The 55,908-nt window shown below is 66.4% G+C and carries 52 protein-coding genes and 2 pseudogenes (2 of these 54 running past the window's edge); 28 read left to right on the top strand and 26 right to left on the bottom strand.

From position 1 onward, the window contains the following. The 4 genes from ASE39_RS15035 to ASE39_RS15020 form a co-directional block, all read left to right on the top strand. A protein-coding gene (locus ASE39_RS15035) for a HAMP domain-containing sensor histidine kinase (protein WP_057271677.1) crosses the window boundary here: on the top strand, positions 1-655 show its final stretch. It extends 1,250 nt beyond the left edge of the window; only the last 655 of its 1,905 coding nucleotides appear in the window; its start codon lies beyond the left edge, outside the window; the stop codon is at positions 653-655. After that, positions 652-2,106: a sigma-54 dependent transcriptional regulator gene (locus ASE39_RS15030; protein ID WP_199864281.1), complete on the top strand. Its 1,455-nt coding sequence runs from the start codon at positions 652-654 to the stop codon at positions 2,104-2,106. Before ASE39_RS15035 ends, ASE39_RS15030 begins: the two co-directional genes overlap by 4 nt. Positions 2,107-2,382: 276 nt before the next feature. Then, on the top strand, positions 2,383-2,940 hold the full coding sequence (locus ASE39_RS15025; RefSeq protein ID WP_057271676.1) for a Crp/Fnr family transcriptional regulator: 558 nt from the start codon (positions 2,383-2,385) through the stop codon (positions 2,938-2,940). Between the two features lie 79 nt (positions 2,941-3,019). Beyond that, positions 3,020-3,598 carry an NAD(P)H-dependent oxidoreductase gene (locus tag ASE39_RS15020; RefSeq protein ID WP_057271675.1) on the top strand — a complete coding sequence of 193 codons (579 nt, stop codon included), beginning with the start codon at positions 3,020-3,022 and terminating at the stop codon, positions 3,596-3,598. A 54-nt stretch (positions 3,599-3,652) separates the two neighbouring features. Here ASE39_RS15020 and ASE39_RS15015 read toward each other — a convergent pair whose 3' ends face one another. Then, positions 3,653-4,636 (bottom strand): DMT family transporter, encoded by a 984-nt coding sequence (locus tag ASE39_RS15015; protein ID WP_057271674.1) that lies wholly within the window; start codon positions 4,634-4,636, stop codon positions 3,653-3,655. 180 nt (positions 4,637-4,816) lie between these two features. Here ASE39_RS15015 and ASE39_RS15010 point away from each other — a divergent pair, with 180 nt between their 5' ends. Continuing rightward, positions 4,817-5,743, top strand: coding sequence for a LysR family transcriptional regulator (locus ASE39_RS15010; RefSeq protein WP_057271673.1), 927 nt, complete (start codon positions 4,817-4,819; stop codon positions 5,741-5,743). On the opposite strand, the gene ASE39_RS15005 is transcribed toward ASE39_RS15010, so the two are convergent. Then, positions 5,727-6,488 carry a DeoR/GlpR family DNA-binding transcription regulator gene (locus ASE39_RS15005; protein WP_057271672.1) on the bottom strand — a complete coding sequence of 254 codons (762 nt, stop codon included), beginning with the start codon at positions 6,486-6,488 and terminating at the stop codon, positions 5,727-5,729. The genes ASE39_RS15010 and ASE39_RS15005 overlap by 17 nt on opposite strands. Positions 6,489-6,583: 95 nt before the next feature. Here ASE39_RS15005 and ASE39_RS15000 point away from each other — a divergent pair, with 95 nt between their 5' ends. The 5 genes and pseudogenes from ASE39_RS15000 to ASE39_RS14980 all read left to right on the top strand — a co-directional run bounded on the left by ASE39_RS15000 (position 6,584) and on the right by ASE39_RS14980 (position 9,955). Next, the gene (locus ASE39_RS15000) at positions 6,584-6,994 is read left to right on the top strand and encodes a hypothetical protein (RefSeq protein ID WP_010458366.1); all 411 of its coding nucleotides are present in this window, start codon (positions 6,584-6,586) and stop codon (positions 6,992-6,994) included. Then, positions 6,991-7,578: pseudogene (locus ASE39_RS14995) on the top strand (NUDIX domain-containing protein); the annotation flags it as partial. The gene ASE39_RS15000 and the pseudogene ASE39_RS14995, both read left to right, overlap by 4 nt. Positions 7,579-7,712: 134 nt before the next feature. After that, on the top strand, positions 7,713-8,672 hold the full coding sequence (locus tag ASE39_RS14990; RefSeq protein ID WP_029412918.1) for a class I SAM-dependent methyltransferase: 960 nt from the start codon (positions 7,713-7,715) through the stop codon (positions 8,670-8,672). 169 nt (positions 8,673-8,841) lie between these two features. Continuing rightward, the gene (xrtH, locus tag ASE39_RS14985; RefSeq protein ID WP_010458363.1) at positions 8,842-9,354 is read left to right on the top strand and encodes an exosortase H; all 513 of its coding nucleotides are present in this window, start codon (positions 8,842-8,844) and stop codon (positions 9,352-9,354) included. Further along, complete coding sequence (locus ASE39_RS14980) at positions 9,344-9,955, top strand: exosortase H-associated membrane protein (RefSeq protein ID WP_010458362.1); 612 nt, start codon at positions 9,344-9,346, stop codon at positions 9,953-9,955. The genes xrtH and ASE39_RS14980 overlap by 11 nt, the downstream gene beginning before the upstream one ends. 51 nt (positions 9,956-10,006) lie before the next feature. On the opposite strand, the gene ASE39_RS14975 is transcribed toward ASE39_RS14980, so the two are convergent. Further along, the gene (locus tag ASE39_RS14975) at positions 10,007-10,450 is read right to left on the bottom strand and encodes an EVE domain-containing protein (RefSeq protein ID WP_057271671.1); all 444 of its coding nucleotides are present in this window, start codon (positions 10,448-10,450) and stop codon (positions 10,007-10,009) included. Between the two features lie 354 nt (positions 10,451-10,804). Between ASE39_RS14975 and ASE39_RS14970 the strand changes: the two genes are divergently transcribed. Beyond that, entirely contained in the window at positions 10,805-11,914 is a 1,110-nt protein-coding gene (locus ASE39_RS14970; protein WP_057271670.1) for a DUF3592 domain-containing protein, read from the top strand. Positions 11,915-12,199: 285 nt separating this feature from the next. On the opposite strand, the gene alkB is transcribed toward ASE39_RS14970, so the two are convergent. The 3 genes from alkB to ada all read right to left on the bottom strand — a co-directional run bounded on the left by alkB (position 12,200) and on the right by ada (position 14,881). Then, a complete protein-coding gene (gene alkB, locus ASE39_RS14965; RefSeq protein WP_057271669.1) occupies positions 12,200-12,853 on the bottom strand; it encodes a DNA oxidative demethylase AlkB in 654 nt (217 codons plus the stop codon). Between the two features lie 142 nt (positions 12,854-12,995). Then, positions 12,996-13,751: a 2OG-Fe(II) oxygenase gene (locus ASE39_RS14960; RefSeq protein ID WP_242421458.1), complete on the bottom strand. Its 756-nt coding sequence runs from the start codon at positions 13,749-13,751 to the stop codon at positions 12,996-12,998. Beyond that, on the bottom strand, positions 13,748-14,881 hold the full coding sequence (ada, locus tag ASE39_RS14955) for a bifunctional DNA-binding transcriptional regulator/O6-methylguanine-DNA methyltransferase Ada (RefSeq protein WP_057271842.1): 1,134 nt from the start codon (positions 14,879-14,881) through the stop codon (positions 13,748-13,750). The genes ASE39_RS14960 and ada overlap by 4 nt, the downstream gene beginning before the upstream one ends. 356 nt (positions 14,882-15,237) lie before the next feature. Here ada and ASE39_RS14950 point away from each other — a divergent pair, with 356 nt between their 5' ends. Together ASE39_RS14950 and ASE39_RS14945 are read left to right on the top strand one after the other, a co-directional pair. Next, complete coding sequence (locus ASE39_RS14950; protein WP_140426796.1) at positions 15,238-15,714, top strand: hypothetical protein; 477 nt, start codon at positions 15,238-15,240, stop codon at positions 15,712-15,714. Then, the gene (locus tag ASE39_RS14945) at positions 15,711-16,277 is read left to right on the top strand and encodes a DUF3592 domain-containing protein (RefSeq protein WP_282434129.1); all 567 of its coding nucleotides are present in this window, start codon (positions 15,711-15,713) and stop codon (positions 16,275-16,277) included. The genes ASE39_RS14950 and ASE39_RS14945 overlap by 4 nt, the downstream gene beginning before the upstream one ends. Before the next feature lie 185 nt (positions 16,278-16,462). On the opposite strand, the gene ASE39_RS14940 is transcribed toward ASE39_RS14945, so the two are convergent. Both ASE39_RS14940 and ASE39_RS14935 read right to left on the bottom strand, forming a co-directional pair. Beyond that, entirely contained in the window at positions 16,463-19,306 is a 2,844-nt protein-coding gene (locus ASE39_RS14940; RefSeq protein ID WP_057271666.1) for a DEAD/DEAH box helicase, read from the bottom strand. 50 nt (positions 19,307-19,356) lie between these two features. Further along, entirely contained in the window at positions 19,357-20,265 is a 909-nt protein-coding gene (locus ASE39_RS14935; RefSeq protein WP_057271665.1) for a DMT family transporter, read from the bottom strand. A gap of 134 nt (positions 20,266-20,399) precedes the next feature. Between ASE39_RS14935 and ASE39_RS14930 the strand changes: the two genes are divergently transcribed. Beyond that, positions 20,400-20,843 carry an Lrp/AsnC family transcriptional regulator gene (locus tag ASE39_RS14930; protein WP_010458347.1) on the top strand — a complete coding sequence of 148 codons (444 nt, stop codon included), beginning with the start codon at positions 20,400-20,402 and terminating at the stop codon, positions 20,841-20,843. 26 nt (positions 20,844-20,869) lie between these two features. Here ASE39_RS14930 and ASE39_RS14925 read toward each other — a convergent pair whose 3' ends face one another. Continuing rightward, positions 20,870-21,718 carry a helix-turn-helix transcriptional regulator gene (locus tag ASE39_RS14925; protein ID WP_057271841.1) on the bottom strand — a complete coding sequence of 283 codons (849 nt, stop codon included), beginning with the start codon at positions 21,716-21,718 and terminating at the stop codon, positions 20,870-20,872. Positions 21,719-21,949: 231 nt separating this feature from the next. On the opposite strand from ASE39_RS14925, the gene ASE39_RS14920 reads away from it, so the two are divergent. The 3 genes from ASE39_RS14920 to ASE39_RS14910 all read left to right on the top strand — a co-directional run bounded on the left by ASE39_RS14920 (position 21,950) and on the right by ASE39_RS14910 (position 25,402). After that, a complete protein-coding gene (locus tag ASE39_RS14920; protein WP_057271664.1) occupies positions 21,950-22,426 on the top strand; it encodes a DUF3237 domain-containing protein in 477 nt (158 codons plus the stop codon). Between the two features lie 68 nt (positions 22,427-22,494). Then, a complete protein-coding gene (locus tag ASE39_RS14915; protein ID WP_242421457.1) occupies positions 22,495-23,535 on the top strand; it encodes a tripartite tricarboxylate transporter substrate binding protein in 1,041 nt (346 codons plus the stop codon). A 154-nt stretch (positions 23,536-23,689) separates the two neighbouring features. Further along, positions 23,690-25,402, top strand: a complete 1,713-nt coding sequence (locus ASE39_RS14910) for a tannase/feruloyl esterase family alpha/beta hydrolase (protein WP_010458341.1) — start codon at positions 23,690-23,692, stop codon at positions 25,400-25,402. A gap of 66 nt (positions 25,403-25,468) precedes the next feature. Here the strand turns inward: ASE39_RS14910 and ASE39_RS14905 are convergent, their stop codons facing one another. The 3 genes from ASE39_RS14905 to ASE39_RS14895 all read right to left on the bottom strand — a co-directional run bounded on the left by ASE39_RS14905 (position 25,469) and on the right by ASE39_RS14895 (position 27,059). Further along, the gene (locus tag ASE39_RS14905; RefSeq protein WP_010458338.1) at positions 25,469-25,972 is read right to left on the bottom strand and encodes a hypothetical protein; all 504 of its coding nucleotides are present in this window, start codon (positions 25,970-25,972) and stop codon (positions 25,469-25,471) included. Positions 25,973-26,045: 73 nt separating this feature from the next. After that, positions 26,046-26,297, bottom strand: a complete 252-nt coding sequence (locus tag ASE39_RS14900) for a GlsB/YeaQ/YmgE family stress response membrane protein (RefSeq protein WP_010458336.1) — start codon at positions 26,295-26,297, stop codon at positions 26,046-26,048. Between the two features lie 114 nt (positions 26,298-26,411). After that, complete coding sequence (locus ASE39_RS14895; RefSeq protein ID WP_010458335.1) at positions 26,412-27,059, bottom strand: adenylate/guanylate cyclase domain-containing protein; 648 nt, start codon at positions 27,057-27,059, stop codon at positions 26,412-26,414. A gap of 106 nt (positions 27,060-27,165) precedes the next feature. On the opposite strand from ASE39_RS14895, the gene ASE39_RS14890 reads away from it, so the two are divergent. Continuing rightward, positions 27,166-27,552: a hypothetical protein gene (locus ASE39_RS14890; protein ID WP_057224338.1), complete on the top strand. Its 387-nt coding sequence runs from the start codon at positions 27,166-27,168 to the stop codon at positions 27,550-27,552. A gap of 130 nt (positions 27,553-27,682) precedes the next feature. On the opposite strand, the gene ASE39_RS14885 is transcribed toward ASE39_RS14890, so the two are convergent. After that, positions 27,683-28,258, bottom strand: a complete 576-nt coding sequence (locus ASE39_RS14885) for a C40 family peptidase (protein WP_029412902.1) — start codon at positions 28,256-28,258, stop codon at positions 27,683-27,685. A gap of 203 nt (positions 28,259-28,461) precedes the next feature. Between ASE39_RS14885 and ASE39_RS14880 the strand changes: the two genes are divergently transcribed. From ASE39_RS14880 to ASE39_RS14865, 4 genes are all read left to right on the top strand, one after another. After that, positions 28,462-29,616 (top strand): PQQ-dependent sugar dehydrogenase, encoded by a 1,155-nt coding sequence (locus tag ASE39_RS14880; protein ID WP_057271663.1) that lies wholly within the window; start codon positions 28,462-28,464, stop codon positions 29,614-29,616. Positions 29,617-29,821: 205 nt separating this feature from the next. Next, positions 29,822-31,351 carry a thymidine phosphorylase family protein gene (locus ASE39_RS14875; protein WP_057271839.1) on the top strand — a complete coding sequence of 510 codons (1,530 nt, stop codon included), beginning with the start codon at positions 29,822-29,824 and terminating at the stop codon, positions 31,349-31,351. A gap of 2 nt (positions 31,352-31,353) precedes the next feature. Beyond that, on the top strand, positions 31,354-32,268 hold the full coding sequence (locus ASE39_RS14870) for a ribose-phosphate diphosphokinase (RefSeq protein ID WP_057271662.1): 915 nt from the start codon (positions 31,354-31,356) through the stop codon (positions 32,266-32,268). Positions 32,269-32,356: 88 nt separating this feature from the next. Then, positions 32,357-32,965 (top strand): isochorismatase family protein, encoded by a 609-nt coding sequence (locus ASE39_RS14865; protein ID WP_057271661.1) that lies wholly within the window; start codon positions 32,357-32,359, stop codon positions 32,963-32,965. Between the two features lie 183 nt (positions 32,966-33,148). Here the strand turns inward: ASE39_RS14865 and ASE39_RS14860 are convergent, their stop codons facing one another. From ASE39_RS14860 to ASE39_RS26505, 4 genes are all read right to left on the bottom strand, one after another. After that, positions 33,149-33,544, bottom strand: a complete 396-nt coding sequence (locus ASE39_RS14860) for an MAPEG family protein (RefSeq protein ID WP_057224354.1) — start codon at positions 33,542-33,544, stop codon at positions 33,149-33,151. An 85-nt stretch (positions 33,545-33,629) separates the two neighbouring features. Further along, positions 33,630-36,194, bottom strand: coding sequence for a fibronectin type III domain-containing protein (locus ASE39_RS14855; protein ID WP_082615459.1), 2,565 nt, complete (start codon positions 36,192-36,194; stop codon positions 33,630-33,632). After that, on the bottom strand, positions 36,194-36,391 hold the full coding sequence (locus ASE39_RS26510) for a hypothetical protein (protein WP_140426794.1): 198 nt from the start codon (positions 36,389-36,391) through the stop codon (positions 36,194-36,196). Before ASE39_RS26510 ends, ASE39_RS14855 begins: the two co-directional genes overlap by 1 nt. A 98-nt stretch (positions 36,392-36,489) precedes the next feature. After that, positions 36,490-37,437, bottom strand: coding sequence for a helix-turn-helix domain-containing protein (locus ASE39_RS26505; protein ID WP_140426793.1), 948 nt, complete (start codon positions 37,435-37,437; stop codon positions 36,490-36,492). Between the two features lie 202 nt (positions 37,438-37,639). Between ASE39_RS26505 and ASE39_RS26500 the strand changes: the two are divergent. Beyond that, positions 37,640-37,738, top strand: a pseudogene (locus ASE39_RS26500) (isochorismatase); the annotation flags it as partial. Positions 37,739-37,834: 96 nt separating this feature from the next. On the opposite strand, the gene ASE39_RS14840 reads toward ASE39_RS26500, so the two are convergent. Further along, positions 37,835-38,659 (bottom strand): helix-turn-helix domain-containing protein, encoded by an 825-nt coding sequence (locus ASE39_RS14840; RefSeq protein WP_057271657.1) that lies wholly within the window; start codon positions 38,657-38,659, stop codon positions 37,835-37,837. Positions 38,660-38,775: 116 nt separating this feature from the next. Here ASE39_RS14840 and ASE39_RS14835 point away from each other — a divergent pair, with 116 nt between their 5' ends. Further along, positions 38,776-39,225, top strand: a complete 450-nt coding sequence (locus ASE39_RS14835; protein WP_242421456.1) for a nuclear transport factor 2 family protein — start codon at positions 38,776-38,778, stop codon at positions 39,223-39,225. Here the strand turns inward: ASE39_RS14835 and ASE39_RS14830 are convergent. From ASE39_RS14830 to ASE39_RS14820, 3 genes are read right to left on the bottom strand one after another with little or no spacing between them, the layout of a single operon-like run. Then, positions 39,222-40,148 carry a Fe-Mn family superoxide dismutase gene (locus ASE39_RS14830; protein WP_057271655.1) on the bottom strand — a complete coding sequence of 309 codons (927 nt, stop codon included), beginning with the start codon at positions 40,146-40,148 and terminating at the stop codon, positions 39,222-39,224. The two genes, ASE39_RS14835 and ASE39_RS14830, sit on opposite strands and share 4 nt — an antisense overlap. A 34-nt stretch (positions 40,149-40,182) precedes the next feature. Next, complete coding sequence (chrA, locus tag ASE39_RS14825; RefSeq protein WP_057271654.1) at positions 40,183-41,556, bottom strand: chromate efflux transporter; 1,374 nt, start codon at positions 41,554-41,556, stop codon at positions 40,183-40,185. Then, positions 41,553-42,521: a chromate resistance protein ChrB domain-containing protein gene (locus ASE39_RS14820; RefSeq protein ID WP_057271653.1), complete on the bottom strand. Its 969-nt coding sequence runs from the start codon at positions 42,519-42,521 to the stop codon at positions 41,553-41,555. The genes chrA and ASE39_RS14820 overlap by 4 nt, the downstream gene beginning before the upstream one ends. 268 nt (positions 42,522-42,789) lie before the next feature. On the opposite strand from ASE39_RS14820, the gene ASE39_RS14815 reads away from it, so the two are divergent. Then, the gene (locus ASE39_RS14815; RefSeq protein WP_282434130.1) at positions 42,790-44,727 is read left to right on the top strand and encodes a propionate--CoA ligase; all 1,938 of its coding nucleotides are present in this window, start codon (positions 42,790-42,792) and stop codon (positions 44,725-44,727) included. A gap of 67 nt (positions 44,728-44,794) precedes the next feature. Here the strand turns inward: ASE39_RS14815 and ASE39_RS14810 are convergent, their stop codons facing one another. The 5 genes from ASE39_RS14810 to ASE39_RS14790 form a co-directional block, all read right to left on the bottom strand. After that, positions 44,795-45,241 carry a GNAT family N-acetyltransferase gene (locus tag ASE39_RS14810; RefSeq protein WP_010458307.1) on the bottom strand — a complete coding sequence of 149 codons (447 nt, stop codon included), beginning with the start codon at positions 45,239-45,241 and terminating at the stop codon, positions 44,795-44,797. Positions 45,242-45,339: 98 nt separating this feature from the next. Beyond that, entirely contained in the window at positions 45,340-49,158 is a 3,819-nt protein-coding gene (locus ASE39_RS14805; RefSeq protein ID WP_057271652.1) for an EAL domain-containing protein, read from the bottom strand. 154 nt (positions 49,159-49,312) lie between these two features. Then, a complete protein-coding gene (locus ASE39_RS14800; RefSeq protein ID WP_057271651.1) occupies positions 49,313-50,239 on the bottom strand; it encodes a DMT family transporter in 927 nt (308 codons plus the stop codon). Beyond that, positions 50,236-50,784: a methylated-DNA--[protein]-cysteine S-methyltransferase gene (locus ASE39_RS14795; RefSeq protein ID WP_057224380.1), complete on the bottom strand. Its 549-nt coding sequence runs from the start codon at positions 50,782-50,784 to the stop codon at positions 50,236-50,238. The genes ASE39_RS14800 and ASE39_RS14795 overlap by 4 nt, the downstream gene beginning before the upstream one ends. 67 nt (positions 50,785-50,851) lie before the next feature. Further along, a complete protein-coding gene (locus ASE39_RS14790) occupies positions 50,852-52,456 on the bottom strand; it encodes a DNA-3-methyladenine glycosylase 2 family protein (protein WP_057271650.1) in 1,605 nt (534 codons plus the stop codon). A gap of 133 nt (positions 52,457-52,589) precedes the next feature. On the opposite strand from ASE39_RS14790, the gene ASE39_RS14785 reads away from it, so the two are divergent. The 3 genes from ASE39_RS14785 to ASE39_RS14775 form a co-directional block, all read left to right on the top strand. Then, positions 52,590-53,978, top strand: coding sequence for a phosphomannomutase/phosphoglucomutase (locus ASE39_RS14785; RefSeq protein ID WP_057271649.1), 1,389 nt, complete (start codon positions 52,590-52,592; stop codon positions 53,976-53,978). Positions 53,979-54,039: 61 nt separating this feature from the next. Then, positions 54,040-54,816 (top strand): carbon-nitrogen hydrolase family protein, encoded by a 777-nt coding sequence (locus ASE39_RS14780; RefSeq protein WP_082606762.1) that lies wholly within the window; start codon positions 54,040-54,042, stop codon positions 54,814-54,816. A gap of 10 nt (positions 54,817-54,826) precedes the next feature. Beyond that, a protein-coding gene (locus ASE39_RS14775; RefSeq protein WP_057271648.1) for a 3-deoxy-D-manno-octulosonic acid transferase crosses the window boundary here: on the top strand, positions 54,827-55,908 show its 5' portion. Its footprint extends 274 nt past the window's final position; the window shows 1,082 of its 1,356 coding nt (coding positions 1-1,082); it begins with the start codon at positions 54,827-54,829; its stop codon lies off the right edge, out of view.

The raw sequence follows: 55,908 nt of genomic DNA, 5'->3' as shown, positions 1-55,908 counted from the left end.
GGGGGCGCTGGCCGCCACCGTGGCGCACGACATCCGCAACCCGCTCAACATCATCTCGATGGCCGTGGCCGCTGCGCCCGTCGACACCCGGCGCGAGGTGGCCGACCAGGTGGCGCGCATTGCCCACCTGACGCACGACCTGCTGGACTTTGCCAAGCCCTGGAAGCTGGTGCCCCGTGAGCTGGACCTGGCTGCCCACGTGCGCAACGCGGCCATGCGGTTGCCCGACGTGACCCTGGGCGCGGGCCTGGCCCAGCCGCTGGTGCTGCAGGCCGACCCGCGCCGCTTGGACCAGGCGCTGACCAATTTGCTGGAGAACGCGCGCATCGCGATGGCGTTGGATGCCGGGGATACCGATACCGGTGGTGGCCCAACAGCGTCAGCAACCCACAGCCCCGTGCACATCGACGCAGAAACCACCGCCGACGCCGTGCTGCTGCACATCTGCGACGCGGGCCCCGGCGTGCCGGACGAAATTCGCAGCCGCCTGTTCGAGCCCTTTGCATCGCGCAGCCCCGGCGGCACCGGGCTGGGCCTGGCCATCGTGGCCCGGATCATGGCTGCGCACGGGGGCTCGGTGGCGCTGACCGAGCGGCCGCCGTGGAGCACCTGCTTCACGCTGCGCTTTCCTTTGACGACGCAACGCCTGCCATGACAGCCCACACCACAGACGACGCAGCCGGCGCCCGGCCAGATGCAGGGCAAGACGCCGCGCCGGTGGGCGAGCCGATAAGCGACCATGTCAACGGCCACGTGCTGCTGGTCGATGACGAGGCGGCCTTTCAGCGGCTGGGCGGCGCCTTTTTGCGCAATCTGGGCCACACCGTCACGCTGGCGGGCGATGGGGACCAGGCCCTGGCAGCATTTGCCAAACAACAGCCCGAGCTGGTGCTGCTGGATCTGGCCATGCCGCCGCACATGGACCCGGAGATCGGCCTGGAGCTGATCCCGCGCTTTGCGCGCGTGCCCGTGGTGGTGTTGACCGGCCACGGCGACCACGCACTGGCCCTGCGCGCCACAGAACTGGGCGCCTGGGACTTTCTGACCAAGCCCATCGACCCTGACATGCTGCGGTTTGTGGTGGCACGCGGGCTGCGCAAGGCGCGGCTGGATGCCGAGCTGGCAACCCTGCGCGCAGGGCAGTCGCTGGACGACCTTGGCATGGTGGGGCAGGCGGCGGCCACGGTGCAACTGCGCGCCCTGGTGCGCCGCGTGGCGCCTACCCAGGTTAGCGTGCTGGTGCTGGGCCCCACGGGCACCGGCAAAGAACTGGTGGCCCGCGCATTGCACGCCTGCAGCGCGCGCCGCAGCGAGGCCTTTGTCGCCATCCACTGCGGCGCCTTGTCGGCCGAGCTGCTGGAGAGCGAGCTCTTCGGGCACTTGAAAGGCAGCTTTACCGGGGCCTACCGCGACCAGCCCGGTTTGGTGGAGGCCGCCCACGGCGGCACGCTGTTTTTGGACGAGGTGGGCGAAATGCCGCCGCCCATGCAGGTCAAGCTGCTGCGCTTTTTGCAAGAAGGCACTTTTGTGCCCGTGGGCGGCCGTGTGCCCAAGCGCGCCGACACCCGCGTGGTGGCCGCCACCCACCGCGATCTGGAAGCCATGGTGCGCGACGGCACGTTCCGCGAAGACCTGTTTTACCGCCTCAAGGGCGTGGTGCTGCGCACGCCGTCGCTGGCCGAGCGGCCCGCCGACATCCCGCTGCTGGCCACGCGCTTCTTGCACCGCGTGGCGCACCGTGCCAGCCTGTCGGCCAGCGCCCTGGCGTGGCTGATGGCGCGCGAGTGGCCGGGCAATGTGCGCGAGCTCAAGGCGGTGGTGGAGTCGGCTGGTGCACTGCTGATGCCCGACCAGCGCGAGGTGGATGCCGAGCTGCTGCAACTGGCCAGCGGGGATATGAGCGAGAGTGCGGTGGATCAAAAAACTCCTGCAGTGGCGCCATCCGGCAGCACCGGCCCGCTGGACGCCGCGCTGATGGAGCTGGAAGTGCGCATGGTGCGCGACACCATGGCGGCGGTGGCGGGCAATCAGTCGGAGGCAGCGAGGCGGCTGGGGATTTCGCGGGTGGGGTTGATCAAGAAGCTGACGCGGCTGGGGTTGAAGTGAGCCCGCGAGCATGACCAAGGCCAGGGCCACGACGGATGCAAGATTTCCCCATCTGCACCGTTGGCACTGCCCGATGCGAGGCGGGGCCGCAAAGCAGCAAAAGATGAATTGCTATGCAATGCATAGCGAAAAATCCTTATACATCAAGCGCTAGGCAGTCATTTGATTCAAATTTCGCAGTGAGTACACGTTGCGCTTCACCGTTGCGCCCCTGACCGCAGCATCCGCCATGCGTTTTCCGACCTGTCTGAATCACCGTGCCCACAGCACCCCGCCATGAACGCCCTTCACACCACACTCCTTGAACTGGGCACGGTCCGCCAAGTCGACGCGCGGCAACTGCTGCTGCGCGCGGGCGAAGTCGCACGGCGGCTGTACCTCATCGAGCAGGGTTGTGCGCGGCTGTACCTGGTGGACACGCAGGGGCGCGAGACCAGCACCCAGTTTTTCTTTGAGGGCGACGTGGTCAGCTCGATGGAGAGCTTTTTGACCGGCCGCCCCAGTGCGCTGCACCTCGTCACCATGGAGCCGTGCCGCGTGCGCGTGGTGGAGGGCACAGCCCTCAAGGCCCGCGCCAAGACCGACCCGTCCCTGCAAGCGGACATCCAGGCGCTGACGCAACAGCGGCTCATCCACTACGCCAACCTCTACACCAGCGCGATTGCCGACTCGCCCACCCAGCGCTACCAGGCGCTGCAGGCCACGCACCAGCACCAGCTGGAGCGCATTCCGCTGCACATCCTGGCGGCCTACCTGGGCGTGAGTGCGGTGCACCTGAGCCGTATTCGCCGCAAGTTGAAAGAGAACCCGCCGGAAGCCGACCCGCGCGGCTGAACACCTGAACCTTTGTTAATGACGGCGGGCCGGGCCTTTTGCACCATCGCCCCATCACATTCTTTGATGGAGTACACGCATGCAGACCCTGGTCATCCTGGCCCACCCGTATTCAAAAAGTTATTGCCACGCGCTGTACCAGCGCGTGGTGCAGCAGCTGGAAGGCGCTGGCCACACCGTGGACCGCCTGCACCTGGATGCAGACGGTTTTGACCCGGTGATGCGGGGCGCAGACCTGGCCGGGTACGCACGGGGGCAGAGCGCGGACCCGGCCGTCGCGCACTACCAGGCGCGCATCGATGCCGCCCAGCAACTGGTCTTTATCTTTCCGATCTGGTGGGAGGTGATGCCCGCGCTGCTCAAGGGCTTTATCGACAAGGTGTTCACCAACGGCTGGGCCTACAAGCCCTCAAAACACGGAGTCGAGGGCCGCTTGACCCATATCGAGCGCGCGGTGATCGTGACCACGATGAACACACCCAAGTGGGCCTACCGCTGGCTGTATGGCGACGCCGTGCAGCGCGCCCTGGTGCGTGGCACCCTGCGCAAATGTGGCGTGCGCAAGGTGCAATGGGTGGCTTTGTCGCCCGTCAGCCACGCCACCGATGCCAAACGACAAGCGTGGTTGCAGCAGGTGGGCGCCATGTTTGGGGCATAGGCATTGGCTGGAGAGACGTTTGCGCCAAGCCCTTGGGGCCACCGCCGCGCGGGGTCAGGTCGACCTGGCGCCGGCTTCAACGGATGACGGCGAAGGCGCTCCCTTTTGCGGGCGGCGCACTGTCGGTGCGCCCCGTTTGCTGATCAACAACACCCCCGCCAGCACCAGTGCGGCCCCCGCCATCTGCGGCCAGGACAACGGCTCGCCCAGCAGCCACACCCCAAAAAAGATCGTGAGCACCGGGCCCAGCGTGCCCATGAGCGCGGTTTTGGATGCGCCGATGCGTCGGATGGCGGCCGACGTCATGAACACGGGCAGCACCGTGGAGAAGATGGCCATGCCCAAGGCGTGCAGGTAGACCGGGGCGGGTTGCACCAAGGAGGCCACGGGTTGCGACACCATGAAATGCAGCAGTGTGGCGCCCGTGGAGACCAGCATGGCCAGGGCGGTGAAGCGTGCAGCGCCCAGCCTGCGGATGGCGGGCTCGCTGCCTGCCTGGTAGAAAGCGTAAGACACCGCCGAGCCAAACACAAAGCCCGCACCGATGAGCACAGCGCGCGTGTCGCCCGCAATGTGCAGGTCGTGCGCGAAGGCCAGGCCGATGCCCGCGTAGGACAGCAGCAGTGCCCCCATCTCACGCCGGGATGCCCGCTTGCCCATGAACAACACGCCGATCAGGATCGTGAGTGTGGGGTAGGTGAACAGGATCAGCCGCTCCAGGCTGGCGGTGATGTACTGCAGGCCGATGAAGTCGAGGATGCTCGCGCCGTAGTAGCCCAGCAGGCCCAGCGCAATCACCAGCAGCCCGTCGCGCCGGGTGAGCGGGGCCAGGTCGCGGCTGGCGCGCCAGCCGACCCAGGCAAACACCGGCACGGAAAACGCCATGCGTAGGCACAGCAGGGTGACGGAATCCACGGGCGTGGCCTGGGGCACCGCGTAGGCCAGTTTCACGAAGATGGCTTTGAACGAGAAGCCCAGCGCTGCCAGGACGGCAAGGAGGAGGCCAAGGCGTTCGGCGGACCAGTGTTTCCAGGGCATGGGGGATGGTGGGTGGGGTTGCGTAGAAACTGCCAGACCATGCGAAGACAACGAACGCAGTGCACATGGGGCAGTGACAATATGAAAGGATGCGGCGATAGTGCCTTATAGGCACGGCAGGCACAATTGGCATTGCCGCAACCATGCGTTCGTCAAAAACGAACGTGAGAGGGGCCTCCATTGACCTATGACTTGATTGATCTGCGCCTTTTTGTCGCCATTGCCGAAGAGCGCAACCTCACGCGCGGCGCCGCGCGTGCCTACCTTGCGCCGTCGTCGGCCAGCCACCGGCTGCGCCGGCTGGAGGAGGCGCTGAACACCTCCCTGTTCGAGCGCCAGACCCGGGGCCTTGCGCTGACCCGGGCGGGCGAGGCCCTGCTGCGCAATGCGCGCCAGGTGCTGGCGAGCGTCGAGCAGATGCATGCCAACCTCTCGCCCTTTGCCAGTGGCATCCGGGGCCATGTGAGCCTGTGGGCCAATACCCATGCCACGCACACTTTTCTGCCCGACGACCTGGCGGGTTTCCTGAAGCAGCACCCGCAGGTGAGCGTGAGCCTGGAGGAGCGCACCAGCGCAGAGATCGTGGTCGCGGTGGCCAGCGGTGAGATCGAGGTGGGTGTGCTGGCAGACAGTGGCACGGGCGCGGGTGTGGAGTTGTCGCCCTACCGGCAGGACCGCCTGGTGCTCATCGTCCCGGCGGGCCATGCGCTGGCCGGGCGGGCGAAGGTGGGATTTGCGGAGGTACTCGACCACGCCTTTGTCATGCTGCACGCGGGCTCGGCCATTCATACCTTCACGATGAATGCTGCCGCCGCGCTGGGCCGGCACCTGGATGTGCGCATTCAGGTGCGCAGCTTCGAGGCCGTCTGCCGCATGGTGGGGGCGGGCGTGGGCATTGGCATGGTGCCACGCGGTGCGGCCTTGCAGGTGGCCGGCCTGAGCGAGCCGCCCGTGGTGGTGGAGATGGACGAACCCTGGGCACAGCGCGACTTGCAGGTCTGCGTGCGCAAGGGGGCCGAGCGCTCAGGCTTTGCGCAGACGTTGGTCGACTATTTGCGCGCAAGCGGCAGCAAGCACCGGCAGGCGGCCATCACGGCCGGGCGCTGACGACCTTGGCCCCCGCCGCCCGTAGGCCGGCGACAACCTTGCCCGGTGTGGCCGCTGGCACGACCAGCGTCGCCAGCTCCTTCAGCGCCGCAATGCCGAAGGGGGAGGCGGTTCCGAGCTTGTCGATGGAGGCCAGCACCACGGTTTCTGCGGCGCGCGCATGCAGCGTGCGCTTGACAGCGGCCTCCTCGAAATCGCCGGTGGTCAAGCCAGCGTCGGCATGCACACCTGTCACGCCCATCAGGTACAGGTCTGCGCGCAGCCTCATGGCGGCTTCGGTCACGCTGGCGCCCACGTTCACCATCGAGTGGCGGAACAGGCGGCCGCCCAGCATCAGCACCTCCACCTGCAGGTGGTCCGCCAGCGCCACGGCCACGCTGGGGCTGTGGGTGACCACGGTGGCGCGCAGGTTCAGCGGAAGGTGCTGCACCACCTGCAGCGATGTGGTGCCGCCATCGATGATCACCACCTGCCCAGGCTGCACCAGCGCGGCCCCGGCGCGGCCCAGCTCACGCTTTTCGTCGGTGGCAAGTTGCGCGCGCACTTGCAGGCTGCCCACGGCGGCAGAAGCGGGCAGGGCACCGCCATGCACCCGTTGCAACCGCCCTTCGGCCGCCAGTTCACGCAGGTCGCGCCGCACCGTGTCTTCGGAGATGCCCAGCTCTTCGCTGAGCGCACGGGCCACGATCTGGCCGTCCTGCTGAAGCCGGTGGAGGATGAGTTGCTTGCGTTGGGTGGTGAGCATATGGGCCCGTATTGTGGTGCGGATGGGTGTCAGTGGTTGCGCGAAACTGCCTGAAAGTGCATGATACTGCACGATTGCAATTTTTCGGAGAAACCATGTCCATTGCGCCCCCGGCCGACTCTCCTTGGCTCGTTCTGATCGCCGGCCCTTATCTCTCGGGCACCGACGGCGACCCCGCCCGGATCGCCGCCAACCGCGAACGGCTTGAAGCCGCAGCGTTGCCCATCTACGAACGTGGCCATTTGCCGCTGCTGGGAGAGTGGCTGGCCCTGCCCATCATCCACGCGGCGGGCGGGCAAGAGCCTGGCGACGCGGTGTTCCACGCCTACCAATACCCCGTGGCCGAGCGGCTGCTGGCCCGCTGCGACGCCGTGTTGCGGCTGCCCGGCGCATCGCGCGGCGCAGACATGGACGTGGAGCGGGCCCGGGCGCGGGGCCTGCCCGTGGTCCACCACGTGGATGAACTGCCGATGCGGCTGGCCGCTGGCGAAGGGGCTGCCGCATGAGCCGTCCACCACCACCTCCCATCGCCGCGCAGGCGGACCATGTGCGGCTGCTGGATGTGCAACTGCTCTCCAACGACTGGTATGTGCTGCGCAAGATCACGTTTGAACTGCGCCGCCGCGACGGCCAGTGGCAGCGCCAGAGCCGCGAGGCCTACGACCGGGGCAACGGCGCCACGCTGCTGCTGTATGACCCGCAGCGCCACACCGTGGTGCTGACGCGCCAGTTCCGCCTGCCTGCGTTCATCAACGGAGGCGCCGACGGCTATCTGATTGAGGCCTGCGCGGGCTTGCTGGATGGCGACGACCCCGAGACCTGCATCCGCCGTGAAGCGGAAGAAGAAACGGGCTACCGCATCCGCCAGCCGCGCAAGGTGTTCGAGGCTTACATGAGCCCAGGCTCGGTCACCGAGAAAGTGCACTTTTTTGTGGCCGAGTACGAACCGCAGGACCGCATCCGCGAGGGCGGCGGCCTGGCCCAGGAAGGGGAGGACATCGAGGTCATTGAAATGCCCCTGGCCGACGCCATCGCCGGAATCCATGCGGGCACCATCCAGGACGGCAAGACGGTGATGCTGCTGTTGCATGTGGCGCTGATGCTGCAGGGGGGGCGCCACAAGCGGGTAACCTCGGCACCCTCGCAACGCACGTTGGCCGGCCCCGTGGCGGCCGATGTGCCGAAGCCACTCTGCCGCAGCCCCAACACACGCCTTTGATCCCCATGCAAGCCCTGCTCGACGCCATCGCCCACATGCCTTTGCCCACGGATGCACAGCGCATCTTCCACGGCCGGGGCGGGCGCCACCCCGGTTGTGAGCAATGGACGCTGGACGCCTATCCGCCGGTCTACGTGCTCACCAGCTTCCTGCCTGCAGGCGAAGACACTGAAGCCCAGCTTGCGACGGTGGGCGCTGCACTGGCCGCGCGCTGCGAGCAGCTTGCCCCCGGCCAGCCGCTGAACTGGGTGTTCCAGTGCCGCAACGAACAACTGCGCACCCAGGGCCGCACCGAGACACGGTTGATGGCGGGCGCCGTGCCCGAGCCGCATGCGGTGACGGAGCACGGCCTGACATTCAAGGTGCATGTGCTGCGCGGCCAGAACCACGGCCTGTTCCTTGACATGGCCGAAGGCCGCCGCTGGGTGGACGCCTTTGCCGCTGCACGCAGCACGGACCGCTATGGCCTCAAGGTGCTGAACCTGTTTGCCTACACCTGCGCGTTCTCGGTGGTGGCGCTGCAGGCAGGGGCCAGGCAGGTCGTCAATGTGGACATGAGCCATGGCGCCATTGCCGTGGGCCAGCAGAACCACCAGCTCAACGGCCTCACCACCGGCGCCAGCTTTCTGGCGCATGACATTTTCAGCAGCTGGGGCAAGATCACCCGCAGCGGGCCGTATGGCCTGGTCATCGTGGACCCGCCCAGCTACCAGAAGGGCAGCTTCGTGGCCACCAAGGACTACGCACGGCTGATGCGCCGCCTGCCCGACCTGCTGGCACCCGGCGGCCACGCGCTGCTGTGCCTGAACGCGCCCGAGCTGGGCGTGGGCTTCCTGCAAGAGCAGATGCAGGAGCTGGCGCCTGAGCTGCAATTTGTGGAACGGGTGGCCAACCCGGCCGCGTTTGCGGACGTGGACCCGGAACGCGCCCTCAAGGTGCTGGTGTACGCCGCTCCGAATCTTTGAACAGGTTCTCAGGGCCGCTTGCCAGTGCCATTTAGGCTTTGTGGATTGCCGGTGGCTTCTGATATTCTTTGCGGCGCCTGTGTGAACAGGTCCGCATTCCCACGGCCTTGCCGCCTGCCGCATTCCTGGCGCTTTGGTGCGCGCTTCACCAGGTTCTTCTCATCGACGTATGGTCCGATTTTTTCTGATTTTCATCGCCGTATTGGCGGTCCTCTTTCGCATCGACATGCTCGATGACGTGCAACGGGTCGCCATCGAGCCCTGGACCAGCCTGCTCGCAACCGCCAGCGCGGCGCTCATGACCCCGCTCGACTCGGATGTGGCGCACCACGGCCGCATCCTGATGAGCAAGGCCACGGGCTTTGCGGTGTCCATCGAGGCGGGCTGCAACGGGGTGGAGGCAGCGATCATCCTCATCGCCGGCATGATCGCGTTTCCCTCGAACTGGAAACACAAGCTCGCGGGCATCGCCATGGGCATTGCGGCGGTGCAGGTCGTCAACCTGCTGCGCATCATCAGCCTGTATTACCTGGGCAAGTGGAACATGACCGTGTTCGAGTTTGCTCACCTGTACCTCTGGCAGGCACTCATCATGCTGGATGTGCTGGTGGTCTGGATGCTCTGGATTCGCTGGATCGCCCGGCAACAACCTCCCCAACCCGCCATTCCAAATGCAGCTTAGTTCGGTCGGACGTTTCCTGCTGGTTGCCATCGTCAGCCTGCTGTGCCTGATGCCGCTGTGGTACTACCTGTCGCCACAGCTGTCCAAGCCCGTGTTTTTCATGGCGGGTGAGGCGGCTTCCACCCTGTTTCACTGGGCATTGAGCTACACCCAGAAAGAGACCACGGCGTTGTTGAACACCACGCTCAAGGTGGTCTCCGTGCAAAACGGCCAGTTCAAGTCGGGCAAGCTCGCCCCCCTGGTGGACTACCGCTTGCTGGGCTACGGCATCGTGATCTTCTGGGCTCTGGTGCTGGCATCGTTTCCCCGTCACTGGGGGCGCAAGCTGCTCATAGGCTCCTTGGCCATGCTGCCGATCCAGGCACTCAACGTGGCCCTGCAGTGGTGCAACGATGTCTTCAACCGGGCGGGGCCTGAGGTGTTTGTGCAGACGGGGTTGCCCGGCTGGGTGGCCGACGTGGTGGCGTTCCTGTACCACTTCAACCTGTTCATCTTTACCGCGCTGGCCCCGGTGATGCTCTGGCTGTTGCTGGACCGGGAGTTTCTGGCCAAGCTCCACGCCCAGGCACGCGCTGCGGTGGCCGTTCAACGGCCGCAGTGAAGCGGGGTGGCCCCAGGGCTGGCCCGAAGCACGACAAGCCAGCTGGTGACCTCAGCCCAGCATCTTCATGATCACGGCCCATTCGGCAGGCTCCACCGGGGTGATCGACAGGCGGTTTCCGCGCTGCAGCACCCGCATCTGCGCCAGATCCGCGTGTTCCCGCAGCTCCGCCAGGCCCACCACCCGCGTCTTGCGCTGCGCCTGCACATCCAGCAGCAGCCAGCGGGGTGTGTCGGCGGGGGATTTGGGGTCGTAGTAAGGCGACGCGGGGTCAAACTGCGTGGGGTCGGCCCGCGTGCCGCTGGCCACACGCGCAATGCCGGCAATGCCTGGTTCGGGGCAGCTGGAGTGGTAGAACAGCACGCCATCACCCACCTGCATGCCGTCGCGCATGAAGTTGCGGGCCTGGTAGTTGCGCACACCGGTCCAGGGCACGGTGGCGCCCGGGGCAGACAAGGCGTCGTCGATGGAGCACTCCTCGGGTTCCGACTTCATGAGCCAAAAGCGTGGGGGACGGGCCGACAGGGGTGAGGGCGCCGAGGGCGGTGTTGCAGCGGGATGGGGTTGTGCCATGGCGACATTTTGGCAAACACCGCAATGCCCGGCATCCACCTGGTGCGTGCAAAATGGTGGAGCAATGCTACATTTTTGGTAGCTAATGGCGCTTATCTAACAAGCGCTGGAGGCCAAATTTACCTTCAAAACATGGATCGCGCCAGGGATTGCACCGGCGAAATGTGCGCAGCAGAATCTGGCTGCAACCTCGTCTGCCTGCCAGTCCGCCAAGATAAGGTGGCCCGAGTTGGCAGTTCAGCCGGGTTCAGCGCAATGCACCCACCCATTAAAACGATGGCAAGAAACACCTCCAAAAGCACCCGCAACGAAACCCCTGTTGCCTCTGGCTCGGACCGCAAGCGGGCGGGCTCGTGGTGGTTCGGCCTGTTTGCACTGCCCTTTGCCGCCGTGGGCGTGGGCATGCTGCTGCTGGGCGTGTTGCCCACCTTGTACGACTGGTCGCGCATGCAGTTCTGGCAACCGGCGCAGGCTACTCTGGTCTCTGCGCAGCTCAACACCAGCCGCAGCAGCAAGTCCACCACGTACCACGTCACGGCGCGCTACCGGTACCAAGTGGCGGGCCGCGAGTACGAGGGCGACCGCGTGGCCATCGGCAGTGGTGGGGACAACTTGGGGGATTTTCAGGAGGCGCTGGGTGAGCGGCTGGAGCATGCGCTGCAGAACGGGCAGCCGGTGCCCATCTGGGTGAGTGCCTCCAACCCCGCAGAGGCCGTGATCGACCGCAGCCTGCGACCCGGCCTGCTGGCATTCCAGATGGTGTTTGTGGTGGTGTTTGGTGGCTTTGGCGTGGGCATGCTGGTGCACCTGCTGCGTGCACCGTCGCGGGCAGGGCGCAAAACGTCGGCGCAGCGCGCCGTGGCTGGGGGCACACCCGGCAAGGTGGAACGCATTCCGGGTGGCGTGCAGATGTATTTTCCGGCGGGGCGGTGGTGGGGGCTCAAGCTGGCCCTGGGGTTGGTCGGGTGTGTGTTTCTGGCCGTGGGCCTGCTCGTGCCCTGGGAACAGGAGGCCCAGGCGGATGTGGCGCCCTGGCTGTTCCGCCTGCTTTTTGGGGGCATGGGTGGGGCGGTGCTGATCAGCAGCTTTTATGCGCTGGCCAACAGCCTGCGGGTGCGGCTGGACCACGACGGCCTGCGCACCGAGCGGCGCCTGCTGGGCCTGATGCTGCAGTGGCACCAGGTCCCCGCACACGACATTGCCCGGCTGAACGTGGTGGAGAGCTATGCGGTGGAGACCAATGGCCGGCGCCAGGTGTATTTCCGCATCGAGGCTGCACTGCGCAGCGGCAAAAAGATCACCATCGCCCAGGACCTGCAAGGGCGCGCGGAGGCCGACCGCATACTGGCGTCCATCGGTGGCTGGACGGGCTACCCCATCCGCTGAAGTTCACCGCCCTTAGAACCTGTTCCAGATCTTTTCAGGGCAGCACAAGTGCCTTGCCGGGATGGGATGCAAGGCGCGGGGTGCAGCCAATAGCCCGTGCTATTGGCAAGCGTCGCAACACAGCAGACCGCCCGACAAGGCACTTGCCCGAAGGGTTGGAGTGAAATCGGGCGATTGGAAGCCCCGGCTGCTTGCATGGGCACGAGCCCATGCAAGCATCCGAAGCATCCACGTCCATCACGATGGCACTCCAATGCGATCCCCGAAAAGGTTTTGAACAGGTTCTTAGCCCGCCTTGCGAAACGTGAGGTTGATGCGGTGCGCGCCTGTCAGCGGGTGCATGCCCTCGGGCAGCGGCAGCACGCCGTGAAACCGCAGCCGTGCCAGGCCGCCCCACACCACCACATCGCCGTGCACCAGCGCAATGCGCCGTGCCTTGTCGGCCCGCTGGGCACCGCCCCACAGGAACACGGCCGGAATGCCCAGCGACACGGACACGATGGGGTGCGCATAGTTGCCCTCGTCCCGGTCCTGGTGCAGCGACAGCCGGGTGCCGGGTGCATAGCGATTGACCAGGCAGGCATCGGGCGCAAAGCCAGGGAAGCCTGCTGCCGTAGCAGCATCAAGCGCCAACTGGCGAAACAGCGGTGGCATGGCCGGCCAGGGCTGGCCGCTGTCGGGGTCGGTGGGGTCGTAGCGGTAGCCGCGGCGGTCGCTGACCCAGCCCAATTTCCCGCAGTTGGTCATCGCCACCGACATGCGCAGGCCGCCCGGCGTGATGAGGTGCCTGAAGGGCGCCTGGGCCGTGACCTGCTGCACCGCCGCAAGCAGGTCGGCCGCCTGCGCCAGCGCAAAACCGCGCAGCACCATGGCGCCGGGCTCCAGCACTTCTGGCGGCTGAATGGGTTGGGGTGGATCGTCGAAAAGACGGAGGCTCATAGAGGTGGCAATCCATGGCGGCAGTGTTGCCCGCAGCCGTCGCCACTGGCACGCGCCATGCCAGTGCCACCGTGGAACCGGCTTCGCCGGGCCACCGGTGGCGTCCCCGGAGGGGAAAATGCGAAGCGGCACAGGGGGAGCATCATTCAGCATCGTGAAAGATCACGCCCAGCGTGTGCCGCTGCCCACTGCGCAACCGGCTCACGCCATGGCGCATCTGCACGCGGTAGGGCCCGCGCGTGCCCTGCACGGGGCGGTGGTGCACGGCAAACACCACGGTGTCACCGCGCTGCAGCGGCACGACCTCGGCCCGCGACTGCATGCGCGGGCGCTGCTCGGTCAACACGAATTCGCCGCCGGTGAAGTCGCACCCTGGCTCCGACAGCAGAATCGCCACCTGCAGCGGGAACACATGCTCGCCATACAGGTCCTGGTGCAGGCAGTTGTAGTCGCCAGCGGCGTACTGCAGCAGCAGTGGGGTGGGGCGCACCTGGCCTGCGGCGTGGCAGCGGGCGATGAACTCGGCATGCCGCGCCGGGTAGCGCACATCGATGCCCATGGCGGTGTTCCACTGGTTGGCGATGGGCGCCAGGTGGGGGTACAGCGCCTCGCGCAACCCGGCGACCAGGCTGGGCAGGGGGTAGCTGAAATACCGGTATTCGCCCTGGCCAAATCCGTGGCGCTGCATCACCACGCGGCTGCGGAAGGTGGTGGCGTCGGCGCTGCCGTACAGCCGGGCCACGGCCGCACATTCGGCGGCACCCAGCAGTTGGGGCAGCACGGCGTTGCCCTGTTGGTGCAGGGCCTCGGCGGCCGCATGCCAGTCTATGGCGGCCGCGCGTTGTACCCATTCGCTGTTTTGCAAGGCAGGTGAGGTGGGCAGTGGGATAGCGCTCATGCCACCTTCTCCACCCGCTGCTGTGCGGGCTCTGCGGCGGATTCGCGCGTGAGCAGCGCACGTTTGCGCTCCACGCCCCAGCGGTAGCCTGACAACGCACCATCACTTTTCACCACCCGGTGGCAGGGAATGGCCACCGCCAGCGCATTGGCCGCACAGGCCTGCGCCACGGCCCGCACGGCAGTGGGCGCGCCGATGCGCTGGGCCACCTCGGCATAGCTGGCGGTCCGCCCTGGAGGAATGGCCTGCAGCGCCTGCCACACCCGCTGCTGAAACGCCGTGCCGCGCACATCCAGAGGCAGGTGCAGCCCCAGGCCCGGGGCCTCGACAAACGCCACCACCTGCGCCACCAGCGTTTCAAACGTGGTATCGCCGCCGATCAGGTTGGCGTGCGCAAACCGGTCCTGCAGGTCGCGCGCCAGGGTGTCGGCATCGTCCCCCAGCAAGATCGCGCAGATGCCCCGGTCGCTTTGCGCCACCAAGATGGCACCCAGCGAGCACTGGCCAATGGCAAACCGGATGTCCTGCGCCGCACCGCCTGCACGGTAGTGGCTGGGCGTCATGCCCAGTACCTGGGCCGACTGTTCATAAAAGCGGCTGCTGGACTGGTAGCCCGCGCCGTAGATCGCGTCCGTCACCGAGGCCGTGGGCTGCTCGCCGAGTGCGCTGCGCAGGCGCTGCGCGCGCTGGGCGGCTGCATAGGCCTTGGGCGTGAGGCCCGTGGCCTGCTTGAAGATGCGGTGCAGGTGCGATGCGCTCAGGCCCACTTGTGCGGCCAGCGCATCCAGCGTGGGAGCGCCAGCGGCTGCTGCGCTTTCGATGATCCGGCAGGCTTCGGTGACCAGGGCCGCGTGGTGCGACAGCGCCGTGGGTTGCCGGGGCTTGCAGCGCTGGCAGGGGCGAAAGCCGGCGGCTTCAGCCTCTGCGCAGCTGGCATGGAACCGCACGTTCTCAGGCCGGGGGGCGCGCGCCGCGCAACTGGGGCGGCAGTACACGCCCGTGGTCTGCACCGAATACCAAAAGCGGCCGTCCGCCGCCGCGCTGCGCGCCACCACCGCCGCCCAGCGCGGGTCGGCCTGGGTGGCGGCGGCCTGTGCAGCCTTGGCGGAGGGGGTAGCACGGCTGGGCATGGCGGTGAAAGGTTGGGCCAGGGCGTTGACGCTGCGGTGAATGGTGTTCAAGTTCATGGTGGATGGCTCACAAGGTAGATTGCGATGCCATGCACTCTAGGGACGGGGTGGGCGGGGCGCACTCCGAAGCTTGCTTTTGAATTCTGCGCCAAGCCACCGAGGTGTGCCGGGTACGGGTTTGCTCTCAATTTAATAGCTGCTAGCGCATGAATATAGTGCGCAGGAGGCCAAAAACAGTGAGAAATCTCCCAGTCGACGTGGGGAATTGATCGCGCCCCCATCTTTTAGACTGCACGCGGTTTGCCGCCAGCGCCCAGACCCACCAAAACAAAGCCCATCACTCGGGAGGAGATTCATTGAAGCCACACATCCACCACACACGCAGGGCAGGGTTCCGCAAGGCCTTGTTGCTGGCCTTGTTTGCCACCACCGTGGGCACGGGGTCGCCCGCCTGGGCCGCCGATCCACAGGCCACCCACCCTTTGGTAGGCCGCTGGAAGGTGACCAGCATCAACGGCGCACCGCCGCCGAAGTTCCTGGCCGGCCAGGTGCTGGTAATCCAGGCCGATGCCCAGGTCATCAACCTCGACCTGACAACATCCGGTGGCGCCGCAGCCTCTGAGGGCGCTGTGCAGAAAGCCCTGCGCGATGCGCTGACGCGCGGCACCTGGCGTGCCGACAAGGCACGGCTTTATGTGTCGAACAGCCCGCGCCGTGACAGCGGCAGCGCCTATGCCATCACCGAGCAGGGCAAGTTGTTAAGCCTGGACCCGGACCCGTATTTTTCGAATGCAGACGTGCCTTCCAAGGCCACGTATGAGCGTCTGCCGTGACGCGCGCTGCAACCTCCCGACGCGCGGCGCCAAGGCGCGAAAAGCTGCCGGGAGGTATTTGGGTACTTGCCTTGTTCGCCGTGCCCTTTGCTGCAGCGGGCATGGGCATCTTTTGGTTCATGGTGGCTTCGCCGCTGTACGAATGGGCGCGCATGCAAACCTGGAAGCAGGTGCCCGCACTAGTCGAATCGGCCACGCTGCAAAGCCACCACGGTAGCAAGGGCAGCTTTAGATTCAGCGTTTCGGTGCGCTATCGCTACGAGGTGGGCGGCGTGACCTACACAGGGCAGCGCGCGACCATTCACGAACGGCCCGACAACATCGGCAGCTTTCAAGAGCAACTGGGCCGACGGCTAAAGGGCGCACAGCGCACGGGCACGCCGGTGTTGGTGTGGGTGAACCCCACGCGCCCCACCGAGTCGATTGCTGACCGCAGCCTGCGGCCAGGCCTGCTGGGTTTGGCGCTGGGTATTGCGGTGTTGATTGGCGGTGTGGGGTTGCTGGTGCTGACCGCGGTAGTGCGCAAGGTGTGGGGCGGGTTGCGGGCTTCTGCAGCGTTGTGAGCCTGCGGGGCGAGAAGCGTTGGCCACCCGCTGGGTGAGGTGGCTGAGCCGTCGCTGAAACGGCCTCTCAGCACCGCGACCAGGGATCTTCCGCATCGGCGCTTCATCGCTTGTAGTAAAGATTGAATGCTATTACAAATATAGCTAATAGCGCTTTCTGGATAAGCGCTAGCGGCCAAAAACAATCAAACTTCAGGCGGCTGCAGTGGCCGGGGCCGCCGTTTGCCCGTGCCGCCCCAGCGCAGCGCGTCTTCACCCGGAATGCCCAGCGGATTGTTGGCCGGTTCGGTGAGTGGCGCCAGCAGGGCGCGCAGGTCGGCCTCGCTGAATTTGGCCGCGCCTTCGGCGTCGTGGCCCAGCACGCCCTGGGCCAGCGCGGCCTTGCGGGCTTGCAGCTCCAGCATGCGTTCTTCGATGCTGCCTTCCACCACCAGCTTGTAGACAAACACGGGCTGGTCCTGCCCGATGCGGTGGGCGCGGGCCGTGGCCTGTTCTTCCACAGCGGGGTTCCACCAAGGGTCGAGATGAATCACTGTGTCGGCGGCGGTGAGGTTCAGGCCTAGACCACCGGCCTTGAGGCTGACGAGCAGGATGGGGGCGCTGGTTGCGTCCTGCGCCTGGAACTGCCGCACCACCGCGCCGCGCTGGCGGGGCGGTGTCTGGCCTGTGAGGGTGAGGTAGGGCAGGGCCAGGGTGTCGAGCAACTCGGCCGCCAGCGCGAGCATTTCGGTGAACTGCGAGAACACCAGCACGCGGCGCCCTTCCTCGACCAGGGCGGGCAACATGTCGGCCAGCAGTTCGAGCTTGGCGCGCTCCATCGTCTGCGCGGTCTTCGTGGTGCCTTTCACCAAGCGCGGGTCGCAGCAGACCTGGCGCAGCTTGAGCAGGGCGTCGAGGATGGTGATCTGCGCGCCGTCGAAACTCTGGCGCTCCAGCGCGCGGCGCACCTGCTTGTCGGCGGTGGTGCGCACGGCCTCGTACAGCTCGCGCTGCTTGCCTTGTAGCTGCACGCGCTGGATGACTTCGGTGCGCGGCGGCAGTTCGGTGGCCACGTCCTGCTTGCGGCGGCGCAGGATGAAGGGGCGCACGCGCTGCGACAGGAGCTGGGCGCGCAGGGTTTCACCGTTTTCCTCGATGGGCTTGCGCCAGCGGGCGTTGAAGCTGCGCACATCGCCCAGAAAGCCGGGCATCAGGAAGTCGAACTGGGCCCACAGCTCGCCCAGGTGGTTTTCGAGCGGCGTGCCCGTCAGGCACAGCAGGTGCGGGGCCTGCAGCTTGCGCAAGGCGCGGGCGCTGCGGCTGCCGGCGTTCTTCACCATCTGCGCTTCGTCCAGGATCAGCAGGTGGAACGGCTGTGCGGCCAGCGCCTCCACGTCGCGCCAGAGCAGCGGGTAGGTAGTCAGCACCAGGTCGTGGTCGGCCATCTGCAGATAGCGCTGGCCTCGGCTGGCGCCATGCAGCGCCAGCACGCGCAGGCCGGGGGCCATGCGCGCGGCCTCGGCCTGCCAGTTGAAGAGCAGCGAGGTGGGCAGCACCACGAGGGCCGGGCGGGTGAGGCGCCCGGCCTCCTTTTCGGCCAGCACGTGGGCCAGCGCCTGCGCGGTTTTGCCCAGGCCCATGTCGTCGGCCAGGATGCCGCCCAGGCCCTGCGCGCGCAGGTACTGCAGCCAGGCCAGGCCCTCCAGTTGATAGGAGCGCAGTTGCACCTGAAGTCCCTGCGGCGCGGCCACGGGCTGCGGGGTGCCGATGGTGCGCAGGCGCTTGGTCAACTGCGCCAGGCCCGCGTCGCCTTGCAGCTGCCAGTCGTTGTTCCAGCCATTGACCGTGCCTACGCGGTGGGCCAACACCAGCCCGGCGCGCAAGGCTTCGATGCGGCGGGCCTCCCAGGCGCCCAGGTGCAGCGGGTCGCCATCCTTGCGCTGGTTGCGCGTGGGGTCGGTCAGCAGATCGACCATGGCTCTCACGATGGCCTTGAGCGGCCCGGCGGGCGCGTCGATGCGTTTGCCGCCCGGGGCACGCAGCGAAATGATGGCGATGTCGTCAATGGCGGCCATCTGCCGGGCGTTGAGCCAGCGCGCGTCGCGGCGCAGCAGGTCGGCCAGCATGGGGGCCAGGTCCAGCGTTTCGCCGTCGATCTCGATACCCAGGCTGAGCAGCCAGGCGCCTTCGCGCTCGGGCAGTTGCAGTTTTTGCACGGGGCGCTCGCGTGGGCCGAGTGGGCCATCCACTTCCTTGCCCAGCAGTTCGCCGGTGTCGGGGGCAATGTGCAGCTTCCAGCGCAACACGGGCACGCTTTCGTGCGCGAAGCCCGGTTGCACCACCACGCTCCAGCCTCTGGCGCGGAGTTTGGGGATCTGCTCGGCCCAGAAGTCGCCAAAGAAGGCCTCCTGTGCCAGCGTCCACAGCGGGCCCAGGCTGGCTGCAGCATCGCGGTTGCGCCATTGCAGCGAGCGGGCGTCCACGGGCAGCAGGCCCAGGTCCCACACCAGGTCCATGGCGTCCGACTCGGCCGCCACGTCGCGCTGCATGCGCACCACGGGACCGCCGGTGTCATACAGGTCCTGCAGCGGGGCGGGGCGCGAGTTGAGGATGGAGGTAGGGGCGGGTGTTTGCCAGGCGATGGCACCCGGCGGCGTTTCTTGGGTGCGGTAGGTCCAGTCGATCTGGGCCAGCGTCACGCTGTCGCCGCGCGGCCCCATCTTGCCCTGAGGCTTGAGGCCCAGCAGGCCGTCGCCACGGCCCAGCGTCATCAGCGTGATGCGCGGGCGGAAGTGCCCGGTGGCGATGCCGGGCGGTGGCGCGGTCCGCTGGGTGCGTGGCGTGGCAGTCTCTGTGTCGGTCTCGTCGCCCCGCATCAGCGCCATCACGCGTGCAGCCTCGGCGTCCGTCAGCGGGGGCAGGGCCTTCAGCGCTGCTGCATTGGCCTGGCGGCGCAGGGCGGTCACCCAGGCGGCGATCACCGCCTGGCGGTCGGATCGCGGCGGCGCGGGCGGCTCGGCGGGGGAAGGGAGGTCACCGGGGTGTGTCACTGGCCGGTGATTGTGCCGTGCCCGCGGGCTGGGCCTGGCAGGATGCGGCGCTATTTGGCGCCTTGTGCCGCCGGTTGTGCGGCGGTCGTCGCCCGGGGCCGGCTGCCTTGCAGGTGCATGGCGGCCGCAGCGAGCAGGATGGCGGCGGCTCCCAGCCACTGGGCAGGCTGCAGCCGGTGACCAAACGCGACAAAGTCCACGCCAATCGCCACCACTGGATAGATGAAGGACAGCGCGCCCTGCAGGTAGGTGGGCAGCTTCTGCACGGCGCCGTACAGCAGGATGTACATGAGGCCCGTGTGCACCACGCCCACCGTGATCAGCAGCAGCCAGGTGCGGGCACCCTGCGGGGGGGCACCCAGGTTGGCAAACGGCGCCAGCAGGAGCACGCCCACGCAGACCTGTACCAGGGCAATGAGGTGGGGCGGCGTGCCGGTGAGCCGCTTGGCGATCACCGAGGCTATGGCCCAGAAGAAGGCGGCACCGAGTGCCATGGCGATGCCCAGCGCATAGTGTGTGCCGCCCTGGCTCGCCCCGGGCCGGGCCTGCACGATGAGCAGCATGCCGCCGAATGCCAGGGCCAGCCAGCCGAGCTTGGCTGGGGTGATGCGCTCGCCAAAGAGCAGGGCGCCAAACACCACCAGCATGAAGGGCTGGGTGTTATAGACCGCCGTGGCGATCGAAATGGAAGCATGCGCATACGCCCCAAACAGCAGGAGCCAGTTGGTGACGATGGCCACGCCCCCCAGGGCCGCCCATGCTGCCGTGCGCCAGGTCAACACGCCGCGCAGCAGGCCCATGGCGGCGCACACGGCCGCCAGCGTGGCCGCGCCGAACACGCAGCGCCAGAACACCACGTTCAGCGCCGGCAGGCCGGATTCCACGACAAACCAGCCGATGGTGCCCGATATGGCCATGGCGGTGCCCATCTCCAGCGTGCCTTGCGTTTTCTTGTCCATGGGGTCACTCCATCCGTGAGTTGATGGAATGACTATAGGAAAACGGGCCTGTGCGTGGAATGGATGAAGAAAGGCATTTATTCAATAGACCCTCATAATCTGAGGCAACCATTGACTTTGAGGAGCTGCTTGCCATGGATTCCATCGACCAGGCCATCCTGACCGTGCTGCACCAGGACTCCCGCACTTCACTCAAGGTGCTGGGCGAGCGGGTGGGCCTGTCGTCGCCCAGCGTGTCCGAGCGACTGCGGCGGCTCGAGGAGCGCGGGGTGGTCCGCGCATTCACGGTGGACATCGAACCGCGCGCTCTGGGCTATCAGCTGCAGGCCATCGTGCGTATCAAGCCGCTGCCGGGCCAGTTGGCGGCGGTGGAGAAGTTGATCCAGGAGACGCCCGAGTTCTGCGAGTGCGACAAGGTCACCGGCGACGACTGCTTTGTCGCCCGGGTGTATGTGCGTTCCATCGAGCAGCTCGACGGCGTGCTGGACCGCATTGCCGACAAGGCGCAGACGAGCACGGCCATCGTGAAGGCGCAGACCATCCGGCGGCGACCACCGCCATGGTCGCCGGGCGTCTGAGATTGTGAGAGCGGGGGAGGCCCTTTCTATCCGCCCAGCACCCGCGCAAACAGCTCGTTGCGAAAGTGGATGCCCAGGCGCGTAAAGGCGCGGTTGCGGTAGGTCTTGACGGTGGGCACGCTCAGGCCCAGGTCGCTGGCGATGCCCTCGTGCGTCATGCCCTGCAGCAGCCGGGCGCACACGTCCAGTTCGCGGTCGGTCAGCTCGGACTGCAGGCGCATCAGGCGCATGCGGAGCACCGGCAGCCCATCGGCGGCCAGCGGGGCGAGTGCGGCGCCGGCTGGCAGGAGTGCGGGGGCGCCCGATGTATTCACGGTCAACGTTGCCGGGCCCGGGCAACTGTCCTCTGTTCGCCAGGCAGCCGTGGCAGTGGGGGGAAACGGGTGCGACAGAACAATGTGTTTGCGCGTGAGGGCCAGCAGCACGGGCGCCACGGACTCGAACGCGCCGATCTGCCGGTCGCTGAACGCCCGCTGGTGCTGGTGGCGGTAGAAGTTGACGGCGAACACCGAGCCGTCGCTTTCGTATTCGACCACCGACACACGCTCGGCCACGCCGTGGGCCTCATACACCCGGGCACGGTGTTCGCCCTCCACCTCGGTGGCCGTGACGTGGCACAGCCGCGTCTCGGGCTGGGCAAACGGCGCTTCATCAAAGGCCCGGCCCCAGGTGCTATCGCTGCGGTAGGGGCCCGACAGATAGGCCCACCAACAGTCCTGCGTGGTGTCGGGCACGCCCCGGCTGGCCGACATGAACAGCGTGGGCTTGCAGCGGTGGCCTGTGCGGTACACCGACCACGATGCCGCAGGCAACACGGGCTCCAGGTCCTGCAGCAGCCCGGTTGCAAAGCCATTGCCGCCCAGGCGGTGGACCATGCTCGCCAGAGTTTCGCTGGCGGGGTTTTGCAGCACCTGTCGGCCGGGTGCTTTCTGCAGGGAAGGGGGGAGCCACTGCCGCATGAGAAAAGTCGGAAATTGGAGTGTTCGTTGCCGAAAGCGTGGAGTGTGCGCTGAAAACGCCCCCGATTCTGTTGCCGAAAGCCCGGGTTATCCCGTCATCCTCTGGGATGACAGGCTTGGGTGGCAACGGGACTTACGCTAGGTCCCATGTCTGACCTCATCCCCCTGCCCGAACCGCAATTCCGATTTTTTGCCGACCTGCGCGTGGAGGTCGGCACCCCCCAGGAGGTGGGCCACACCGTGCACGGGTTGCGGCGATTGATCCCCATCCTGGGCGGCACCGCCACCGGCGATGGCTGGAGTGCCCGGGTGCTGCCCGGTGGCGCGGACTTCCAGCTCATCGTGAACGACCGGCTGTCGGAGCTGGACGCCCGCTACGTGCTCGAAACCGATGGCGGCGATCTCATCTATGTGCAGAACCGGGCGGTGCGCTCCGGCCCGGCCGAACTGATCGCCCGCCTGGTGCGCGGCGAGCCGGTGGACCCGGCGCAAGTCTATTTCCGCTGCAGCCCGAGCTTCGAGACGGCGTCACCGGCGCTTGGCTGGATTGCCGAGCGCATGTTTGTGGGCACCGGCGCGCGCTACCCGGATGCGGTGGCCATGCGCTTTTTCGAGCTGCGCTAGCGCCCGGCACCCCGGGCAATTTCTGAATTTTTGAATCTTCCCAACGTACAAGAACCCTGGAGACATCCATGAAGACCACCGCCAAGCCCACCTCTTTCATCGCCAAGCCCACCTCTTTCATCGCCACGCCACGCCGCGCTCTTCTGGCCGCCGCCCTGCTCGCCGGGCTCGCGCCCTGGGCCGGCGCCCAGGCGCAAGGGGCAGCCACGTACCCCAACAAGCCCGTGCGCATCATCGTCGGCTTTCCTGCGGGCACAGGCCCGGACATCGTGGCGCGCCTGCTGGCGCAAAAGCTCTCCGAGGGCTGGGGCAACGCGGGCGTGATCGTGGACAACAAGCCAGGTGCCGGTGGCCTGATTGCCGCCAGCGAAGCCGCGCGTGCCGCGCCCGACGGCTACACGCTGATGCTGGGCGAAACGGGCCAGCTCAGCATTGCCCCCAGCAGCTACAACAAGCTGCCCTACGACCCGGCCAAGGACTTCACGGCCGTGAGCCAGGTGGTTACCTCCGACTTTGTGCTGCTGGTCAACCCGCAAAAGGTGCCGGCGCGCAACGTGAAGGAGTTCGTGGACTGGACCAAGCAGCAAAAGGGCCTGTTCCTGGCCACCTTCGGAGCGGGCACGCCCGGGCATTTCGGCGCCTTCATGTTTGGCGATGCGGTCAAGCTCAAGCCCGAGCCGGTGCACTACAAGAACACGGCGGATGCGCTGGGCGGCCTGTTCAGCGGCGATGTGCAAGGGGTATTCGCCAGCGTGGGCCTGGCCGCACCCAATGTGAAGGCCGGCAAGCTGGCCGCGCTCGGCACCACGGGCGCCACCCGCACCAACACGCTGCCGGACGTGCCCACCATCAAGGAGCAGGGCTACGCCAACCTGGAGTTCTCGTCGTGGTTCGGCATCGTGGCGCCGGCCAAGACGCCGCCGGAGATCATTGCCAAGCTCAATGCCGACATCGTCAAGGCGGTGCAGTCGCCCGAAGGCAAGGCCAAGATGGAAGAGGCCGGCTTTCGCGTGACGGGCACCAGCCAGCAGGACTTTGCCCGCACCATCGCCGCCGACACCGTGACCTGGGGCAAAGCGGTGGCGGCCACGGGTTTCAAGGCGGATTGATGGGCTGACCGCCGATGGAGCGGCTGACGCCGCCCCAAGCACGACCTGCCGTTCCCACAGCACCCGCACCGGCGGCAGGTGCCCGGGCGCAGCCATGCCCGGCGAATGCTCGCAACGCCCCTCGCAATCACAACAGCTTCAGGAGACATCCACCATGCCCTTTGACCATGCCCGGCGGGCTCTGCCGCCTGCATCTGCAACAGCCCCCATCGCCCGACTGCGCCGCAACATTGGCCCTGCCGCACTCGCCATGCCCCTGCTGATGGCCGCCTGCGGTGGTGGCCACGGTGATGCACAGGCCCAACCGGTCTCGTCGGCAGCCGCCTGCGCCGCGCTGCCCTCCAAAGCGGGGCTGGCGGCCACCACGCTCGTGACGAGCTACGTAGAGCCGGGCACCAAGCGCCCGGGCGGTGCCGCCACAGGGGCCTTCCTGCCCGGGCACTGCGTGGTCACCGGCAGCATCAATCCCCGCCTGGGGGTGGACGGCAAGAACTACGCCATCGGCTTTCAACTGAGCCTGCCCGACCAGTGGAACGGGCGGTTCCTGTTCATCGGGGGTGGGGGCAATGACGGCATCCTGCGCGACACCTCGCTCAGCTCCAGCATCTCGGGCGGCACGCCGTCGCCGCTGGGCCAGGGCTTCGCGGTGGTTTCCACCGATGCGGGGCACACCGGCACCTCGGCCAGCTTCGGGGCCGACCCGCAGGCCCGCATCGACCATGCCTACAACTCCTATGACAAGACGGCCGTGGCCTCCAAGTCGCTCATCAGTGCTCTGTATGGCCGCAAGCCGGACCGTTCGTACTTTTCGGGCTGCTCAGGCGGAGGGCGCCAGGCAATGATGTTCTCGCAGCGGTTCCCCGACCATTTCGACGGAATCACGGCCGGTGCGCCTGCGATGCGCGTATCAAGCGGCGCCACCGTGGCGGCCATGTGGAACACCATCCAGTTCACGGCCATTGCGCCACAGGATGCGGGCGGCAACCGCATCCTGTCGAAGGCGTTGAGCAACAGCGACCTCAAGCTGGTGGCCAACGCCGTCAACGCCACCTGCGATGCGGCCGATGGGGTGGTGGACGGCCTGGCCCAGAACATCAGTGCCTGCAAGGCGTTCGACCCGGCGGCGTTGCAATGCAGTGGCGACAAGACGGACAGTTGTCTGTCGTCCGCACAGGTGGGGGCGCTCAAGAAGGTGTTTGCGGGCCCCCGCAACTCGGCAGGCACGGTGCTGTACACCGGCCAACCCTGGGATGCCGGACTGGGCGCGCCCGGCTGGCGTTCCTGGACCTTGGGCAACTCGTCCACGGCGACGCCCGATGCGCGTTACGTCACGCTGATGGTCGATGCGCTGATCAATGAGTTCTTCACACCGCCCGACCTCACGTTCAACCCGCTGACGTTCAATTTCGACACGGACCCATCGCGCATGGCAGCATATTCAGCCATCTACGACACCTACGCCGACGACAAGCTGGCGGCCTACCAACAGCGAGGTGGCAAGCTCCTCTTCATCCATGGCATGTCCGACCCGATCTTCTCGGCGTTCGACACCATCGACTACTACGAACGCCTGGCTGCCAACAATGGGGGCGTGGCCGCCACGCAGGGTTTTGCGCGGGCCTTCATGGTTCCGGGGATGAACCATTGCTCAGGCGGGCCGGCGACCGACAATTTCGATTCGGTGCAGGCCATGGTGGATTGGGTGGAGAAGGGCATTGCGCCCGATTCGATCACCGCAAAGGCGCTCCCCACGAGCGCCGATTTTCCCCACCGCACCCGTCCGCTGTGTGCATATCCCAAGTTTGCGCGCTACAAGGGATCAGGCAGTGTGGAGGAGGCGAGCAGCTTCGTTTGCGCAGCGGAGTAGCCGGGCGCGACCCAGGGGCCACACCGCGGCAGAAAATGGCTGCCGGTGTGGCCCCCTCGCCGCTTCTTAACGGGAGCGCTTCGGTGCGGGCAGTTGCAGGTGCGCCTCCTGCACGACGCGAACGCAGTCCTTCAGGTGCTGTTCGCCCAGGTAGCGCAGCGTGGCATAGCCAATGGTGGCCGCCACGGCCTGGCCCGCGATGGGGACATATTTGGCTGCCTGCTTGGTGGTCAGGCGAAGGCCCACGGTCTGCGTGGCCCGGATGACCAGCTCGCGCGTGATCAGCTTGCCAATGAGCACCGAGCCCACCAACCCCACGGCTTTTTGCACCTGTTCGCGCTTGTTGGGGTCGAGCTGGTCAATTTGTGCGGCCGACAGGCCGAACTCGGAATTGATCTGCGGCAGCAGGCGGGAGAGCAGGGCGGCATCCACCGCCCAGTCAAGGCCAGGTACGGGCAAGGCGCTGGCGGCAGCGGCCACCAGGGCACGCCGGTGCAGCAGTTTGCGGCTGCGTTGCACGGCTGCGGCCAAGGCCGGATTGCCGGCCGCCATCTGCAAGGAAGTAGGCATGGATCAGGTGTATCGGATGAGATTGGGGTGAAACAGGGCCGGCAACCCACGGTGGCCGTGGGCCATCATTTCATCAGCTTTTGCCTTTTACCAAGCTGTAAACCGCCAGCAGCAGCATGGCGCCCACCACCGAGGCAATCCATCCCGCTGCCTCGCCCTGCTGGTACCAGCCCATGGCCATCCCCAGGTAGGTGGCAAGAAATGAACCCGCCACCCCCAACAGCGCGGTCATGATCCACCCCAGCTTGTCATCCCCCGGCTTGAACGCGCGGGCCAGAAGGCCCACCACCAAACCGACCACCAGCGTTCCTATCAATGACATCATGATTTTTTCCCCTGTGTTGTTGCTACGACGGCGATGCGCTGACTCTAAAGACGGGGCAGCGGTGGACTTGTCGGACAAAGCGCCCTGTAAGCGTCCCCTCCGTCAGCCCCTTGGTCATGCGCTGCGCCAGGGGCGGTCGAACAGGCACTGCCCAAAACGGTAGGACTGCAGCACCAGGCCCGAGATTTCGTGGGCTTCCTCAGAGCAGGCGTAGCGGTTGGCTGGAAGGCTGGCATGGGCAGCATGGGTGAGCAGGATGTCGCCTGCGCCGGCGATGTCCTCGCCCAGCTTGCAGGCGCAATTCATTTCTGGACCAAACAGGTCTTCGCTGGCAATGACGAGCGTGGGGCCGTAGCCAATACCTGCGCTGACCAAAAGCGCGCGCTCGGACGGTAGTACGGCATTCATGGCCTCCAGGGCGCGCAGCGTGTCCAGGGCTGCTTCCAGCGCCTGCTCGGCCGTGGCGAACACTGCAAAGAGGTTGTCCGCCTCCTGCTTGATGACCTCGCCGCCGTTGCCACTGATGGCGGGGCGCGCGGCTTGTTCCATCTGGTGCACCATGGCCAAAAAATGGATGACGCCATGGCGCGCCGTGATGCGCGAGAAGCCACACATATCCAGCACCAGAATCGCGACATTGCGCACAAAGGCCTGCTCGATGGCGGCATCAATGGCCGCTGTGTTGCCGGGCTCCTGGTTGCGCTGCGACAGCAGGCGGCGCAGGCTGGCCTTGTCGTGCGGTGTGTGTGGGACGGCGGTCATGGCAGCAGGTTGTGGGCGGTGTCCGACATCGTAGCGCGGCGGGTGCTTGCCATGCCAGCGCGTGGTGGGGTCGTACATTGGAGCGTCTGCACTGAAAGGAAGACCGATGACAAAAAACCTCAAGACCCGCTCTTTCTCCCTGGTGTTTGTGGCCGCTCTGGCGCTGGGCGGTGCCGCCGTGGTGCCCACCACAGCCGCTGCGCAAAATGGAGACGAGGCGTCGCTGGCGCGCGGGGCAGCGCCGGACACCACGCCCCAGCAGCGCTACCAGACGGCCATTCGTGAGGCCGGAGGTGGCCTCAAGGTCAGCCTGGAGGAATGCCGCGCCATGGGCTCGGCCGAGCGCAGGAGCTGCGAATCCCAGGCTCGGGCACGCTATCAGGCGGACATGGCCACCGCCAAGGCCATGCTGCGCGACCCGTCTGTCCGGCCGGTGAATGTGGTGGGTGGCCCGATCCGCAGCACTGAAACGGTGTACGAAATCAAGAAGTAGGCCGGGCAGCAACCTGCGCATCGAGCAGCTTGCTATAAGACATCAGGGGCCATCTCTGCGAAGCAGTTCGCACGGCCTCGGGCTAGGCCGGATATCGCGGGCTGGACGGTGGGGCGGCCGTCCGCCGGTACTACTTGGATGGCGCCGTATCGTCGCTGGCAGATCCTGCCACGCGGCGTGCGCCGTTGAAGCGGCGGGCCCAGTAGGACACGCCCATGTCTTCCACGCGAATCTCGGCACCACTGCGGGGGGCGTGGATGAACTTGTTGTCCCCCACGTAAATACCCACATGGCTGAAGTTGCGGCGCATGGTGTTGAAAAATACCAGATCGCCGGGCTGGAGTTCTTTTTTGTCGATGACCTGGGTGGCCGCGGCCTGCTGGTCAGCCCGGCGGGGCAGCAAGAGGCCCACGGTCTGCTCATACATGGCGCGCACGAAGCCGCTGCAGTCAAAGCCGGTTTCAGCGCTGTTGCCACCGCGCTTGTAGGGCACGCCCAGGAACCCCATGGCGTTGACCACCAGACCGGATGCCCGGTCAGCCACCGTATGGGCCTTGTCAGCGACCTTGTGGCTCACGTCTTCCAGCCGCGTCAGCAGGCCTTTGTCCGTGATGAAACGGTCCATATCGTCGGGGTTTGCCGCTTGCGGCGCAGCCTGGGCGGAGGTGGCGCAGGCCAGGAGGAGTATGCAAAGCCATCGGGACATGGGGGCGAAGGGTAACACGCAATGCTTACTTATCGAAAATAATCACTTTTGCAAGCTGTTGATTTCGTTGAAGTAAATCAAATGCCCCGGCTCCACCCGAGCATTGGAAGGCCCTGGATGCGGCGCGCATGCCCCCTGAAATGGGGTCCATCAGGTGGCATCTGTTACGTTCGATTTTTACTGCTTTTCAGGAGCACAGGTTGATGGATTTCAAGAGAAAAATGCCGCTGTCGCTTGCTCACAAAGCGCAAATAGCTATCTTTTTTATAGTGCTGGGTGTCCACGGCAACAGTGGTGCCCAAAACACTTCACCGGCCGTGTCGCTGGTGCCGGTGGCCAAGGGGCTGGACCACCCTTGGGCGGTGGCCTTTTTGCCGCAGGGACAGTTTCTTGTCACCGAGCGGCCGGGGAGGATGCGGGTCGTCAGTGCCAGCGGGCAGGTCGGCCCCGCGCTGTCGGGCGTGCCCGCTGTGGCTGCAGGCGGCCAGGGGGGCCTGCTGGACCTGGTGGCGGACACGGGCTTTGCCCGCAACCGCCGCATCTTCTTTTGTTTTTCCGAACCCGCGGCGGGTGGCGCGCGCGGCAACAGCACGGCGCTGGCCCGGGCCACGCTGTCGGAAGACACGCGCAGCCTCCAGGACGTCAAGGTGATCTTCAGCCAGCAGCCCAAGGTGGAAAGCGCCCAGCATTTCGGCTGCCGCATTGTGCAGGCGGCGGATGGCAACCTGTTCCTGGCGCTGGGCGAGCGCTACCAGCGCAAGGACGACGCGCAAAAACTCGACAACCACCACGGCAAGATCGTCCGCATCACCCCCGACGGCGCCGTGCCGCCCGACAACCCGTTCGCCAAACAGCCCGGCGCCTTGCCCGAGATCTGGAGCTACGGCCACCGCAACCCCCAGGGCGCCACGCTGGGGCCGGACGGCAAGTTGTGGATGCACGAACACGGCCCACAAGGCGGCGACGAGATCAACCTGCCCCAGCCGGGCCGCAACTACGGGTGGCCGGTGATTACTTATGGCGAGAACTATGGTGGCGGCAAGATGGGCGAGGGCACCGCCAAGGCGGGGATGGAGCAGCCGCTGCACTACTGGGTGCCGTCCATTGCGCCATCGGGCATGGCTTTTCTGACCAGCACGCGCTATGGCGCAGCATGGCAGGGCAGCCTGTTTGTGGGTTCGCTCAAATTTGGAACCCTGCACCGGCTGGAAGTGGCGGGCGGCAGGGTGCAGCGTGAGGAAAAACTGCTGCAAGGCCACGGTGAGCGCCTGCGCGACGTGCGCCAGGGCCCCGATGGTTTGCTCTATCTGGTGACCGACAGCCCGCAGGGGCAGCTGCTGCGCTTGCAGCCGGGGTGACGGACAACGGACGGCGGGAAACTTGACCCAGGTCATGCTGCTTGAAATTTCCGCCCGGTCAACGCGGTGGCGCGGGGTCTTCCTGAGGCGTGGGCGCGCGCTTTGGGGTTAGGCTGGCGTGATGCATGCCGAGCCGTTTTCCCCTTCACCTGCATCCCCGCCACCCGTGTTCGTCGCCACTGCCGATGCGCCGCCCCGGTCTCAATTGGCCCTGCGCCGTGTGGCGATCGACACCTGGCGCGAAAACGTCGCCTACCTGCACCGCGACTGCGCCGTATACCGGGCCGAGGGTTTCCAGGCGCTGTCCAAGATCGAGGTGCGCGCCAACGGCCGCCGCATCCTGGCCACGGTGAACGTGGTGGACGACCCTGCCATCGTGGGCTGCCACGAGCTGGGCCTGTCGGAAGACGCGTTTGCCCAGCTGGGCGTGGACAACGGTCACACCGTGTCGGTGGCCCAGGCGGAGCCACCCGAGTCCATGGGCGCGCTGTTCCGCAAGATCGCCAGCGAGCGCCTCACGCGCGAGGACTTTGGCGCCATCGTGCGCGACATTGCCGACCACCGGTATTCCAAGATCGAACTCACCGCCTTTGTGGTGGCTTGCCACCGCAACGAGCTGGACCGGGAGGAGGTGTTCTTCCTCACAGATGCCATGGTGGCCAGCGGCCGGCGGCTGGACTGGCACGAACCGCTGGTGGTGGACAAGCACTGCATCGGCGGCATTCCTGGCAACCGCACCACCATGCTGGTCGTGCCCATCGTCGCGGCGCACGGCATGTTGTGCCCCAAGACGTCTTCGCGCGCCATCACCTCGCCCGCCGGCACGGCCGACACCATGGAGGTGCTGGCCAAGGTGGAGCTACCGCTGGAGCAGCTGGCCGATATCGTGCGCGACTACCGGGGCTGCCTGGCCTGGGGCGGCACCGCCAACCTCTCGCCCGCTGACGACGTGCTGATCTCGGTGGAGCGGCCGCTGTCCATCGACTCGGCCGGGCAGATGGTGGCGTCCATCCTGTCCAAAAAGGTGGCGGCCGGTGCCACGCACCTGGTGCTCGACATTCCCATCGGCCCCACGGCCAAGGTGCGCTCCATGCCCGACGCGCAGCGCCTGCGCCGCCTGTTTGAATATGTGGCGCGGCGCATGGGTCTGTCGCTGGACGTGGTCATCACCGATGGCCGCCAGCCCGTGGGCAACGGCGTGGGCCCGGTGCTGGAGGCGCGCGATGTGATGCGTGTGCTGCAGAACGACCCGCGCGCGCCTGACGACCTGCGGCAGAAGGCGCTGCGCCTGGCCGGACGCCTGATCGAGTGCGACCCTGATGTGCGCGGCGGCGACGGCTACGCGATTGCGCGCGACATCCTCGACTCGGGCCGGGCGCTGGCGCGCATGAACGCCATCATCGCCGCCCAAGGCAGCACGGGGTTTGACCACAACCACCCGGCACTGGGTGTGCTGACGCTGGACGTGGTGGCCCCCGCCAGCGGCGTGGTGGCGGGCATCGACAACTACCAGATCGCCCGCGTGGCCCGGCTGGCCGGGGCGCCCAAGGTGCCCGGCGCCGGGGTGGACCTGACGCACAAGCTGGGCGAAACCGTGGCGGCGGGGGACGTGCTGTACCGCGTGCACGCCAGCTACCCGGCCGACCTGGAGTTTGCGCGCCACGCATGCGAGCGTGACACCGGCTACCGCCTGGGGACCGCTGACGAGGTGCCCAAGGTTTTTGTGGAGTTCTGACAGTGACTGTTGCCCCCCACCAAGCGTGTCTGCTGTACTTTGCTGACGAAGAGGCCCCTGCGCTGCGCTTGGCGCAGGCAGCGGGCATGACTGCCCAGGCCATCGAGCGCCACCGCTTCCCCGATGGTGAACTCAAGCTGCGTTTGCCCGTCAACGCGGCGGGCCGCCTGCCCCGGCGGGTGGTGCTGCTGCGCAGCCTGCACCTGCCCAACGAAAAGCTGGTGGAACTGCTGCTGGCCGCGCGCACGGCCCGCAGCCTGGGCGCGCAGCAGCTCACGCTGGTAGCGCCGTACCTGGCCTATATGCGGCAGGACATCGCCTTCCACCCTGGCGAGGCCGTGAGCCAGCAGGTGGTGGGCGGGTTCCTGGCAGGGTTGTTCGATGCCGTGATCACGGTGGACCCGCACCTGCACCGCATCGAGCGGCTGGAGCAGGCCATCCCTGTGCCGCAGGCGGTGGTGCTCAGCGGCGCCGAGCCACTGGCCGACCTGATCGCTGATCGGCGCCCCAATGCACTCCTGGTAGGCCCGGACGGCGAATCCGCCCAGTGGATCGCCCAGGCCGCCGCCCGCCACGGCTTTGACCATGCCGTCTGCACCAAGGTCCGCCATGGCGACCGCGATGTCGCCATCGAACTGCCCCCACTCAACGCACAGGGCCGGGCCGCGGTGCTGCTGGACGACATGGCCAGCACCGGCCGCACGCTGGCGCTGGCCGCGCGGTTGCTGCTGCAGGCGGGTGCCGCCTCGGTGGATGTGGCAGTGACGCACGCACTGTTTGCGGGCGATGCGCTGCAGGTGCTGCATGAAGCCGGGGTAGGGGAGGTGTGGAGCACGGACTGCATCCCGCACCCGAGCAACGCCGTGGCCATGGCCGGGCCGCTGGCCACCGCGCTGCAGTCCGTCCTTCGCACCTGAAAACCCCGGGCTCGGGCTGCGACAATGCGCCATTGCCTCCCACGCTGCGCCTGCACAGCGATACAACGAACACAGAAACGGTCCCACCATGCTGCTTGACGCCACCGAATCCCAACTCGTCCTGGTCGATTACCAGGAGCGCCTGATGCCCGCCATCTTTGAAGGCCCCGCCGTGCTGGCCAACGCACGTCGCCTGGCCGAGATTGCCCGCATGCTGGACGTGCCCGTGTGGGGCACCGAGCAGAACCCTTCGCGCCTCGGGGCCAACGACGCCGCGCTGCGTGCCCTGTGCCAGAAAACCCTGGCCAAGATGCACTTCAGCGCCGCCGAGGAAGGTCTGGGCGAATGGCTGCGCCCGCCGGCAAAGCCCCAGCAGGGCGGCAACGCGCGCAGCCTGCCCAAACACCTGCAAAAACCTGCCGCAGCCCAGGGCGACGAGCGCGGCACCATCGTGATAGCCGGTTGCGAAGCCCATGTCTGCCTGCTGCAAACCGCGCTCGACCTGCTGGAAGACGAGTTCGAAGTGTGGGTGGTGACCGACGCCTGCGGCTCGCGCACTGAGCGCAACCGCGATGCCGCATTCGACCGCCTGGCCGGCGCGGGCGCCGAGCTGGTGACGACCGAGATGGTGGCGTTTGAATGGCTGGGCAGCTGTGAGCACCCGGCGTTCAAGGATGTGCTGGGGTTGGTCAAGTAAACCGGAGTTCTGGTGTTTTGGGCCACTGGCGCTTATCTATCAAGCGCCATTAGCTACAAAAATAGTAGCGATTGAGTGAGGGTGAGCGGAGCCATCCGCCCTCTGCGCCACTGCTCTTTTGGGCTCAACGCAAAACCTAAAACCCAAGGGCGCCGGGATTGGCGCCGCACGTTGGCAGCGAGCTCAGAGCATCGCGCTCAGCATCAAGCCCAGCCCGGCGATGCTCACCAGCCACACGCCCGTGCGCAGATAAGGAAGACCAGCGTAGTACACGGGCACATAGACAACGCGGGCCCAGAAGAACAGCGCGGCCCCGGCCTCGATGCGCGGGCTGACGAGGCCGGCCACATGTGCACCGAGTGCAATGGCTGCAAACAAGACGAAGTTCTCCAGCGTGTTGCGCGCGGTGCGCTCGGCACGGCCAGCCAGGCCCGTAGGCTCAGGCAGACCTTCACGGTTGCCGGTGGCCACTTGCAAACCACCGGCCGACCAGATGCGTGCACGGATCAGGCTTGCCGCCACCAGCAGAAGCCAGGTAATGACGGCCATCCAGGCCAGATAGGTGAGGGTTGGTGTCATGGGATTGCTTTCGGTCTTTCGGTATGTGGGCGGGCTGTTCAGTCTGGTTGTTAACAGAAGAACGGATGCCCAAAACCATGGCCCGTCAAGGCGCGCACGCCAACGCCCCCATTGCGCGTCCGTCAGATGCGGCGCCGCAAGCGGCCGAAGTGGCCTTGGGGCGATAGTCTTTAAGGCTCACACTGGTAAGTTGCGCGGTGGTTTTTTTGGAGTGCGCGTCTTTGCCGTAGGTGGTGCGCCACGTAGACCAGTCCAGATTGGTGGCATACCAGCCATAGCCAAATACATGGGCATATGACGAGTCAACAAGGTTGTAGTCAAAGCGGCCTTCCGCGCTCAGCGTCTTGTTTTGTGACGACAGATCCAGGGTGTTGTCAGGGAACTTGCAGTTGATGGATGCGTAGGCAAAGAAATTGTCGGGAACGAGAATATTGTCTCGAACGATGAAATTCTTGCTATTCGGATCGCCCACCACGCATCCGAATTCAATGCTTCCCAACAGGGTGTTGTGGCGTATGTCGATGTCGCGTATGTAGCCGGGCTGCTGTCCAATCGACACGCCGCCGACCAGCACATTCCAGGACACCTCTATGCGGTCCTGCGTGTATTGGCTGGCCAAATGGATCGCGCCCGACGCGCAGTCGTGGAAGTAGTTGCCCCGGAAGGTGTTGCGCTGGCCGTTGTCCTTGTCCTTGAAGCAGGGGCCGTCAATCGCCCAGACCTCGTTGTTTTCAACCAGTGCACTGCGTACGTTGTACATGACGGACGCGCCGCCGTGGTAGTTGGCCGTGGTGTCGCCGTGAAGGCCCGATCCGCGGTCAAACAGGTCGTGGAAGATGTTGTCCTGGATGATGATGCGGTCGTAGTACTGGTTGTCCGCAAAGAAAATGAATGACGGGTTCTCGGACTGGCTGGGGTCGTACAGGTGGTGCATGTGGTTGCGCCGAAAGACAAGGTCGCTCTGGCTGCCATCGACATGGAAGCCGTGGTGGCTGAAGTTGAAAATCTCCAGTCCTTCCACCCAGGTGCGCGAGGAACGCGGGTTGATATTGGTGAAGTTCAAGTCGATGGCTGGCATGGCATCGCCGGGGTAGCCCACGATGCGCGTGATCTTGCCGGCCACAAAGTCAAAGCCGCCGGTATAGCTGCCACCACGCACATACAAGGTGTCGCCAGTCGCTCCTTTTGTAAGGGCATGGGAGATGGTCTTCCAGGGGGAGGCTAGTGTTCCGGTGCCGGTGCTGTCATTGCCGGTGGGCGATACAAAGTAGAAGCCGCTGCTGGTGACTTGCACACTGAACGTTTGGTCGACAGCCGCGCCCAGCGAATCGGTGGCCCGCAGCTTGATGGAAACAGGACTTGCCGCACTGGCGGGTGCTGTCCACGACAGCTCTCCCGTGCTTGCTGCGATGGTCACACCTGACGGTGCGGTGACGACCGAATAGGTGTACGGTGCCTGCCCCCCTATGACCCCGACGCGGTAGCGGTAGGGCACGCCAGGGTAGGCGGTAGCCGGTGCCCAGCTGATGATCTCCACCGGACCAATCACCGACACGGGGTAGCCGCCGGTTGGGCCGGTTGGGGGTGTAGCCGAGCCTGTGCTGACGTTGAGCGCAGCACTTGCCGCAGACGCATTGGCCGCCGCATCGACCGCTCTAACTGCAATCGCATAGCTGGTGGAGGCGGTCAGACCGGTCAACGTGAAGCTGGTGACATTGGTTGAGCCGACCAGCGCGCCGTCGCGGTATACCTTGTAAGCCACTACACCAACATTGTCCGTACTGGCTGTCCAGCTGACCGTCAGGCTGGTGCTGGCGACATTGCTTGCCGCCAAACCAGCCGGTACGCTCGGGGCCGTGGTGTCAGGCACCGGGGTTACAGGCGTTACGGGTTTTGCTGGTGCTGCTGCCGTACTGACCACGACTGTGATGCTGGCGACCGAGGCATTGCCTGCAGCATCAAAGGCCTTGACGGTCAAAGAATATGTTGTGCTGGCCGTCAAGCCGGTCAATACAAGGAATGTTTGGGCTGTGCTGCCGAGCAAGGTGGTGCCATTGCGGTACACCTCGTAGCGAACGACGCCTGTGTTGTCGCTGCTCGCCCCCCAACTGAGAGTCAGGCTTGTCGCGGTGACTTGGCTTGCCGCGGGCGCAGTAGGTGCGCTGGGCGGGGCGGTATCGCCAGGGCTGGCGGGGGCCAGTGTGCTCACATTCAGATTTCCACCAAACGCGGAAAAATTGCCTGCGGCATCCACGGCGCGCACCGCGTAGGTGTAGGTGGTGCCGGCTGTCAACCCGTTGTCCTGAAAGGTGGTCTGATCCCCTGGGGTGGCCTGAAGGCGCCTACCGTTGCGCCAAATCTCGTAGCCGATGACTCCAACGTTGTCGGTGCTGGCCAGCCAGCCTATGGATATGCTTTCGCTGGTGCTGCTTGCAGTGAATGCTCCCGGAGCGCTCGGTGCAGTGGTGTCCGCCGTATCTGGTGCTGCCGGGCTGCCGGGCACTGCGGAAGGGTCGGGAGACACCACAACGGTAGGCGGGGGTGGAGTGCCCGTATCAGAAGGACCGCTGCCGCCGCCGCAGCCTGTCATCAGAAGGACACTGATTCCCAAAGCCATGGTCCATGCCGGTTTAACGAAAGCGCGCTGCATCAGTACCCTTTTGAGGTGAGTTTTTTGGAAATGGGTGGGGGATTGCGAGCGTGCACGCGCAATGGATATGCGGCCCCGACGGATCTGGCGCCGACCATGGTCTGGTTGGTGAATAGCAGCAATGCAATTTTCAATTTCTCAAAACCAACGCGGCCGAATATGGGCGCATGACCGAACACCTTTTGTTCGTTGGTCAAACAAAAGCCACGGATGCTACGGAGCTGCGGGAATGCGGTCTTGAATCGAAACGACATTTGCGGCGCACGTACACGCCAGCGGGCAGGGCCCTGGGCTATCAACGCAGCTTCAGCGCCTGCCTCAAGCGGTAGGGCCAGTAGGACTCCTGGGTCTCGATGGCCCGTTGCAATGCGGTGGGGCTCAAACCTGAAAAACGCTTCACTTCTCGGGAAAAATGCGCTTGGTCAGAGAATCCCATTGTGTGGGCCACATCCACCAAAGACTGGCCACCAAACGCGTTGGACGCGTGTCCTCGGGTCAACGTTGACTCCATGCGCACCAGTCCGTGGAGTGCTCGCAGGGGAAGTCCCAGTTTTCCTTTTGTCAGCCGCTCCCGCTGGCGCGTGCTGTGCGTGGGCATTGATGCAGACGCACGCAATGCTGCAGCGTCAACCCAGTCATTGAACAACGTCAATCCATCCGACAGCATTGTCTCGGGCTGCTGGACACGCAACGGCGTCCAGCGCGGCATTAAAAATGCTTCGACAATTTGAATGCGTGCCAAGTCATTACCGGCCTTCAAAACTGCGACGGCCATCTTCTGCCACTCTTTGTCAAGTACAGATTGCAAGCTCTTCGCCTGGTCCAGCAAACTGGCTACATTCAGCTTGGTCAGTGCATGAAATGCGTCGGGGAATAGGGTCAGTGAAAATACGGCGGCAGGGCCGCGGTCCTGCCAAACACTGGGTCGTGCGCGAGGGCCGCGCAAGACCACGCGCCTTGACGATGGGGGGAGTTCATCGCCCTCAATGTGCATTGACGATCTACCGCCCTGAATCAACCAAACAATACTGACCAGGGGAGACACCGGCAAATGACTGAAGCTCTGTTTGGGACTCAGTTGGGCGCCCAAGGTGTCGCGCCCCACATAAGCACACACGCAATCTGCCAGCAAGGGTGAAGGCAGGAATAGCGATGTACGCGTGTCGGGGTGTATTGCTCCATCGTCCGTATCTGCAACTGCATCTGGATGGTTCTTCGCCATGTGTTGTTTGCGCTCCTCCATGGGGCGGTCGATGACGCTGGGTCGTCCCAGTGTCCCTCGCTTTTGACGTGGATGTTAGCGGCTGGCGCCGATGCACGCGCGCAGGCGCGGCATCCAATTCAAACAGGCGGCGCCACAATCTTTTGGCAGCACCGGCTGTCCCGACGTGACCCAGCCGTCCAGGCCAGCTTGCGGAAAATTAGAGCCTTGGTGCCTGCTTCGCGCGGGCGCCGAGCTGGTGACGACCGAGATGGTCGCGTTTGAATGGCTGGGCAGCAGCGAGCACGCGGCGTTCAAGGATGTGCTCGGGCTGATCAAGTAGCTAATCTTGGGTATTTTTGGCCGCTGGCGCTCTCCAGTAAAGCGCAAGTAGCTATAAAAACTCTAGCAAACGGGCAAAAATGAGCGGAATCCCCTGCTATGGGAGCGCATGCTCCAGCGCTGTGCGGGTGGCGCTGTCCGCTGGCAGCAGGTGGTCGATGCGCAATGAGTCCAGCGTCACATCCAGCGGTGATCCGAGGGTGGTGGTGGCGGAGATGAAGCTCAATACGCCTGCCTGGGAGCGTAATTGCAGCAGGAGCACGGGCGAGTCCGGTGGTGATGGCTCGGCACTGGGCTGGCCGCTGCGGTGCCGGGTTTCTTCGGGCAGCGCCTGAAGGCGGTGGGCCAGGGCAGGGTTGAATGGCGCCTCGGCGCCCGCACGCCGACGCACCACCTGTGCGACGCGCGGGGCGTCGATGATCCAGGGCTTCAGCCCCTGCGGCCCGAGCAGAAGATCCAGCAAGTTCAAGGGCTCCGGGCCTTCGGCGGCTGGGGGCGAAAAACCGATGAGGCGCATCAGCGCAGGCACGGCGGCGTTGATTTCCAGCAGGTTCCATTGCGCGTCCAGCAGCATTGCGGGCGCGGGCTCGTGGGCCACCAGCAGGCGGTGCAGGGCCTCGCGCACCGGGGCCAGGCCTTGGGCGGACCAGTCGCTGCGGGGGTAGCGGGGCGCAAACCCTGCCGCCATCAGTGCCTGGTTGCGTTCCGCCAAAGGCACGCCCAGCGCATCCAGCAACGCCAGCAGCATGGGCTGGCTGGGCTGGGCCTTGCCGGTCTCCAGGCAACTCAGGTGGCGCTGGGACACACCCGTGTCCATGGCCAGCGCCAACTGGCTCTGGCGCCGCCGCACGCGCAGTGCCCGCAGCAGACTGCCGATGCGCGCAGGGGTGGTGTCGGAGGCTGCAGGGGCGACGGGTGACATGGACACCGATGGTGGCACAAGGTGCCATGGGTTTTATGACCTCGGAGGTGATTGCGCGCATGACCCGGCACCGCGAGGATTCACGGCTCTTTCCACCCCAGCCCAAGGACACTGCCATGACAACCTCTCTGCCATCCCTGAACCCGGGGATTTCTCCTTCTCCAGCCCCAGCCACCGTGCGCACCCTGGCTGCATGGCGCCATATGTTTGCCTCGGGTGACTTCAGTGCAGTGGGGAGCTTGCTTCACCCCGAGGTGCTGCTGCATTCGCCGCTGGACGACCAACCACTGCACGGCGCAGGCGCCGTGGGCGGGGTCTTGGGTCTGGCCTTCAGCCTGTACGACCGGTTTGCCTATGGTGATTGCCTGTGGAGCGAGGACGGGCGGCAGCTGGCCCTGGCCTTTGAAGGCCAAATGGGGCCCCACACCGTACGGGGTGTGGACCGTCTGCAATTGGATGGGCAGGGCCGCATCACCACCCTGGAAGTGTTTGTGCGGCCGCTGCCCGCACTCGCCCATTTGGCGGCCGAAGTGCAGCGGCGCATGGCGCCCCAGGCAGGGCACTAAACGGCCGGCGCCACCGCCGTTTTGGGCTGCACGGGCTGGCCCGACGCGACCCAGCCGTCCATGCCACCTTGCAGAAAACGCGCGTTGAAGCCCGCTGCGCGCAAGCGCAACGCGGTCGAGCGGCCGACTTCATGGCCATAGACGCAATACACCACCACGTCTTCGTTGGCAGACAGCTCGGGGGCCCATGTGTCGATGGCGGCAGGGTCGCGCCAGCGGGCGTTGGGGATGGCCGTGGTGGCCGCCTCGTACACACCGGCGCGGCGCACATCAATCAGTTGTGCCGCTGCTTGCGCGTCTTGAATGGACGCTTGCAGCCCTTCACTCGCGGCGTGTACCGCATGCTGGTAGCGCTCATAGACGGCGGCCCAGTGGATGTTTGCCATGAAGGCATCCACATAGGCACCCGCTGCTGCGCCGTGGTCGAGGTGGTAGGCATGCTCGTACATGTCCAGTGCGAGGATGGGCACACCTCCCGCTGCCACCTGGGTGTGGTCGGCGGCCCACTGGTTGACGAGCGTGCCCTCACGCGGCTGGAACACCAGCAGCACCCAGCCCGAACCGCCGCCCAGGGCCTTGCCCATGGCGACGAATTCCTCGCGCCAGCGCTCCGGGCTGCCAAAGCTGGCCGCCAGGGCCAGTGCCATGCCGGGCGCCGGTGCCGCGCCCTGGCCGCCCAGGCTGGCGAAGTACAGCTCGTGCAGCAGCATGGAGTTGCTGGCGATCAGCTCTTCGCGCTTGAGCCCGTTGAGTGCAAAGCCGGGGGCCGAAGCAAAGTCCACACCCGCCAGCTGTGACCGGATGGCGTTGAGCCGCGCCACCGCGCCGCCATAGTTGTTCTGGTGGTGGCTGCGCAGCAGCTTTTCAGACAGGCCGGGCAGTGTGGCCGGGTCAAAGGGAAGGGCTTGAGGGTGTGCTTGCATGGTGAGACTCCTGCGAAGGTGGGTGAATGGCGGCTCAGGCAAGCCACGGTTTGAGAAAAGTCACCGCCAGTCCGACGGCTGCGCACGTGCCCAGCAAAGGCAGCACGCCGACCTTGAAGCGGAACAACGCAACGCCCGCCCCGAGTGCAATCACCGCGGAGATCGCATCAAACGCCCCGCCAAAACCCTTGGGCCACAGCAGGTGGTAGGCAAAAAACAGCGCCAGGTTCAGGATTACGCCCACCACGGCGGCGGTGATGGCCGACAGTGGCGCGGTGAAACCGAGCTTGCCGTGGGTGGCCTCCACCACCGGGCCACCCGCGAGGATGAAGATGAACGAGGGCAGGAAGGTCACAAAGGTCACCACGGCGGCTGCGGCAGCGGCGCCCGCAAACAGCGCATCCGGCCCCCAAACCTGCTGCAGCCAGCCGCCCACAAAACCCACAAACGCCACCACCATGATCAGCGGGCCGGGGGTGGTCTCGCCCAGCGCCAGGCCGTCGATCATCTGCGGGCCGCTGAGCCACTGGTATTGCTCTACCGCGCCCTGGTACACATAGGGCAGCACGGCATAGGCGCCGCCAAAGGTGAGCAGCGCGGCCTTGGTGAAGAACCAGCCCATCTGCGTGAGCGTGCCTTGCCAGCCCTGCGTGGCCACCAGCGCGGCCATGGCTGCGAGCCACAGCGCCAGCCCGGCTACGAGCACCTTGGCCAGGTGGCTGCGTGAGAAGCGCGCGTGGGCGGGCGTGGGAGTGTCGTCGTCGATCAACGCCGGGCCGTAGCCCTTGTGGCCGTTGGCATGGCCGCCCCCCAGGGCAAACACGGCCGGCCAGTGCTGTGCGCCAAAGTAGCCAATGAGGCCTGCCACAAGCACGATGGCAGGGAAGGGCGTGTCGAACGCAAAGATGGCCACAAAAGACGCAGCGGCAATGCCCCACATCCAGCCGTTCTTGAGCGCGCGCGTGCCAATGCGGTGCGCTGCGTGCAGCACCAGAGCGGTCACGGCGGGCTTGATGCCGTAGAAGATGCCCGCCACCACCGGCACGTCGCCAAACCGCAGGTACACCCACGACAGTGCGATCAGGATGAACAGCGAGGGCAGCACAAACAGCGCCCCGGCCACGATGCCACCCCAGGTACGGTGCATGAGCCAGCCGATGTAGGTGGCCAGCTGCTGCGCCTCGGGGCCGGGCAGCAGCATGCAGTAGTTGAGGGCGTGCAGAAAGCGCTTCTCACTGATCCAGCGGCGGCGCTCCACCAGCTCGGCATGCATGATCGCGATCTGGCCGGCCGGGCCGCCAAAGCTGATGAAACCGAGCTTGAGCCAGAACAGGAAAGCCTCGCCAAAACCCACGGGGGCGGGGCGGTCCAGGGCGGGGGTGGCGGGCGCAGAGGTGGGGGTGGTCATGGTGCGGTGCTGGGCAGCGGGGCCTGCGAGGAAGGGAGGGCGGACGGCACGGCGTACAAGGCGTCGAACACCTGCGCGGCGGCCTGGGCGAGGGCGTCGTCATCGGCATGCACTTCGCGCAGGCCGGCCAGCACGGCCTCCAGCCCCGCGGCCTCGGGCACGGGCATGCCGCCCGTGTCCAGGTAGTGCACGGCGCGGGCCAAGCGCTGCAGTCGGGGGTCGGCTTCGAGCCCAAAGCTGGCAATGAGCACCTCAAAGGTCACCAGGGCGCCCACATGGGTGAATCGGGCGCCGTCAAAGTCAAAGCCCAGGACATCAGCAGGTGGCGGTGCCGGATCGGCCAGCCATACGAACCGCGCGCCCGGGTCGATGAAGCGGCGGATCAGCCAGGCGCAGGCCAGGCGGTCCACCCAAGGCCGCGCCCGCGTGGCCCAGCGCTGGTTCTGGAACTGGACGGTGTGAAGGCGCGCGATGCCATGGGCGGGCAGGGCGGCGGGCTCCCCGCGTGAGAAGCAAGCGTCCAGGGCCTGCCGCAGGGTGGCCAGGTCGGCATCGGCCTGCGCGGCAGCGGCGCTGGGGTAGTAGTCGGTGCGGTGCAGCGCCTGCAGCGCATCGGCAATGCCGCGCAGGCGGCGGCGGGCTTCGGTTTCGGTGAGCTGTGCCAGCTCCGTCTGCAAGGCCGTCGCCGTGTCGCGCCACAGCATGAAGGCCTCCGTGCGGTCGAACAGCTCTTCGATCTCCTGGCGCTGTGCGCTGTCTGGCGCAGTGAGGGTCAGCAGCATGGCCGTCCCGCCGTGTTCTCGCACCTCGGTGGCAATAGGGGCCAGCAGGCCCGCGTGTTCTTCAGGCAACAGGTAGGCGCCGTCGCGCAGGGCGGCGCAGCCCAGTGCCTTGAGATTGCGCCAGATGCGCAGCCGCACGGCGTTGGGCTGCGTGGGCAGCGTCATGATGAGGGTGGACCACATGAATTGAAGTATATGCGTTGTTCATTGAAATAGTTATTTCTACTATTAATATAGTTATCACCAAAGAATCCTTGCATGCCGAGTGCTTCAGGGCATACAAAAGAGCGATGCGAGGGGAGGGGTCGCTTGCAAGAAGCGGCAGCGATGCCAGATGCATGCGCTTTACTGCAGCGGGCACCAGGCCGCTAAGCGCAGTGGATTCATGGCAAGTGCGAAGGCCAGCGTCAGTTTGCCGCAAGCCCGTTATGAATAATTATGAATTCAAAACCTGCTACCGTGGCAGGGCGAGAGAGATGCCGAGGAGACACCCACAATGACCGCATACGCCGACTTCTACCGCCAGTCCATCGACCAGCCAGACATTTTCTGGCGCGAGCAGGCCGGGTTGATTGAATGGAAGACCCCGCCCCAGCAGGTGTGCGACTACAGCAACCCACCGTTTGCCAAATGGTTTGTCGGCGGCACCACCAACCTGTGCCACAACGCGGTCGACCGGCACCTGGCAACGCGCGCCGGCCAAAGTGCGCTGGTGGCGATCTCCACCGAAACCGACACCGAGCGCAGCTACAGCTTTGCCGAGCTGCATGCCGAGGTGCAGCGCATGGCAGCCGTGCTGCAGGGCCTGGGCGTGAAGAAGGGCGACCGTGTGCTTATCTACATGCCCATGATTGCCGAGGCCGCCTTTGCCATGCTGGCCTGCGTGCGCATCGGTGCGCTGCATTCGGTGGTGTTTGGCGGTTTTGCCTCGGGCTCGCTGGCCTCGCGCATTGAAGATGCCGAGCCGGTGGCCGTGGTCAGCGCCGATGCCGGGTCACGTGGCGGCAAGGTGGTGCCCTACAAGCCGCTGTTGGACGAGGCTATTGCGCTCTCCAAACACAAGCCCGCCGCCGTGCTCATGATCAACCGGGGCCTGGCGCCCATGCACCTGCAACCGCGCCGCGACCACGACTGGGCGGCGCTGCGCGAGCAGCACCTGAACACCGTGGTGCCCTGCGAATGGGTCGAATCCACCCACCCCAGCTACACGCTGTACACCAGCGGCACCACCGGCAAGCCCAAGGGCGTGCAGCGCGACACGGGTGGCTACACCGTGGCGCTGGCCGCCAGCATGAAGCACATCTTTGATGCGAAAGCGGGCGACGTGTACTTCGCCACCAGCGACATCGGCTGGGTGGTGGGGCACAGCTACATCGTCTACGGCCCTCTGATTGCGGGCATGACCACCATCATGTACGAGGGCCTGCCTACGCGGCCCGACGCGGGCGTGTGGTGGAGCATTGTCGAGAAGTACCAGGTCACCCACATGTTCTCGGCGCCCACGGCGGTGCGGGTGCTCAAAAAGCAGGACCCGGCCTACCTTGCCAAGTACAACGTGAAAAGCCTCAAGGCCCTGTGGCTGGCGGGCGAGCCGCTGGACGAACCCACGGCGCAGTGGATCAGCGACGCGCTCTCGGTGCCCATCATCGACAACTACTGGCAGACCGAAACCGGATGGCCCATCCTGACCCTGGCCAATGGTGTGCAGCAGCAAACCACGCGCTTCGGCAGCCCCGGCAAGGCCATGTACGGCTACCACGTCAAGCTCATCGACGAGAGCAACGGCGAGGAACTGACAGCGCCCAACCAGAAAGGCGTAGTCGCCATCGAAGGCCCGCTGCCCCCCGGCTGCATGCAGACCGTGTGGCGCGACGATGCGCGCTTTGTGAACACGTACTGGAAGAGCATCCCCGGCCGCCTGATCTACAGCACCTTTGACTGGGGCATCCGCGATGCCGACGGCTACCACTTCATCCTGGGCCGCACCGACGACGTGATCAACGTGGCTGGCCACCGCCTGGGTACGCGGGAGATCGAGGAGAGCATTGCCTCCCACCCCAACATCGCCGAAGTGGCCGTGGTGGGCGTGGCCGACAGCCTCAAGGGCCAGGTGGCGATGGCGTTTGCGGTGGCGCGCGATGCCTCGGGCCTGACCCATGAGGCTGCACGCCTCAAGCTCGAAGGCGAGGTGATGAAGCAGGTGGACAGCCAGCTCGGCGCCGTGGCCCGTCCGTCGCGCGTGTATTTTGTCTCTGTGCTGCCCAAGACCCGCAGCGGAAAGCTGCTGCGCCGCGCGCTGCAGGCCGTGGCCGAGCGGCGCGATCCCGGCGATCTGACGACGATGGAAGACCCGGCGGCCCTACAGCAGGTGAAGGATCTGGTGGGGTAACCGGAGCCCATGGGCAGGACCTGCCAGTGCCCTGCGGATTGCGGGGCGAAGCGGGAACAGCCACGGGCTAAGTTGCCGGTTTGGCGACAAAAGCCTGTTTGCCGTGCCGGTCAAACCCGGCTTTTTCGTAAAACCGCAGCGTGCTTTCGTCTTTTCGGCCGGTCATCAGCATCACCTTGTAGCAACACCGCTGCCAGGCCTGCCCGAGCGCATGTGTCAGGATCGCGTGCCCCCAACCTTGGCCACGGTGTGACGCATGCGTGACCACGTTTTCGATGACACCGTAGGGTCGGCAGGCGCGTGTGAGATTTGGAATGACGGTGAGAGTGCAGGTGGAAACCAGCGCACCGTCCACGTAGGCCCCAAAGTATTGAATACGCGGATTCGCAAGCGCCTCCGCCCACACGGCTTCGACTTCATGCACCGGAGGTAGCGGGTCATCGTGTTCGTGCAGATGCTGGTACAGGGTGAGCAGCTGCGTCAGTTCGTGGGCATGCAGTTCGCGAATGCTCATGGGGGTCCCTCAGCGGTGCATGAAAATCTGGAGCGGTATTAAAAAGATAGCTGCTAACGCTTTATGGATAAGCGGTAGAGCCTGTTTTAAATCAAAATTTACACCGGCCGCTGCCGCTGCCACCCCGCCGGCGGCTGCCACCTTGGTATCCAGCCAATGAACTCTTCCAGCGGCATGGGCCGGGCAATGCAATAGCCCTGGGCCTGCATGCAGCCAAGCTGCAGCAGCATCTGCCCTTGCTCCACGGTCTCCACCCCCTCGGCGATCACGCGGTAGCCGAAGGAGCGGGCCAGGCCGATCACGCCCTGCACGATGGCCAGGTCGCCGGGGTCGCCCATCATGCCGTGCACAAAACTCTGGTCGATCTTGAGCGTGTCCATGGGCAGGCGGCGCAGGTAGGTCAGCGACGAGTAGCCGGTGCCAAAGTCGTCCAGCGACACCACCACCCCCAGCGCACGCAGCGCCGTCAGGGTTTGCGCCACGGCAGTCAGGTCGTAGAGCGCAGCGCTTTCGGTGATCTCGATCTCCACCAGGTGGCCGGGCACGCTGGGGTGGCGCGCGATGCACTGGGCCATCCAGTCGGCAAAGTCGGGGTTCTGCAGGTGCTGGGCGGCGATGTTGACGCTCAGCGGCAGGGGTAACCCATGCGCCTGCAACTGCTCCAGGACGGTGAGGGCGGCCTCGATCACCCATTCGCCAAAGTCGATCTCCAGCTCGGTGCCTTCCAGCAGCGGCAGGAACTCGCCCGGTGACACCAGGCCGCGCTCGGGGTGCTGCCAGCGGGTCAGCGCTTCGGCGCCCACCACGGCGCCGCTGCGCATGTCCACCTTGGGTTGCAGGTACAGGGTGAACTGCGCAGCCGCCAGTGCATCGCGCAGGTGGCGGCCTTGCTCGCGCAGCAGCTGCAAAGCGCGTTCCTGCGCAGCGTCGAACTGGTGAAAACGGTTGCGCCCGGCCTGCTTGGCGGCATACATGGCCTGGTCGGCGTGGCGCAGCAGGGCGTCGGCGTCGGCTTCGTCCTGCGGGAACACCGTAAAACCGATGCTGGCAGTGACCACCACACGCTCGGTGTCCAGCGTGTAAGGGGCCGAGATGCTTTCCATCACCCGGTGCAGCATGCGCTCGCAGCCGTCCACGGATTCCAGCTCGGGCATGAGGATCACGAACTCGTCTCCGCCCAGGCGCGCCACCGTGTCCATGGGGCGTAGCGCACGCGTCAAGCGGCCCGCCACCACCACCAGCAGGCGATCGCCCGCTCCGTGGCCCAGGCGGTCGTTCACGGGCTTGAAGCCATCCAGGTCCAGGTAGGCCACGCCCAGCTGCCGGCCGCTCTGGCGGGCCTGGTCCATGCATTCCTGCAGCTTGCGGGCCAGCAGCACACGGTTGGGCAGGCCGGTGAGCGCATCGAACAGGGCCAGCCGCTGCAGCAGCACCTCTTGCTCGCGCTGGGGCGTCACGTCAATGGCCACCCCCAGCATGCGGGCGGGGCGGCCCGCCTCGTCAAAGCCCACGATCTTGCCCAGATTGCGCAGCCACCGCGCGGGGTCGCCCGCCTGGTTCACGCGCAAGGTGGCGTCAAACGGGGTGCCCGGGTGGGCGGTGTGGCGGGCCAGTTCGCTGGTGATGCGGTCGATGTCGTCGGGCGCAATGCCTGCCGTCCATTGCATGGGTGCCAGCGGGGTGCGCGGCGTGTCCAGGCCCCGCATGGCCCGCCAGCGGCTGTCGCCGGTGACGGTGCCGGTCTGCAGGTTCCAGTCCCACAGGCCCAGCGATGCGGCCGAGATGGTGAGCGAGAGCAGTTCCTCGCGCTCGCGCACCTGCTCTTCGTTGCGTTTGCGGTCGGTGATGTCGTGCACCGAGAACAGCCAGCACGGCTCACCATCGAATTCGGTGGCGCGCATGGATTGCAGCACCGTGCGGGGTGGGCCGCCGCGCACGTTCAAGGTGATTTCGTAGCTGCTCAGGTGCCCCGTGCCACCCTCGGCCTCCAGCAGGCGCGCGCGGTCGACCTCGGTGAAGATGCCCAGCTCGATGGCGGTGCTGCCGATCGCCTCCTCGCGCGGGATGCCCAGCATCTCCACCCAGGCTGGGTTGATGTCCACATAGCGCCCGTCACTGCGGTGCGACAGGCCCATGGGGTAGGGCATGAGGTGGAAGATGCGCGAGAAGCGCTCTTCGGACTGGCGCAGGCGCTGTTCGGCGCGTTTGGCCTCGTCGATGTCCTGCATCACGCCGCGCACCCGGGTGACCCTGCCGTTTTCGACCACGGGCTCGCCGCGCGCACGCACCCAGACCAGGCGGCCGTCGGTGTGCTGCACCTCCATCTCCATGCTCCACTCGGAGCGTTCCAAAATGCTCTGGCGGAAGCGCTCGCGCAGCGGCTCGCGGTAGGCGGGGGCCACATGGCGGTCGATGTAGTCGCTGGGCAGCGGCGACCCGGGGGGCAGGCCGTGGATGTCAAAACACACGTCCGACCAGTAGACCAGGCCCTTGCCGCGCTCATCCTCCCAGGCCCCCAGCCGGGCCAGCCGGCCAGCCTGCTGCAGCAGGCCGTTGAGGGCACGCAGCTCGTCGCTGGCGCGGTGGGCTTCGGTCATGTCGTGGAAAACGAAAACAAAACAGTTCTCGCCATCCACAAGCACGGAGCGTGCCGACATCAACCCCGGGATGCGGCCACCTGCGCGCTGCGCCACCAGGGGCAGCCGGTCCACCTTGCCATCGCGGCGGAAGGTTTCCACCAGCCGCTTGCGCTCCTGCTCGGAGGCCCAGATGTTCAGCTCGGTGGAGGTACGGCCGATCACCTCTTCGCGCGGGCGCCCCAGCACCTCGCAGAACGCGGGGTTCACGTCGATGTAGCGGCCGTCCGAGATGCGGGAGATGCCTGCAGGATCAGGCAGCGTCTGGTAGAAGGTCGTGTACTTGGCCTCGGACGAGCGCAACGCATCCTCGGCCGCCCGGTGGGCGGTGATGTCCACGTCCATGCCGATGAGGGCCGCCGGGCGGCCCTGCGCGTCGCGCCGCGCCACCGTGCCACGCGACATGAGCCAGCGCCACTGGCCCTCGGTGTCCATCACCCGGAACTCGGCTTCGTAGTTGTCTTCCAGCCCGTCCATGGCCCGCGCCAGCTTGGGGGCATTGCGTTCGGCATCCTGCGGGTGGCGCCGGGCGTACCAGCGCTGCCACAGGTCCGGTGCGGCCAGATCGGCGGCGGTGATGCCGAAGGTCTCGTAAAAGCTGCCGTGACAGCGAAATTCGCGCCGGACGACATCCCATTCCCAGTGCCCGCCCCCCATGGAGTCCAGCACCAGCCGCAATCGCTGCTCCTGCTGCGCGAGTGTCTGCTGGATGTCGCTGCGCGAAAGCTCGGAGCGCGCCTTGCTGGCCAGCAGCAACCGGCCGACGCCCAGCATGAACACCCCGGCGCCATGGTGCCATGGCAGGTTGCGGGTCAGGTCGGGCGCGCTGCCGGCGGCCCAGAGGCTGCCGGCCACCGCCATGGGCAGGGTCAGCGTCAGCCCGATGAGCGCGGCCCATTTGGGCACATGCAGGCGGTGCCCCACCTTGCGCCACAGCAGCCCGGTGGCCACGGCCGCCGCCAGCACGGCGCTGGCGGGCACCACATCGGACAGATCGGCCGACAGCGCCGCCACCAGGGCGATCAGCGCAGTGACGATGGCCGCAGGGACGCGGAAAAAAAGTGCCAGGAACGCAGCAGCTGTGGGGTAGGCCACCACCCGCAGTTCGGGGGCGTTCCAGCGCAGTGCCTCAAAAGAAATCCAGGACACGAGGCCGCCTGCCAACCCCAGCAGCAGCAAGGTGCGGCGCGATGGGTGCACGGACTCGTGCGGCGGCAGCCAGGCCAGCAACAGCAGCAGCGACATGAGCGCTGTGGCAGCCAGAAGGGTGTTGTTACCCATGGCAATGTGCCTGTGCACCCACCTGCGGTGGGGCGGCTTGAGGCCCGGGAGTACAGGGCGCGCGGCCGGGAATGTGTGTGGCAGTACAGCGCCGCGTGCCGTTGACGGACTTGGTCAGATGGCAAAAGCCCGATGAAAACCCCATGGGCCAAGTTTAGGGCCGTTCTGAAGCGGGCCGGGCCAGCCTGAGTGTCCTGATAAGTCCCGTTGACAACAGGGTGCCGCACACGATCACCAGGGCGCAGCCAACCATCCACGGCGTGATGCGCTCCCCCAGGAACAGTGCGCCATACAGCACGGCAAACACCGGCGCGATGAAGGTCACGGCCAGCGCCCGGCTGGGCCCGGCGCTCTCGATGAGCCGAAAATACAGGATGTAGCCAATGCCCGTGCACAGCACGGCGATGGCGGCGATTGCGCCCCAGGCGTGCAGGCCGGGCATTTGCGCCGGCCAGAACCACAGCGTGGGCACGGCCAGGCCCAGCGCCGCGCCCAGTTGGCTGCCGGTGGCCGTGGCCAGTGGCGGAATGCCCGTGAGGTAGCGCCGTGCAAAGCTGGCCGACAGGCCGTAGAAGCACGATGCCAGCAGGCAGGCCGCAATGGCCCAGCCGGCGCTGTCGCTCTTGAAGCCGGTGCCCGCCGGCGCGCGCCAGGCCAGCAGCGCCACGCCCACAAAACCCAGTGCCAGGCCCACCCAGCGCAGGCGATTGATGCGGTCACCCAGCCACACCCAGGCCACCAGCGCGCCAAACAGTGGCACTGTGGCATTCAGGATGGAGGCCAGCCCGGTCTGGATGTGCATCACGGCCCAGGCAAACAGCGCAAACGGAATGGCAGAGTTGATGACCCCGGCAAACAGGATCGGCCGCCAGTGCTGGCGCAGCGCGGGCCAGTGGCCGTGGCGCAGCATGATGGGCCACAGGAACACGGTGGCCAGTGCCACGCGCAAACCAACCATGGGCAGGGGGCTGAACTCGGCAGCGCCCATTCGCATGAAAAGAAACGATGCGCCCCACAAAGCCGCCAGCAGGATGAATTCTCCGATCCAGGTCGATACAGGCTGGGTTCCCGGGCTGTTCATGCATTTCCTTTGGAGTGGCTTGCGCCGGTGGCGGTTGCGTACGCATTCTCCAGGGTCAGCAAGGCCCTTTTGCGGTCGAGGCCACCGGCGTAGCCGGTAAGGCTGCCGTCCGTGCCCACCACCCGGTGGCAGGGCACGATCACGCTGACCGGGTTGCGCCCCACGGCGGCGCCCACTGCGCGCACGGCCAGGGGACGGCCCAGCTGGCGGCTCAAGGTGCCGTAGCTGGTGGTGGCGCCACGGCCGATGGCCAGCAAGGCGCGCCACACCTCCTGCTGGAACGGCGTGCCACCTGAGAGGTCCAGCGGCAGGTCAAACCCGGCGCGTTCGGCGCGAAGGTATTGCTGAAGCTGGCGTGCTGCTTCCTGCAGCAGCGGGTGGCCGACCGCATCAGCCCAGGCGGCGGGACCATGAAGCTGCAGGCTGGGCTCGTGGCGCTGTCCTTCAAACCAGACACCGGCCAGGCCGGTGGGCGACGCCGCCAGGCGCACGGGCCCCAGCGCGGTGGAGGTGCGCATCTGCACGGTATGGGGATGGAATTGCATGGCTGAATTGGATAGTTTTTTGGATAAATTCGGCAGCCAGCGCTTGGTGGATAAGCGCTAAAAGCTATTATTTTGATAGTGGAGAGGCTGGTGGCACTGCACCCACCAGAGTGCCTGCCGCCCAGGCGCGCAGCACCGCGTAGCTGCGCCAGGGCCGCCATGCCTGCGAGGCCTCGGCAGCGGCGCGGGCCGGGTTCTTGTGCCCTTGCACACCCAAAGCCTTGTGCAGCGCCACGTCCCCGGCCGGGAACGCATCGGGCCAGCGCAGCACGCGCATGGCGATGTACTGCGCGGTCCAGTCACCAATGCCGGGCAGGGCACACAGCGCGGCCGTGGTGGCTGCCACGTCGGCGCCCGCATGCAGCGCCAGGCCCCCGCTGTCCACCGCGCGGGCCAGCGCCACGATGGCGGCCTGGCGCTGGCGCACGATGCCCAGCTGGCCCAGGGTGTCGCCGTCGGCCGCAGCCAGCGTGGCAGCAGTGGGGAACAAGCGGCTCAGTCCGGGCCAGGGCGTGGCGATGGGCTCACCGAGCCGTTCCACCAGCCGCTGGCCCAGGGTGCGCGCAGCGGCCACGGTGATCTGCTGGCCCAGCACGGCACGCACGGCCAGCTCGAAGCCATCGAACGCGCCGGGCACACGCAGCCCGTCCCCGTCCGGGAAATACGGGTGCAGCACGGCGTTGATAGCAGCGGGGTCGGCGTCCAGGTCAAGCATGGCGCGGACGCGGCGGATCACGAGCGGCAGCACCGGGTACAGGCTGTCGCTGGTCTGCAGCAGCACCTGGCGGCGGGCCATGTCAAAGCGTGCGCTGAACCAGCCCGTGGTCTCGCCGGGCAGGACGGTGCCGGTGCCGGTGCCGGTGCCGGGTGCGGGCAGGCGCACCGTGCGGCGCAGCGTGGCCTCCTCCGGGAGCACCCATTCCACCCCGTGGAACTGCCGCCGTTCAAAAAAGGCCAGCAGCGCGGGCACGTCAAAGGGGGGGCGCCAGGCCAGTCGCAAGGTGCTGGTGGGCTGCTCCCCGGCGGTGGCGCCGCTGCGCCGCAGCTGTGTGGGGTTCAGACCGTAGTGCCCCGAAAACGCCGCATTGAATCGCCGCACGCTCGCAAAACCGCTGGCCAAGGCCACCTGGGTGACGGGCATGCGGGTGTCGGTGAGCAGCTGCTTTGCGGTCAGGAGCCGGCGCGTCTGCAGGTATTGCAGGGGCGAAACGCCCAGGGCCGCCTCAAAAATACGGCGCAGGTGCCGGTCGCTCACGCCCAGGCGCTCGGCCAGCCGGGCCACCGTGGCGCTGCCTTCACCATGCGCGGTCGGTGCGGGCCACAGGTCGGGCGCATCCAGCAGGCGCACGGCCTGCTGCACCAGGATGCCGCTGGCGTCCTGCACCGACCACACCAGCGCCTGCGGGGCCAGTTCGGGCCGGCAGCGCAGGCAGGGGCGAAAGCCTGCGCTCTCGGCCTGGGCGGCCAGCACAAAAAAGCGGCAGTTCTCGCGCCGTGGCGTGCGCACGGCGCACACCGGGCGGCAGTAGATGCCGGTGGAGGTCACGGCGGTGAAGAAGTGCCCGTCAAAACGCGCATCGCGCGCCAGCACGGCCAGATAGCGGCCCTCGTCCAGGGGGGTGTCGGTGGCCAAAGTGGCGGGCGGGGTCGGCGGATTCATGGGCTGGATCATAGGAGCCGGGGGTGTTTTCACTGGCCGTTTTCGGACATGTGCCTGCACGCATGCCCGAAGCGGCCCAGGGGGGGCGCCTACAATGCAGCGGACTTCCAAAACCCGTCCAACCCCTTCGCGAAAGGCCCCCTGCGTGCAGCCCACACCCGCCATTTTCAAAGCCTACGACATCCGCGGCATCGTGCCGTCCACCCTGAATGAAGAAGTGGCCCTGGGCCTGGGCCGGGCCTTTGGTACGGCAGCCCGCGCCGAAGGGCAGACCACCGTGGCGGTGGGCCGCGATGGGCGTCTGTCGGGCCCGGCCATCTCGGGTGCGCTGATCCAGGGCTTGGTGGAGGCGGGCATCGAGGTGATTGACGTGGGCCTGGTGACCACGCCGCTCTTGTACTTTGCGGCCAGCACGCTGTGCAACAGCGGTATCCAGGTCACGGGCAGCCACAACCCCAAGGACTACAACGGCTTCAAGATGGTGCTCAATGGCCGTGCCATCTATGGCGAAGAAATCCAGGCCCTGCGCAGCACCATGGAGCAGGAAACCTGGCGGCTGCTGCCCGGCGGCTCGGTGCGCCATGTGGACGTGCTGCCTGCCTACCGCGAGCGCATCGTGGGCGACGTGAAGCTGGCCCGCCCGATCAAGATTGTGGTGGACTGCGGCAACGGCATTGCCGGTGCGTCGGCGCCGGACATCTTCCGCGCACTGGGCTGCGAGGTGATCGAGCTGTTCTCCGAGGTCGACGGCAACTTCCCCAACCACCATCCCGACCCCAGCAAGCCCGAGAACCTGCGCGACCTGATCGAGGCCCTGAAGACCAGCGACGCCGAACTGGGCCTGGCCTTCGACGGCGACGGGGACCGCCTGGGCATCGTGACCAAGGACGGCACCAACATCTTCCCGGACCGCCAGATGATGCTGTTTGCGCAAGACGTGCTCTCGCGCGTGCCCGGCGGCGAGATCATCTTCGACGTGAAATGCACCCAGCGCCTGGCGCCCGCCATTGCGGCGGCAGGCGGCGTGCCGGTGATGTTCAAGACCGGCCACTCACTCATCAAGGCCCGCATGAAAGAGACCCACTCCCCGCTGGGCGGCGAGATGAGCGGCCACATCTTCTTCAAGGAGCGCTGGTATGGCTTTGACGACGGCACCTATGCAGGCTGCCGCCTGCTGGAAATCCTGAGCAAGAGCCGCGACCCGAGCGCCGTGCTCAACGCGCTGCCCACCAGTTTCTCCACCCCCGAGCTGAACGTGGCCTGCGCCGAGGGCGAGCCGCACCGCCTCACCGCCGAGCTGCAGGCCCTGGCGACCGATACCTTCGCCGCGCCCGCCACCATCAGCACCATCGACGGCCTGCGCGTGGACTGGCCCGATGGCTTTGGCCTGATCCGCGCCAGCAACACCACGCCGGTACTGGTGCTGCGTTTTGAGGGCCATACCACCGAGGCCCTGGCCCGCATCGAAGCTGCCATGCTGGCCTTGCTGCACCGGGTCAAACCCGACGCCCACGTGGGCGCTGCCAGCCACTGACGCGGCGCATCCCCGAACCCGCCGCCCCGCAACCCTCTGTCTCCTCATCAAAACACCCCGCATGAAGCCGACCTTGTCCACCCCTTTGCGTGTCGCCGCTGCCCAGTCGCCCTCGGCGCCGGGTGATGTGGCGCGCAACGTGCAGACCCACCTGGCCTTTGTACGGGCGGCGGTGCACGAACGTGTGTTGGTGCTGGTGTTTCCCGAGCTGTCGCTGACGGGGTATGAGCCGAAGCTGCTGGCGGCCAATGTGCTGTCGGCCGACCACCCCGCGCTGGCCCCTTTGCGGCAGGCGGCCCAGCACCACGGCATCACCCTGGTGGTCGGCGCCCCGGCCGCACCGGTGGTGGAGGGCGCATTGCCTGCCATTGGCGCCTGGGTGCTGGGGGCCGACGGCAGTGCGGCGCTATACCGCAAGCGCCACCTGCACGCCAGCGAGGAGCAGTTCGCCAGTGCCGGCACCGACGACGTCCAGGTGCTGCTGCTGGCCGGTGAACCCACGGGTCTGGCCGTGTGTGCCGACATCACGCACCCCGAGCACGCCCTGGCCGCCAGCAATGCGGGCGCTGGGCTGTACGCGGCGGGTGTGCTGATTTCCGAAAAAGCCTACGGGGCCGAATCGGCCCTGCTGCAGGGCTACGCCCGCGACCACGACATGGCGGTGCTGGCAGCCAACTACAGCGGGCCGTCCGGCGGCTATGTGAGCGCGGGCCGCAGCGCCTTCTGGGCGCCCGGTGGCCACTGCGTGGCAGCCGCGCCCGATGACAGCGCCTGCCTGGTGTGGGCTGCGCGGGGCGACAGTGGCTGGACGGGCGGCGTGGTGGAGCTGATCGGCTGATCCTTTCCGAATGAACGCTGCCCGCGCCCTGTATTCGCTGGTGACCTGGTGCGCGCAGCCCTTGCTGCGCCGCAAGCTGCGCCGCCGCGCCATGGCCGAGCCCGGTTATGCCCATGCGGTGGGCGAGCGGTTTGGCCGGTATCCGGTGCCCATGGACAGCATGGTCTCGCACCACAGCATCGACCCGCTGGGGCAATTTGTCTGGGTCCATGCCGTGTCGCTGGGCGAAACCCGTGCCGCCGCGATCTTGCTGACCCAGCTGCGGGAGCAGCTTCCGGGCATGCGCCTGCTGCTCACCCATGGCACGGCCACCGGACGGGCCGAGGGCGAAAAGCTGCTGATGCCCGGCGATGTGCAGGTGTGGCAGCCCTGGGATACGCCCGGCGCCGTGGCGCGGTTTCTACGCACCTTTCGCCCGGCCATCGGCATCCTCATGGAAACCGAGGTCTGGCCCAACCTGGTGGCAGGCTGCCAGCAGCGTGGCGTGCCGCTGGTACTGGCCAATGCGCGTTTCAACGCCAAGTCGCTGCACAAGGCCCTGCGGCTGGCAGCGCTGGCCCGGCCCGCCTATGGGGGCCTGGCCGCTGTCTGGGCGCAGACCGAGGACGACGCCACCCGCCTGCGGACCATCGGTGCCCCGGTGCGCGGCGTGTTTGGCAACCTCAAATTCGACGTGGTGCCCGATGCCACCCAAATTGCCCAGGGCCGGGCCTGGCGCGCCCACACCGGGCGCCCCGTGGTCCTGCTGGCGAGCAGCCGCGAGGGCGAGGAGGCGATGTGGATCGAGAATTTCAAGCAAAAACAGGCGCTAGCGCTTGATGGAAAAGCGCCAAATGCTATCAATAGTGAAGCAAGCGGCGTGCAATGGCTCATCGTGCCGCGACACCCCCAGCGGTTTGACGAGGTGCAGCAGTTGCTCCTGCGCGCCGGACTCACCGTGTCGCGCCGCACCCACTGGTCGGCAGAGCCCGAGGCGGCCGACGTGTGGCTGGGCGATTCACTGGGAGAAATGGCGCTGTACTACGGCCTGGCCGATGTGGCCTTGCTGGGCGGCAGTTTTGCGCCCCTGGGCGGCCAGAACCTGATCGAGGC

The sequence above is a fragment of the Acidovorax sp. Root267 genome (assembly GCF_001429215.1).
GTDB classification, from domain to species: domain Bacteria; phylum Pseudomonadota; class Gammaproteobacteria; order Burkholderiales; family Burkholderiaceae_C; genus Acidovorax; species Acidovorax radicis.
The sequence above is the reverse complement of the archived record's forward strand: the minus strand, read 5'-3'. Positions and strand labels throughout refer to the sequence as shown.

Bases quoted from the DNA above. Each gene is read 5' to 3' on its own strand.
- ASE39_RS15030 (WP_199864281.1), top strand. From the start codon at position 652: ATGACAGCCCACACCACAGACGACGCAGCCGGCGCCCGGCCAGATGCA.
- ASE39_RS15025 (WP_057271676.1), top strand. From the start codon at position 2,383: ATGAACGCCCTTCACACCACACTCCTTGAACTGGGCACGGTCCGCCAA.
- ASE39_RS15020 (WP_057271675.1), top strand. From the start codon at position 3,020: ATGCAGACCCTGGTCATCCTGGCCCACCCGTATTCAAAAAGTTATTGC.
- ASE39_RS15015 (WP_057271674.1), bottom strand. From the start codon at position 4,636: ATGCCCTGGAAACACTGGTCCGCCGAACGCCTTGGCCTCCTCCTTGCC.
- ASE39_RS15005 (WP_057271672.1), bottom strand. From the start codon at position 6,488: ATGCTCACCACCCAACGCAAGCAACTCATCCTCCACCGGCTTCAGCAG.
- ASE39_RS15000 (WP_010458366.1), top strand. From the start codon at position 6,584: ATGTCCATTGCGCCCCCGGCCGACTCTCCTTGGCTCGTTCTGATCGCC.
- ASE39_RS14990 (WP_029412918.1), top strand. From the start codon at position 7,713: ATGCAAGCCCTGCTCGACGCCATCGCCCACATGCCTTTGCCCACGGAT.
- xrtH (WP_010458363.1), top strand. From the start codon at position 8,842: ATGGTCCGATTTTTTCTGATTTTCATCGCCGTATTGGCGGTCCTCTTT.
- ASE39_RS14980 (WP_010458362.1), top strand. From the start codon at position 9,344: ATGCAGCTTAGTTCGGTCGGACGTTTCCTGCTGGTTGCCATCGTCAGC.
- ASE39_RS14975 (WP_057271671.1), bottom strand. From the start codon at position 10,450: ATGAAGTCGGAACCCGAGGAGTGCTCCATCGACGACGCCTTGTCTGCC.
- ASE39_RS14970 (WP_057271670.1), top strand. From the start codon at position 10,805: ATGGCAAGAAACACCTCCAAAAGCACCCGCAACGAAACCCCTGTTGCC.
- alkB (WP_057271669.1), bottom strand. From the start codon at position 12,853: ATGAGCCTCCGTCTTTTCGACGATCCACCCCAACCCATTCAGCCGCCA.
- ASE39_RS14960 (WP_242421458.1), bottom strand. From the start codon at position 13,751: ATGAGCGCTATCCCACTGCCCACCTCACCTGCCTTGCAAAACAGCGAA.
- ada (WP_057271842.1), bottom strand. From the start codon at position 14,881: ATGCCCAGCCGTGCTACCCCCTCCGCCAAGGCTGCACAGGCCGCCGCC.
- ASE39_RS14935 (WP_057271665.1), bottom strand. From the start codon at position 20,265: ATGGACAAGAAAACGCAAGGCACGCTGGAGATGGGCACCGCCATGGCC.
- ASE39_RS14930 (WP_010458347.1), top strand. From the start codon at position 20,400: ATGGATTCCATCGACCAGGCCATCCTGACCGTGCTGCACCAGGACTCC.
- ASE39_RS14925 (WP_057271841.1), bottom strand. From the start codon at position 21,718: ATGGTCCACCGCCTGGGCGGCAATGGCTTTGCAACCGGGCTGCTGCAG.
- ASE39_RS14920 (WP_057271664.1), top strand. From the start codon at position 21,950: ATGTCTGACCTCATCCCCCTGCCCGAACCGCAATTCCGATTTTTTGCC.
- ASE39_RS14915 (WP_242421457.1), top strand. From the start codon at position 22,495: ATGAAGACCACCGCCAAGCCCACCTCTTTCATCGCCAAGCCCACCTCT.
- ASE39_RS14910 (WP_010458341.1), top strand. From the start codon at position 23,690: ATGCCCTTTGACCATGCCCGGCGGGCTCTGCCGCCTGCATCTGCAACA.
- ASE39_RS14905 (WP_010458338.1), bottom strand. From the start codon at position 25,972: ATGCCTACTTCCTTGCAGATGGCGGCCGGCAATCCGGCCTTGGCCGCA.
- ASE39_RS14900 (WP_010458336.1), bottom strand. From the start codon at position 26,297: ATGATGTCATTGATAGGAACGCTGGTGGTCGGTTTGGTGGTGGGCCTT.
- ASE39_RS14895 (WP_010458335.1), bottom strand. From the start codon at position 27,059: ATGACCGCCGTCCCACACACACCGCACGACAAGGCCAGCCTGCGCCGC.
- ASE39_RS14890 (WP_057224338.1), top strand. From the start codon at position 27,166: ATGACAAAAAACCTCAAGACCCGCTCTTTCTCCCTGGTGTTTGTGGCC.
- ASE39_RS14885 (WP_029412902.1), bottom strand. From the start codon at position 28,258: ATGTCCCGATGGCTTTGCATACTCCTCCTGGCCTGCGCCACCTCCGCC.
- ASE39_RS14880 (WP_057271663.1), top strand. From the start codon at position 28,462: ATGGATTTCAAGAGAAAAATGCCGCTGTCGCTTGCTCACAAAGCGCAA.
- ASE39_RS14865 (WP_057271661.1), top strand. From the start codon at position 32,357: ATGCTGCTTGACGCCACCGAATCCCAACTCGTCCTGGTCGATTACCAG.
- ASE39_RS14860 (WP_057224354.1), bottom strand. From the start codon at position 33,544: ATGACACCAACCCTCACCTATCTGGCCTGGATGGCCGTCATTACCTGG.
- ASE39_RS14855 (WP_082615459.1), bottom strand. From the start codon at position 36,194: ATGCAGCGCGCTTTCGTTAAACCGGCATGGACCATGGCTTTGGGAATC.
- ASE39_RS26505 (WP_140426793.1), bottom strand. From the start codon at position 37,437: ATGGAGGAGCGCAAACAACACATGGCGAAGAACCATCCAGATGCAGTT.
- ASE39_RS14840 (WP_057271657.1), bottom strand. From the start codon at position 38,659: ATGTCACCCGTCGCCCCTGCAGCCTCCGACACCACCCCTGCGCGCATC.
- ASE39_RS14835 (WP_242421456.1), top strand. From the start codon at position 38,776: ATGACAACCTCTCTGCCATCCCTGAACCCGGGGATTTCTCCTTCTCCA.
- ASE39_RS14830 (WP_057271655.1), bottom strand. From the start codon at position 40,148: ATGCAAGCACACCCTCAAGCCCTTCCCTTTGACCCGGCCACACTGCCC.
- chrA (WP_057271654.1), bottom strand. From the start codon at position 41,556: ATGACCACCCCCACCTCTGCGCCCGCCACCCCCGCCCTGGACCGCCCC.
- ASE39_RS14820 (WP_057271653.1), bottom strand. From the start codon at position 42,521: ATGTGGTCCACCCTCATCATGACGCTGCCCACGCAGCCCAACGCCGTG.
- ASE39_RS14810 (WP_010458307.1), bottom strand. From the start codon at position 45,241: ATGAGCATTCGCGAACTGCATGCCCACGAACTGACGCAGCTGCTCACC.
- ASE39_RS14805 (WP_057271652.1), bottom strand. From the start codon at position 49,158: ATGGGTAACAACACCCTTCTGGCTGCCACAGCGCTCATGTCGCTGCTG.
- ASE39_RS14800 (WP_057271651.1), bottom strand. From the start codon at position 50,239: ATGAACAGCCCGGGAACCCAGCCTGTATCGACCTGGATCGGAGAATTC.
- ASE39_RS14795 (WP_057224380.1), bottom strand. From the start codon at position 50,784: ATGCAATTCCATCCCCATACCGTGCAGATGCGCACCTCCACCGCGCTG.
- ASE39_RS14790 (WP_057271650.1), bottom strand. From the start codon at position 52,456: ATGATCCAGCCCATGAATCCGCCGACCCCGCCCGCCACTTTGGCCACC.
- ASE39_RS14780 (WP_082606762.1), top strand. From the start codon at position 54,040: ATGAAGCCGACCTTGTCCACCCCTTTGCGTGTCGCCGCTGCCCAGTCG.